This window comes from Tannerella forsythia (genome assembly GCF_003860135.1).
Classification (GTDB): domain Bacteria; phylum Bacteroidota; class Bacteroidia; order Bacteroidales; family Tannerellaceae; genus Tannerella; species Tannerella forsythia_A.
Genome location: NZ_RQYN01000026.1, coordinates 1 through 42,817, shown reverse-complemented (window position 1 = coordinate 42,817; position 42,817 = coordinate 1). Strand labels below are relative to the sequence as shown.

Sequence of the window (42,817 nt, the reverse complement as noted above, 5' to 3'; positions counted from 1 at the left end):
ATAATACATATATTTTTCTAACGCGTAGCGTTAGAGATTTTTTCAAAAAAACATTGTTTAAAAACATATATTTCAGCATATTATAAGTATGTTTGAAATTGGCTTTATATTAAAAAAATAACTCAATGCGGAATTTGGGTTTAAAATGAGTAACCTTTTTGGTGACATGAGTGACCTTTTCGGTGACATGTTACGGACTTGTGCCGGTTAGAGGATGTTCGTGCGGGGTGAACATAAAAAAATGAGGCTGTCTTTGCTTTTGAGACAGCCTCATTTTGACTTAGAAAAGATTTCGTTCTATTGCGCGTTAAGTCTCGGCGATGGCCGGCTTTTTCTTTCGGATGGCATCCCAAAGCGCAAAACCGAGCAGTCCGATCAGGACGATTCCCACCACAATGGAGCCGATCATGGAGATTTTCGCACTGCGAAGATATACTTCGTCAATACACTTGAACTCAATCTTGTGCTGACCTGCGGGTACTTTCAAGCCTCGCAGGATATAATTTACCCGCACCGGCGTTACTTCCTGTCCGTCGATATACGCGCGCCACGTTTTGTAGAATACTTCGGAGAAGACGGCCAAACGAGGCTGCGTGCTGTTGCTCTCGTAGAGCAGATGACCCGGATCGACGTAGTCAGTCAGACGGATCGAAGCCGTGCTGTCCGTCGCATGTTGTAACTGCTCCCAATCGGTCAGTTTATCTTTCCAGACCATGTCGATCACCGCTTTCTGCGACGGATCGAAGTCGTTTAAGGCAACGATTTCTTCATCGGGCGAGTTCACCCACTGAATCTCGTTCACGAACCACGCATTACCTAACGCCCGGTCGTTCTTCTGCACCTGAGGCCCTTGCTGAGTCGGAACGATGATATAACGCGTATTGAGCATATTCAGCACATTCGGGTTAATGCCCTGTTGCGAAAAATGATAATCGATTATATCCTGATAACGACGCAGTTTGGCCGGGCTGTATCCGCCGATGGATTTATGGAAGTACGACGTCTCCGATTCGTTGAACGTGCTTTTCGTCAAGTTCAACACCCGATAGTTCGGGTCTTTGTCCTGCAAAATGAGTTTGTCGGCTTCCGTCGCCACGATCTCGCGCGATTTCTTCTTCGGCACGAAGCTGTCGTGATTCAGGAAACGCTTGTCGACGGTCCACGCATCGATAAAGATCAGCACGCCGAAGATGGCCAGCAGATACCCCATTTTGTACGATATTTTTATATACAGCCACAATGCCGCGGCTGCCAGCGCGATAAACACAAACGAACGCCAAGCGTCGGCCGACAGGAGGCTCTGACGGTCGGAAACCAAGGCCATCAGCAGGTCGGGATACTGACCGAAATTCTGCGTGTCGGCCTGACTCGTGAAGCTCATCACACTGCCGCCGAACAACGCGTACAGCAGACACAGTCCTCCCGTAATGCCGGCCGAGATATATAACGGACGAAGCAGTTTCTTCCGGTCGTCTTTGTATTCAAGAAACGTTTTGACGGCAAGTACGGCCAGCGCAACCATCGATACCTCTGCGATGACGAGTGCCATCGAGGGAGTACGGAACTTGTTGTACAGCGGCAGATGGTGGAACAGAAACTCATTGATCCCCGCGTTTTTCCCCCACGAGAGAACGAACGAAATCAGGGTCACGGCAAGCAGCCACCATCGTTCGGGACCTTTCACGATAAGCAGTCCCAGCACAAACAGGAAACAGATGATAGCTCCCACATAAACCGGTCCGGCCGTAAAAGGTTGGTCGCCCCAATAAGCCGGAGCGTACTGACAGAATTGCTTGCCTTGTGCGGCTTGTCCGTTACGACTGAAGAAATGGTAACACTCCGAATCCGTGCCGATATCGTAATGCGAGCTGGCTCCGTAGAAGTTTGGTATCAGCAGCGTCATCGTTTCTCCTTTGCCGTAGCTCCAGTTGAACGCGTAGTCGATGTCCAGCCCGGAGCTCTCTTTCTTTCCGTCGGGATTGGCTTTCAGAACAGCGCCGCCCCGCATCGTCTCTTTGACGTAATCGGCCGAGTTCATCAACGAACCTAAAGCCGGAGCGATAGCCAGCAAACCAACGACCAGTAGGACAGCGGATGATTTCAGATAATCGGGCAACGTATGTTCACGGATGGCATAGATCAAATAAACCACAGCCAGCACGAGAATCATAATCAACAGATAGTAGCTGATCTGCTGATGGCTCCACAGTACGTTCAACCCCGTAAAAACAAGCGTGACGATGCTTCCCCAGAGATATTTCTTGCGGTAGCAGAGAATAATTCCTCCGATAACCGGCGCCATCGTAGCCATTACAAGGCATTTATTGACATGACCGGCATGGATGCTGATCAGGTTGAACGACGCGAACGCATAGGCGATCGCTCCGATGATACTTAACCAGTGCCTGCACCCCAAGGCGATCATAAAAATGTAAAAACCGATGAGAGAGAGGAAAACCACAAAGGCGTTTCCGGAAAGAAAATAGAGCGAGAACACGCGGCTCACAGAGCTGAATATGTTAAAGATCGGAGCGCTATACGCGTAGTTGTGCGGCATTCCCCCAAACATACGGTTCGACCAGAAAGCGTGCTCTCCCGTTTCCTTATAATGATCGGCCAGGTCTTTTCCCCAACCTTGAGCACTCGTCACATCGCCCTGCATCAGCCCTTTATTGTCGAATACTTCCGGCGCGAAGTAAATGACGGACAGCCCTAAAAACAATAATACCGCCACGATATGCGGCAAACTTTTTTTCAATGTATCGCTCATGATGTTCTATCTTTTCAATTCTTACATTATAATAATATCGATTCGCTAATAATTGTTCCCGAAAAGCTTCGCCCGGTAGAAACGAAAGGCAAACCAAAGGTGTCGTATTTGTGTCGGGAACGTGCCGTAATAGTTGCACATGATCCGGTAGCGCTCTTTCAACGACGCCTTGCGGTTGCGGGTCGTCATCCCCTCCGCGAGATAATGGACGAGACGCAGATGCGAATGGACAATCGCCGCGGATTGTTTCATGCAACGGATGCACCAATCAAAATCGGCAGAAAAGCGGTATTGCAGATCGTACTCCGGCGCCGCCTCCCGCTTCATCACGAAGGCCTGATGACAGACGAGCATGCCCATACGGAAACTCTTCCATGTCAAATGCTCCGGCGCTCTCAACCGACGAGCCGCCAGATATTTCCCTTCTTCATCCACCACGTCCGTCTCCCCGTAAAGGATATCCGGCAGATGATGCCGCTGCGCGACTTCTGCCAGACGGGCGACGGTATCGGGCGACTGCAACGTATCGCCCGCATTGAGAAACCATACGTAATCGCCTGTCGCCATCCGCAGTCCTTTGTTCATCGCGTCATAAAGCCCCTTGTCCGGCTCCGAAACAAGTTCGAATCGCTTGTTTTGCGCGGTCAGACGATCGCGATACGGTGCAACAAGACCGATGGTTCCATCGGTGGATACCCCGTCGACCAGAATATATTCGATATTCCTGTACGACTGATCGCAAACACTTCGCAACGTCCGCTCCAACACTCTCTCGGCATTGTAAGTGACAGTGATGATGGAAAAGAGAGGAGGCATATATTATGACAACAAGCTATGATATAATGCTATGTGTTGTTTGGCAACGACCTCTTCGCTATAGCTTTGCTCTACCTTCTTACGTGCATTCTTCGAAAGCGTTTCCGGATCGGCTTCTTCCAAAATCCAGCGGATGCCATTGGCCAAATCGTCTGCGTTCTTATATTCCGCTACATACCCATTCTTCCGATGATCGATCATTTCGGGAATACCTCCCACATCGAACCCGACGCAAGGAGTCCCGCATGCCATGGCTTCCATGATCGTGTTCGGGAGATTTTCCTCTAGAGAAGGGGTTATAAACACATTTACTGCATTATATAAACAAACAATATCATCGGCTTGGCTCAAATACCCCATCGAATATACAGGGATTTGAATGAGACTTATAAACTCTTCTTTTGCTTGTCCAAATACAACTAAGCAAACGTCCTTTAGTAGATTCAATTTTATAATCGCATCTACTAAATAAGATAAGCCTTTTCGTTGATCTGTGAGATTTGCAGCACCAAAAAGCAACATCTTTTTATCTTGGGGCAGACCAAGTCTTCTTCGACTGTCAATTTTATTGTTTGATTTAAATATAGAAATATTAATCGGATTAGGAATGGATAAAATACAATGATTTATTGAGAGGTTACTACTTTGAGCTTTTTTCAACAACCAGTGGCTACATGCAATCAATCTTATGTTGCTATTCGAAAAAATAAGCTCTCTTTTTTCTATGAATTTTTTTTCAGACAGATCATGTTTCTTTTTTTGTAGAAAGAAACATTCGGAGCACCTGCTCATGAAATGATTGCAATGTCGAGCATGATGACATATTCCCGTAAAAGGCCACATGTCATGCATCGTCCAAACAATCGGTTTGTCTAATGAAGATAGTTTGGCTATGCTACCCAAGGATAGAAACCCCTGATTGGTCCAATGCAGATGAATAATATCCGCCCATTTCACAAGAGGGTGCCGGTCGATACGGTATCCTGTATTGGCAATCGATACGGCAAATAAGTTCTCACGAGAGAAACCGTTATGTAACCAGATAACAAAACGCTCCCATAAGAATCGAAGCTTGCCAAGCCACTTGGGCTCCTTCTCATAGATACTGTATACGTGTTCGTCGTCCGTCTGCTTATCACGTACCAGCATCTTAACTGATACACCCTGCTTCTCCAATGCTTGCTGCAAACGCTTGCAAGCGATCGCGGCGCCTCCTTGTAACTCAAACGTGCTAAGCAGAAGAATATTCATTTTATTTAAAAAACATTTCCGTATTTTACGCTCAATCAAGACCTATTTTTAGAAGGCTATCAGTCAAGTTTTATCCATCACATAGCTAAAAGCATCTAGATAACGTTGGCTTACCGTACCTAAATTAATTTTTTCTTTGATCACCCGATACGAAGCCTCTCCCATAGTTTTTGCTTTTTCTTTATCTGATAGGACCAAGTCAATTTTATAAGCGAGGCTATCAACGTTACCTTCTTGAAAGATGTACCCATTTACACCATCCGTTATCAGGTCTTTCTCTGTTCCGTCACAAACGGAGCAAATTACGGGCAAAGAAAAGCACATCGCATCATTAATTGAAAGGCCTCCCATACCCGCTAACACATATACACTCGATTCGTGCATATATTGCCCTAATGCCAGAGGATCATAAATCGCTCCCGTAAAAACAGTTCTGTCTTTTAATCCGAGTTTCGAAACTTGTTGTTCCAGTGTTTCTCTTTCAGGGCCATCGCCGATAATGACCAGTTCGGCATCCGGATATTTATCGGATATTTTCTGAAAAGCCTCAACCAGTAAATCGACCTTCTTCCATTTCACCAATCGTCCGATATGAAGAATACGCGGACATATTTTAAGTATTGGAGGGGTTGATAGCACTTCTTTACGCTGCTCAAATAATGTATCCGTATCCGATGTGTTATAGCGAACAAAAATGTCTTCTCTTTTTACTCCGTAAGAAGGAAGAATATCGTATGCACAAGAAGCATAGTTGACCGTTGCATCTGCCTTTTTATAGATATACCGCCGTATCCACATCGTTAACATGGCACGGAGATAAAACGATAATCCCTGACTTTGTAGTTCCATGTTTTCATTGTATACCGGATGCTTCTTGAAATAGCCCAACTTTCCGAAAGGAGGGGTTTGAAAAGGGATCTCTTGTATAATCAGGCGGATTTTATTTTTTTTTATCAATTTGAGAATGCTCCGATCAAAAAACAAATGCAAAAAATAAGGCCATCCGATCATCAGAATATCCGGCTTCTCCTCTGATAAAATGCATTTCAGATCAATCAAAGCAGGCTTACCATACCATTTGGTCTTTGAACGACTATAACAAATCCGATAAGACGTTTTTTTTGCCTCTGCACGTTTTACCCCCGCTCCGACTGTCTTGTCATCATTCTGCGGTAACAACATGACCAATTCACACCCTCTCGAAACGATTCGTTCGAGTACAGGATGCGTATACGCAGCAATCATCGGATTTGCATAAAGAACTTTCATAAAGCTCCGATATATTCAACAATCCGTTCACAAGCCTTTCCGTCGCCATACGGATTGACCGCCTGACTCATTCGTTTGTAACATTCGGTATCATCTAACAATGACGATACTTCCGAGACAATCTTATCGTAATCCGTGCCGACCAGCTTGACTGTTCCGGCTTCCAGCGCTTCAGGACGCTCTGTCGTATCGCGCATAACGAGTACCGGTTTACCCAGTCCGGGAGCTTCTTCCTGTATACCTCCGCTGTCAGTCAAGACGATATGGCTTTTCTCCATCAGATACACGAACGAAAGGTATTCCAGCGGCTCGATAAAGAATAAGTTGGATTGACGATTCTCTCCGAAAATCGCTTGGATGGGTTTTCGTACATTGGGGTTCAGATGCATCGGATAGACAAAGTCCACATTCGGATATTTCTCGCTCAACGTTTTAATCGCCTGGCAGATATGTAGGAACCCATCACCAAAGTTTTCACGTCGATGGCCGGTGATAAGCACAAGGTGACGTCCCTCTTCCACTCCCAATCGGTCTGTATCATAGCCCGCGGCCTTCAGCTCTTTCCCGAGTGATAATTGTAAAGGAACGTCGTTTTTGATCTTATTGACAACGGCATACAGCGCGTCGATTACGGTATTGCCGGTGACGAGGATACGGCTCTTGTCGATACCTTCGCGCAGCAGATTCTCCCGGCTCAACGGCGTAGGAGAAAAATGATGCGTTGCAATCCGTCCCGTAATCTGTCGATTCATCTCTTCCGGCCATGGACTGTAAATATTATGTGTCCGAAGTCCGGCCTCCACATGCCCTACCGGTATCTGACGATAGAAAGCAGCTAAAGCCACAGCCATCGAAGTAGTCGTATCGCCATGTACCAATACGATTTCAGGCTTGGCCTCGGACAACACGTCGCGCATACCGGAAAGGATTCGGGCGGTGACATCGTACAAATCCTGCCCCGGCTTCATGATGTTTAGGTCGTAGTCCGGAACAATCCCGAAGATGTTTAGCACCTGATCCAGCATCTCCCGATGTTGGCCCGTTACGCAGACCAACGTTTCATATTGATCGGGGTGTTTTCGGAACTCCTGCACGAGCGGAGCCATCTTTATCGCCTCGGGACGTGTCCCAAAGACTAACATTATTCTTTTCATCATTTTACTTTTTGAATATCCCGCAGAAGTCTAAGATCACTTTCTCTTCCTCCCAAGGCAATGTTTTAAATTCATTGTGAGCCACCAAGAAAGCGACAATATCGGCCTTCTCATACGCTGTTTGATAGTTGGTCAGTTTGAAAACGGGATGCTCCTCAATGTTGGGTTCTACGACTAATAGATTCTCCGGCTCCGATTGCAATACTTTTTGCGTGATGTATTTAGCCGGGCTTTCCCGCAGATCGTCAATATTCGGTTTAAAGGCCAGTCCCATAATGGCTACGACAGGTTTCCGCGAACGTTTCATCTCATATTCCAGCATGGCGTTTTTGATTTTTTCCGCACACCAGAAAGCTTTATAGTTATTGAGTTCTCGCGATTTGGCGATTAACTGCGACTCTACCGGGAATTCCGAAGTCAGAAAGTACGGATCGACTGCGATACAATGTCCGCCGACACCACAACCCGGCTGCAAGATATTCACCCGCGGATGCTTATTGGCCAACTCGATCAGCTCCCAAACATTAATTCCGGCCTTGTCACAAATCAGAGACAGTTCGTTGGCAAAAGCGATCTGTACATCGCGCGACGAGTTCTCCGTCAGCTTACACATCTCAGCCGTCTTGGCATTCGTCTGATGCAGATCTCCTTTCACGAAGAGTGCATAAAACTCCATGGCCTTTTGCGTCGAAGCCTCATCAATTCCTCCGATCACCCGGTCGTTATATTCCAGTTCATAGAGGAGATTGCCGGGCAGTACTCTTTCCGGACAATAGGCCATGTAAATGGCTCCTTCCAATTCCGGACGTTCGGAGTAAAGGAGATGCTTCATTTTATCGGTTGTCCCTACCGGCGAGGTCGATTCGATAATCAGCAGACTGCCTTTCTTCAACAAAGGAATAACCGAACGTATAGCTGTTTCAACATACGAAATATCCGGCTCATGATTGCCTCTGAAAGGTGTCGGAACGACAATCAGGTATACATCACCTTCTTCGGCCTGCGTAGTTGCACGCAAATGTCCGCTTCGCACGACCTGCTCAACCACTTCCGCCAATCCCGGCTCTACGATATGCGTCTCGCCTTTATTAACCGATTTGACCACCCGTTCATTGATATCGACACCGACGACCGTGAGCCCCTTTCCGGCCAGCATTGCCGCCGTCGGGAAACCAATATATCCTAAACCGATGCAAATAATTTTGTTCATAGTTTTTGTCTGTTCTTTATCTATTATGAAGATTACTTACAATCATTTCATTGTGATCCTGCCGATAACGGTCTTGAATAGGGCAGATAACAGTAAATAGTCCTCGTCTCTAGTACTCTGGGTTTTGAAAACCACGTCTATACCGTATAGGCAGAAGTCTATGTGTTGTTGTTTCTGAATGTTTTTAGAGAAAGGGTGCAAGTTATTAATGGAATAAATTCAAGTAATCTTCAAAAATATACAGCTTACCACGCGAAGCACCGGTAATTTCTTTTAACACCCTCATTTCTTCCATTTTAGAAATAATCCCATAAGCACTTTTTAGCGATTTTCCTGTAACTTCCGCTGTTTTTTGAGCGTCAATAACCGGCGTTTGATAGAGGAATTCAACAACTTTGTTGGCATCTTTGCCTTTTACACCCAGTTCTTTTATCTTCAACTCAGTATGTTTTTGGAGCTGTAGAATTTTGTCGAACGTTTCTACTCCTTTCTGGGCAGTCTCGATAACACCTCTCAAGAAAAATTTCAGCCATTGATTGAGGTCGTTATGTGTGCGTACTCGCATTAAGTTATCGTAATAGAGTGTCCGATGCTTCTCAAAGAAATCGGATAAATACAAAATTGGTTGCTTCAGGATGCCTCTGCTAACTAAATAGAGGGTAATCATTAAACGTCCCACACGGCCATTTCCGTCTAAAAACGGATGGATGGTCTCAAATTGATAATGCATGATTGCAATTTTCAATAAATCGGGCAAGGGATTGAGACTATCGTTAGCAAATTTTTCCAAATCAGACATCAATTCTGGCAAACTGGTATGTATGGGAGGCACAAAAACAGCATCGGCCAAAGATGCTCCACCAATCCAGTTTTGACTGCTTCGGTATTCACCAGGAAGTTTATGCTCACCACGTACCCCTTGCAGTAGAATTTTATGGATTTGCCGTATCAGACGTGACGAGAATGGTAATGTATGCAAGAGATTTATCCCTTCATTCATCGCCGAAATGTAGTTACGAGTTTCTTCCCAATCGTCTCTCCGCTCGGTCTTGATTTCTTCCCTTCTTAGAAAAGCCTCTTCGATGTTCGTCTGTGTCCCCTCTATCTTAGTCGATTGCGTTGCTTCCTTGGCGACATGCATACGAACAAAGAAGTCGATGTTCACATATTCGGAATACATATCAAGGCGCCCCAAATGGCGGTCAGCCTGGCTGAGCAATTGAAAGACATTCATGTCTGATAATTTCCACACTCTATTAATCGGCTCGGGCTGAAAACTTTTGTAATACCCTTGATTGATATAGGTTCCTGATTTGAAATTCTCCATTGAAATTGCTTTTTCTTACTTTTTTGCCGAAAAACGAAAATAACGATGCTTCTTATTTTACTTTTTGCCGAAAAACGAAAATAATGATATTTCTTATTTTACCTTTTTTCTTGTTATCCTATCATGCCAAGTCACCGCATCGCCGCCGTCGGGAAACCAATATATCCTAAACCGATGCAAATAATTTTGTTCATTGTTAGTTACTATGTTGCATGAATAGTTCTTTTTACATCAACTTCTTGAAGAAATAAAACAGATAAGGCACCAGATTGTACTTACCGTTTTTCTTCCGCTCGTATTGCTTTATTCTATTTGCCAATGCTTTATCGAATGGTTTTGCTTTCACTTTTTTGAGTATTGTGCAAATCATCTCCGAGCGGTCTCCCCAATCATAATCTTTAACCGCGCTTAAACGTGCCTGTTCCTGAAATATATCCAAGTCTGAGAAATGTTTTATATAGTACATCATCTGCTCTACGAGCGAATCTGTAGAGACCTTACATTGTGGCCAAAAATATCCGTCACTTCTGGAGTAGAGGTATTCAATATCGACTAATTTTCCGTTTACTCCGTCTTGTATGAATTCATTCATAGGGGCATGATTCGATACGATACAAGGCAGTCCGCAAGAAAGGGCTTCGACAACGGTCAGTCCTAACCCATCTAAGATAGACGGATATACGTAGACGTCTCCTAAGCCGTAAAGTCCCGGTGCGGGAATGGTTGCTGTTCTAATTTCAATGTCAGGATGATGATAAATGGACGGATCGAAATGTTCGAGACATGTCTCTAATTTGCGTTGTGTATGAATAAGCAGTTTCGCTTGATGTCCTTTCGGCAGTTTCAAAAATGCATCAATGACGGTATCTGTCCCTTTCCTTTTCGGATTCATTCCCGCGGAGTGAAAGAAAGTGAGGTGATCGTTCTTTTGACGTTTTACGTTGAATACGTCCGTTTCCGTTCCCCAAGGGATGAAATAGGTTTGCGGTATATCTTTAAACAGCAGGTAATGGCGGCGAGTATTGCAAAATATATAATCGTACATTGCAAAGAAAGGGACGGTATCTTCTTTGTAATAGTCGACGTATGTTCCTGTCTTAATACCGAGTTCCTTACACCATACGACAGGGGGCCACCAGTTTTGCTCATTAAAGAGGACGATATCGATACGATTCTTCGTCAGCCACCGCGTAAAATCTTTTTTAACCATCAGCCCGATGTCTCCACTGTAATATTTCTTGGAGATCTTTCCCCATGTAACAAACTCTTTATCCCAGTCGGACTGATTTTTACCGTACGATTCTCCGCTACGGGCATAGACAAAGACTTCGTTATCCGGATCGGTCTGTATGGCTTTCATATATTGTCGCGAAACGTATGCCGCGCCTCGTTCGAACCATGTCGATACAATTCCTACGTTCATATGGCAGAATATATAGCGTTATACTCTGCATTGGGATGACCGAGGATTTTCGTTTGAGCTTTCCGATATCTATAATTATCGGATTGGTAGTGGTGGTATATTCTTTCATATAAGCACCCCCCCCTATTAACTATATTTAACTCTTCATCCTTAGATAGTTCATTTACATCCATATTTTGTAAGCGCTTTACCAGATGATACCGATCAAAAACGGCTTTTATTTGCAGGTCGTTTTGCCCTTGACCTACATTACGATGATACAAAGCAATGTCTTGCGCATTGTTTAATGAGATAAACTTTTCAGAAAAAGCACATTCTAACGGTACTTTCACATATTTCGTTCCGTTGAGTAGCGTCATAGCCTTAAACCATACATCGTCGGCACTGGGAGTATAAAGCATAAACCGTTTTTCGTTCAATATGTCACGATAAAAGCAATGAGGCGGATATAAAACCCCGCCTGCTCCGGTAGCAAAGTTAAGCAATGAGGCATTGTATTCCTGATCGGTATGCTCCCACTGCACGTAGGGTTTGAGATTTCCTTGTGGAGTAAATCCAATCCGGCTACCAGTATAGTAACATACACAATGTAAATTTTTCCGACTGGTATTTACAAGGCGTTCTATGAAATCGAATGGGTAAATATAATCATCATCCACTGTGATGATGGTCTGGTCAGGGGCTTCATTCAATGCAGGAACCAGTTTTTTGAACGACCGAATATCTTTACAGAATCGAATTTCCAACCCGCGTTGCTGCTGTTTTTTCAATACGAGCGGAAGATCGGCTGTCATGAATTCCTCTTCGGATAACCAAAGTAACAGCCGGGCTGGTTTGACGGTTTGCCGTAACAGGCTTTCAATGGTCAGGTAGACATCGAAGATACGTTTGTTATACGTAGTCAACGAAACGATTACCGCACTGTTTGCATCTACACCAGTCTCATCGCCTTGTAAAGCGTATTGTCTGTATTGCTGAACGGCTAAATGGGTTTTCACCAATGTGTTTAAATTGAACGCATGAGTAAAACTCTGCTTTAATTTCCAGAAGATTTTCATTTATTTTTTATGACCATAGCAAACAGTTTGTGCCTGAGATGTACGACCGTGTAATGGGGATTGGCTTCCAATATCAGGGATTCGAGCACTTGCGGGTCGTCCGGGAAATGATAGGTACAAATTGCGAGTTTGGGCGCCAGTTTCTTCAAGGTTTGTTGTGCTCCTCTGAGCAAATTACGTTCGAAACCTTCAATATCGGATTTGATATAATCGATTTTCGTGATACCGTTTGCTTCGACAAAGGCGTCCAAGGTTGTGATTTGAACGGTTTCGTAGCGATCGGTGTATACGGCTTGTCTTTGGGTGTCGAAATTTTCACTCACCAACGAATTAGATCCCGAATTCTGATCGCAAATATTGATTTTCAACTCTTCTTTTTTATCGCCTAATCCGGATTTAACGGGAATGATATACGGACTGTTCAGGCGCGCTGTTTCGCAAAGCCAGTTGTAGGTGCTATCGGTTGGTTCGAAGGCATAACTTGTAGCTCCTTTCGAGGCTGCATAAGCGCTGAAATCGCCCAACCATGCGCCGGCATCGATCACGATATCGCCCGGTTTTACGGTAACATCGAAGACTCCGTCAGTATATCCGTATGGGCCTTCGACCATGCTTTTATCAAGCTTCTCGACGAGATGTTTGTGATAGTTTTCGCCATAATGGCAGGAGAACAATAATACATCTTCAAACACGTGACGTAATACATCCAATTTCTCAGGATCGTGAGAGATGTCGGGGATTTTCGCACCGTTGAAATTAAAGCATTTTTCTACCGGGTCAAAATATCTCATGACCGATTGATGCTTGGCTTTACGAAGACGTTTCTCAAAGAAAGGATATGCAATCTTTGTTTTTTCAGAAATCCGGCGCAGAAAATAGCTGGCAGTTTCTGCTTTTGTCCATTTTAGGCGGGTATATCCGTTCCAAGTATTTGATAGCAGCTTCATGACCTTGTATGATGTCTTGTATGATGCAGTGACATGGCTTTAAACACGTCGTTAAACCGGTTGATCCATGTATGCTCTTGTTCGGCTCTTTTTCGCGCGTTTATCTTCATGTTCATTCTTTCATTGCTTTTATTGCTATGTAAATAAAATTTAGCTTTATCGATATATTCTTCTTTTGTACGGTAGAGTACGATTTCCTTTCCGTCCTCAAAATATCCGGCCAATTCGTCGATATAAGGCGCGAATTGCAGGCCGCCGCACATGGGTATCTCGAAGGTGCGCAGGTGGATTTTGTGTACCGGTGTACGCAGCAGATAGGTATCCCACACTTCGGTAATGCCGAGCGAAAGAGCGAAGTCGGAGTAGAGGCGATTCATCTCTTCGAAAGAGACGGACGGATGAATGTGTAAATGGTCCGATTCGAGCAGTTGCGGACGGGAAGTGAATTTCTTTTTTACCTTGCTCCAGAGAATTCGTCGGCCGATCGGGAATTTCATCAAATCCAAATCGCCCCGGTCGATTCGGACGAGGGGCTTGTTTTGGCTCGGCGTTCGGATGGCTTGACCGGATGGGGGAGCATTCAGTAAATGGTCTGAATAGAGACTGCACGGTACGCCGCCTTTCAGCAGATCGTTGATTTTCATCACCCGTGTTCCGTAGGGTGTACCAATAAAGCCTACGGTGGGGATTTCGGCCGTGAAGCGGGGACGAAAAACGTGCGGATTGGCAGCGTAAGGCAGAAAGATACATGTACAGCCCCAGCTTTTAAACAAGGGCATGGTTTCGAACGAGGTGAGCCAGACCAAATCGAAGAGAGGAGCTATTTGCCGTTGCATAAAGGGCGCTTGCAGGTTATCGGAGCAAAGCAGCAGGGTAGGTATACCTCGCTGTTTGAACCGTCCGACGGTATCGGGTTTCACCAGCTCGTCTCCGTGAAGACTGACCATCAGGTCGGCCGATACTGCGCCGGCAGCTTTTGCAAGTGCTTCGTTGAATTGCTCCACATCGGAATATGCGAGTGGGTTGAAGACGGTAAGGGTATGTCCGGCGCGCTTCAACTCATCCAGAAAATGGACGCGTGGGACCGAACGCATGACAGACCCGTCGTCTTCGTAGATAAATAACAGATGCATTTCTTATTGCCGTGTCTTTATACCTGTTTGGGGCGACGGCTCCTCTCTCGCTTTTTCACGTTTTTTTTCTACGGTATGGGTGAATCGGCAGGAGGAGTGGGTGTTGTGCCCTTCTTTTTTTCGCCCAGCGTATGACGCAGCGAGACAAGTTCGTTTTGTTCGTTGACGGCCTTCTCTACTTCGGTGGCGAAGGCTTCGTATTTCGCGGCGTCGACTTCTTTCATGATGTCGAGGTATTTGATCAGTTTTGAGTTGATGGTTCGCAAGAGTGCCACTTTGATGCTGCTGGCGCTGGGCAGGTTTTTCTGCTGTGCCAGTTCGCGGAGATATTCCACCTGAGTAGTTGCGAAGTCCTGCTGTGCTTCGCGCAGTGCCTTGATGGCGTCGAAGACTCCGGGCAAGGCCGCGATGTGCGGTTCGAGCGATGCGTCGGACAAGTCGCGCAGCAAGGATTCGATGAGCGATGTTTCGGCGTCGTAATTTTCAGAGACGATGGACATCGTATAGTTGTCGAACACGCGTTTGAGTGCCGGCGCATGCTGTCGTGCGAATTCGGTCGGCATGTTGGCGTAGCCGTTGAGTACGTGTCCCAAGGCGCGTACGCAACGGTCACGTACCCCGTCGCGGTCGTCCAGCTCATTCAGTACTTTCAGGCGTTTGATGGCTTCGGTAATTTGTTCGGACTGTAGTTTCATCGTATCCATCGTGGCAACGAGAAACGGGTCTTGGGTCAACTCGGGGCGAGCATGATACAAGGCAATGATTTGATCGGATACGGCATCCACTTCGGTGGTGCGGCTGGCTGTTTTCAGGTAGTTCATGTGTTTTATTTTTTATGGGTTATATAATGAAAATTACTGTGCATGTTCGGAAAATATGGCTGCCAAGCATCGTTACGGTGACGAGTCCCGACTCAGTGACGTATCAGTCCGATGTTACGATGACGACGATCGTTGGGATTTATCGCCGTCGTTCGTCGCGGTAACGTTGCCCGAGTGACTGTGTTGATAGACTTTGTCAGGGTGACGAAGAGCATTTTTATGCTTCGTTGCGTCTCGTTACGGTAAGCATAGTGGGCCGCAAATACATCCCGGATTTATTTTTTGATCAATTCTAATATACCGATACCCATTTCCTTGCATCCACAGTTGCTTTGGATCACTTCGTCGGTCAGTGGCACATTAGCGTGAAAGATTCCATGATCATCGAAACATGAAAAGCGCTCGATTTCATAATACTCCGAACACATTCGGAGCAAATAAGAAAGTGAAAAAACACGATGTGCATGAAACTCCACACGTTGAACACCTATTGGGACGGATAGATATAACCGCCCCTTGCTTTTAAGCATACGGGTGATATTTCTCAGTCCAATCACGTGCCCATTGTAACAAATCGTATCGCCGTAACGTCCTAATCCGAAATGCTCCATAGCATGAAGACATGAGATAGAATCGGTTATTTCCTCCTTGTCACAATTCGTGATATCCAACCGGGTGAATTGAACGTTGGGGATGACACTTTTAAGCGGTCTTACATCGATCACTTCGATGGGTCTGAATGTTGCCACATGCGCAACAAACCCGTCGATACGGCTACCTACGTCAATATGTCGTTCCGGATTATTCTTGAAAATGCGTTGAGCCACATATAAATCCTGCCAGAAATAACCGCCATAGGCACTCCCCGCAGAAGTTTTTTTATCGAAAAACAGAGGGTACAATTTGGTGATTGGGAAAAATTCATCTCCTTCTTTATACTGAGATTTAAATTTTTTCAGGTCTTTTCTGAATGAAGACATTCTCGATGGAGTAGGGATGCGAGCTATAATAGCTCCCGGATTGATTCCTGTCCACGTGATCAGCCACTCTTTAATTTTCGCTTTTCCGGACATAACTTATTCGTTTGAGATAGTTGATACTTTCTTTAAATATGATGGAGTTTGTATATTTCAATATGACGGAGTAGATCATAGCCATCGATAAAATTTTAATCGCAAAGCGCAAATGTACCTGCTCTACTTGTAATGAAATAAACCAAGCCCCTCCGATAGCCAGGGCGGTTACGGCGGCATACGGAAAAATGTCTTTCACCACGTCACTTATTCGCAGACCGATAAGTTTATGCGTGTACAGATGCCAAAAAAACGTACTGCAACAAAATACCCCCACATAAGTCGATACCATGACGAAAATATTCCCCGACAAATAATAACACACCAGCAACGACAGCAGCTGGGCGGCAAAAAGTATCGTCATAATGTTCATATAGAGATATGACTTTCCGTGCGAAAAAGCGAGCGACATGTACAAAGCGATCAAATAACTGTTCAGTCCCCAAATGCAAAAAATCTGCAGAAAAGGAATGCTGGGTCTCCACGTCGGGCCCAGTGCGATAAGAATAAATTCCTTTCCGGCGAAAGCTAATCCCAACAACGCCGGAAAAGTAATAAAAGCTCCGAAACGAAGCATCTTGCGGAAAACGTTTAGCTGACGCTGCCTGTCCGACTGAGCTTCTACCAATACCGGCTGAGCAATGTTATTAAGCGTCGAAACAATCATATTTCCTCCCATGATGGCCCATTTGTTGCCTTGAGAGTAATAACCCGTCATCGTTTCGTGGTACGCTTTCCCTAAGATGACCGTCATCAGATTATATGTGATCTGTGAAAAAACTCCCGTAACAAAGACCTTCACTCCAAACCCGAACATCTCTCTGAGCGGAGCCCGGTCAAATTCAAATGTCGGCCTCCATGGCGATAATCGCCAGCGAAGCACGACGATGATCAAGACCTGAGAAAGTTGCTGAATGACCAGCCCCCAAAAGGCCAGTCCGTTTAACGCCAGAATTAACCCGATAGCCCCCGATCCGAAAACAGCGGCCATATCGATGATTCCCCGCTGCTTGGCCATGATTTTTTTTAGCAGCAAAGCGTTATGCGCTACACCTGTCGCCGAAATAATAAACGTCAGAAACAAGACACGCGAAAGGGAAACCAGCACCGGTTGGTTATAAAATCGAGCGATCCACGGCGCGGCAAAGAAAAGAAGAACGTATATCCCGAAGGCTACGAATACATTGAACCAGAAGACCGCATTGTAGTCCTTATGTTCGATGGTTTTTCGATTGACCAGCGCTGTGGTAAAGCCACTGTCCATAACGGTATTCGCTACGGCAGTGAAGATAGCCAGCATCGCCACCAGCCCGTAATCGTCGGGCGAAAGGATCCGGGCGATCGCTATACCAAAAGCCATTCCGATCACTTGCTGGACGAAATTGCTGATTCCGCCCCAGAACAAACCTTTGGCTGTTTTTTCTTTCAGTGTAGCTTCTGGCATTAGGGAGTTATTCTCCTTCTTTTTCTTTTACGTAGCGAGGTGTTGAAGCGTTCTGAATCGCCTTCAATGCAATATCTTTTACACTGGCTTCAGCACGAAGAGCCTTATCGGCATACTCTTTTACCTGTGCTTGCAGTTCTTTTATTTTTTCCTGTAGAGAATTTATTTGCTGGTCCTTCAGACGAATCTCTGCCACATTCTGCTGCTCGGAAAGTTTGTTTTTGAATTCGTGCTCTGTTTGAAGGTTCTTTGTGATTTCCGCTTCCTTATCAATCAATGCTTTTTCTAACAACTGAGGATATTCAGCATGATATTTGCGTAACTCCACCAATTCTGTTTCTGCAGTTTTCAGGTTGGTTTCACGTTCCATCATTTCCTGCTCGAACTTTGCCTTCCGCTCTTGGAGCTCTCTTTCGAGCTGCTGTACTTTGACTTTATACTCATCTGTATCTTTTTGTCTTGCAGTTTTCAGATTGTATGCATACTCTTCTTCTTCACGCTGACGTTGCTTGGCTACCTCGTTGAGATGCTCCTCCTGTGTCGTTTTGTGTTTTTGCTTCTCTGTCTCCCATAAAAGTCTCGCTTCAGCCATTTCTTTTTCGAATGCCTCTTTTTTCTCTTTCTGCACAAGAAGCATGGTCGCCAATGAATCGGTATTGGCGGTGAGTGAGTATAAGTCTTCGAGCTTTTTTTTCTCAACTTCAATGGCCATCTTTATATCGGATAATTTCTTGTATTCCATAGAAAGTTCTTCCAATAATCCGTTTAATGAACCATTCAAACTTATTTTTAAGTTTTCGATGCTTTTTCCGATATGGTCTTTCGACAAGTCCGAAACGCGATCACTTATCTCTTTATTTTGCTTCTCTTCCTGTTCTAATTTAGGATGATTGGCCTTGGCTTTCTGCACTTCTTCCAGAAGACTTTCGTATGCTTCGAGAATCTCTGTCTTGGTGTTTTTGGATGATACGACGGTTGCCATAATTATTGATCTTAATTTGTTATTTAATCATTTTTTGTCCGGATCTTTCTTCAACGCATAAATCCGCTCGATGATATCGACGACTTTCATGCCTTCAAGTACGTTCGTCGTTATCGTATCGGAAGTGTTCCCGGAAAGGACATTCACCACGTTGCGGATTACGAGGTGATGGTTCTGTGCCGAGCCTTTGTAAGCGCCGTAGTCGTTGCCCGGATTCGTAGGTGGAAGAGTCGGCATCTCGTAGTCTCGGATATGGCAATATTCGACTTCGTTCATGTATTGTCCCCCGATTTTCACACTTCCGTTTTCCGCCACAATCAGCATGCTGCTTTCGAGGTTTTTATTCCAAACGGCGGTCGAGTAGTTCAATGACCCCATGCCTCCTCCGTTCGTAAAACGGAAGTGAACGACACCCGAGTCTTCGAAGGCGGTTGTATCGTGGTGGTTGAAATCGTCGAATCGCGCCTGTATGTCGGTAATGTCGCCGAAAAGCCAGTACATCACGTCGATAAAATGCGAGAACTGCGTAAAGAGCGTGCCGCCGTCCAAATCGGCCGTTCCGTGCCAGCCGCCGGCTTTGTAATAGCGTTCATCGCGATTCCAGTAACAGTTGAGCTGAACCATGTAAATCTGCCCCAAACGTCCCGACTCGATCATCTCTTTGATCCATACCGAAGGCGGAGAATAGCGGTTTTGCATCACACAGAAGACTTGCCGATGGTGCTTCAAACCAGTATAGACGACCTTCTCGGCATCGGCCACAGAGAGAGCCATCGGCTTTTCGATGACGACATGATAGCCAGCCTCCATCGACCGAATCGCCATCGAGGCATGCAGGCCGTTCGGCACGCAGATGTTTAACACGTCGAACGGAATACCACTTTCTAATAAAGCGTCCAAACTGCGGAAGAAAGGTACTTTATATGCCTCGATACCCAATACGAGTTCAGGTCGGATATCGCAGAGCGCGACCAGTTCGGCGCCCTCTTCACGCGAAATCATTTCCGCATGGCGTTTGCCGATATGTCCGCAACCGACCACGGCAAAACGAACCGGTTTGATCATTTCGTTTGTTGACTCCTTCATACAACAAGTCCACGTCACTCCCATCATGCGGGGTGACTCAAAAAGCGTTGCAAAGATACAAAACTTATTCTATACAACGTGTCGTGAAGATCGTTATTGCAAGCAATATCCGTAGCTCACGAGGGGTGATCTTCGTTTTCCTGACCGATGCTTCTCTGTCATCATGCTTCAATTTCTCCCCTCGATTCGCTCGTGTAACGAACAAATTAATCCTCTCGTGGGAAATTTCGCTTTGCTTTTAGGCTTTTCCGCCGTACCCGAAGCCAAGATCGTCGATCACGGCTTTGACTTCGGCTTCCGTAGCGGTACCTTCGACAAAGGCCGTCCCGCTGTTCAGATCAACGCTTACGGAAGTAACGCCTGCCAATTTGCCAAGGCCCTTCTCCACACTTTCCTTGCAATGGTTACAACTCATGCCGGTGATTTTATATTTTGCTGTCATATCGTTTGTTTGTATAGGTTCTTGTTTGTATTTCAAGAAAAAAGCATAGATGAGCAGCAGTACAAGCAAGATACTGCACGATGTTTTGAACCAGGGCGTATCCGGCTGGCAACAGGCCGCAGCCGTCGCAGTAATCGGCGCCGCAAACCATTCGGCAGGCAATAGATAATCGATTGCCAATCCGAATCCGACTGCACCGGTAATAATGGCTGCAAGATACGTAACAAGTGTTTTTACCCCCATCACTTTACGTATAACGAGAATAGCCGCCATGTTCGTTGCCGGTCCGGCCATCAGCAGGACAAGTGCCGCACCGGGCGACATCCCTTTCAACATCAATGCCGCGGCAATAGGGATAGATCCCGTGGCACAAAGATACATGGGGACAGAGAAGAGCAGTACGAGCAGCATGTTCTTTATCGGGGTGTCGGCGTACTGCTCGAAGAAGGTCGTTGGTACGAAAACGGTAATCAACCCCGCAATCACCAATCCGATTACTAACCATTTGCCGATGTCTTGAAGCATCTCCACATATCCGTAGCGCAGCGCTTCGATCAGACGGTTTTGTCGTCTCGGGCGAGAGGAGTCGTCAGAGCCTACACATCCGCAGGCGGAAGCGCATGATTCGCTCGACTTTTCTTCATCTCCGGCAGCAAAGCGGTTTACCGCTACCCCACCTACCATGGCAGTTACCAGTGCCACGAACGGACGGATAATCGCAAACGGAAGCCCCAAAAGCGAATAAGTGGCCATGATCGAGTCGACTCCCGTTTGTGGCGTAGCGATGAGAAAGGAAGTGGTTGCCCCCTTGCTCGCCCCTTCGTTGCGTAACGACATAGCGGTAGGAATCACTCCGCACGAACACAGAGGTAACGGGATGCCGAATAGGGCGGCCCACAATACCGACCGGAAATCGTTATGCGAAAGGTAACGCGTGTAAATCCCCTGCGGCACATACACATGCAGCAGTCCGGCAAAGAGGAAGCCCAGCAACAGATAGGGCGACATCTCATTCAACAAATTGACAAAAGCATTCCAAGATTCCATACACATTATCTTTTATTGCCCGACACGTTTTTTCTGCGTCATCGACTTTTTCGGAGTACCTTGCGATAGGCTGCTTCGTCATTGATGATGCGCAGGGCTTCTTTCAGGCTTTCGTTATCGTCGTTAATGGTTTGAAAATATTCGTTCATATCAAATAAGTCGCGTGCGATAAGTGCTTTGAGCTGAAGCGAGATCAGTGGCTTGGATCGATTGTATTGTTCTTCGTTGAATTCGATCTTCTCGTCAGTCGCGAGCTTCTGAAGTTCTTGGAGTATTTCGTCCGTCACCTCGAACTTCGCCTTGTATGTCTTGAATGCCGGATATTTTTTACCCAACTCCTTGCGATTCTTGTCGAGGTAGTTCATCGCTACACGGTTCACGATTCCCATTCCGGCCACTTTCCGGTGATAGTCTGTGTAACGTGTCGAATCGAAAGGAATAAAGATATCGGGCATGATTCCGCCACCGCCGTAGACCGTACGTTTGTTCAGCAGGGTGCTGAACTTCAGCGAATCCGGAAAATGGATGCTGTCGGCATTCATCAACTCACCGCGGTTATACCGTTCGATCAGGTCGCGATTATATTCTTTGGCCTGACCATTCTTATAGGGCTTCTGAATATACCGTCCCGAAGGCGTGTAATAACGTGCGACGGTGAGGCGGATCATCGAACCGTCGGGCATCGGGATCGGTTTTTGTACAAGCCCTTTCCCGAATGTGCGTCGTCCGAGAATGACACCTCTGTCCCAGTCCTGCACAGCTCCGGACACGATCTCACTCGCCGAGGCTGAAGCCTCGTCGACCATAATGACCAATCGTCCGTTCTCGAATCCGCCTTTTTCGGTGGCGTCGGCTTCCTCGCGTGGCTGTCGGTTCCCTTTGGTATAAACGATCAGCCTGTCTTTTCCGAGGAATTCGTCGGCCAAAGCACATGCCACATGGAGATAGCCTCCGCCGTTGCCCTGCAAATCCAGAATCAGGTGCTTCATACCCTGTTGGCGGAGTTTGACCAATGCCTTGTTAAACTCTTCGTGCGAAGAAGCGGCAAAACGGTTCAGGCGGATGTAACCGGTCGTTGCATCGGCCATATAGGCAGCGTCTAAACTGTAAACGGGTATTTTGCCACGGATAATTTTAAATTCGAGTAACTCGGTGGAGATCCCACGCTTTACTTTTACGCGCACTTCGGTGCCTTTTGGGCCTTTCAGCCGTTTCATGATGTCGCTCGTTTTCATCTTGACACCGGCAATCAGCGAATCGTCTACCATGATGATCCGGTCGCCGGCCATCAGTCCCACTTTCTCCGAAGGACCTCCGGAGATGACCTGAATCACGTAGAGCGTGTCGGTAAGCATATTGAACTGGATACCGATGCCGTCGAAATTACTGTCTAACGGCTCCGTCAACTCCTTCGTCTCTTCCGGATCGGAATAGTCGGAGTGAGGGTCTAACTTTTCGAGCATCCCGACGATTGCGTCTTCTACCAGCTTCTTCTCATCCGTCTTATCTACGTATAAGTTACTGATGGCATACAATGCCATGGAGAGTTTTCGGGCTTCCATATCGGTTCGCTGCTGCGCGTGAGCCGATGAATAAAGCAATGTGCAGACTATAAAGATCGATAAAATTCTGTTCATGATTTTCGTTGTTTTAATGTATGTTGCACTTCTTGAGGAACAAAACGGGAAATATCTTTGCCGTATTGTAACAGTTCGCGCACGATGCTGGAACTGATATGCGTATATTCGGGTTCGGTAAAAAGAATGAACGTTTCGATGCCGGTGAGTTCCCGGTTGACGTCCGCCATATGCTTTTCGTATTCAAAATCGCTCATGGTGCGAATACCGCGCAGAATAAATCGGGCATCAATGCGTTTCGCAAAATCGACGGTCAACGAATCATACAGCATGACTTGCACGCGAGGCTCGTTTCGATAAAGTTGTTCGATGGATGCCACTCGCTCCTCTAAGGAGAAATAAGTTTTTTTGGTCAGGTTCACTCCGATAGAAATGACGATTTCGTCGACTAATGTCAATGCGCGATCGACCAACGACTGATGGCCGACGGTAAAAGGATCGAATGTGCCCGGGAAAATAGCTCTTCTTTTTTCCATGTGCCTGTATTCAGGTGGTGAGATCTTCCTCTACCACCAAGTTGTCGATAATAAAATTTTGTCTCTCCATCGTATTCTTTCCCATATAGAACTCAAGCATCTCCTTGATCGAGTCTTCCTTTTTAATAGACACCGGATCTAAGCGCATCTCTTTCCCGATAAAATGCTTGAACTCGTCGGGAGAAATTTCCCCCAGCCCTTTGAATCGCGTAATCTCCGGATTCTTTCCCAGCTCATTGATTGCCGCGTTTTTCTCTTCCTCGTTGTAGCAATAAATCGTTTTCTGCTTGTTACGTACCCGGAAAAGCGGTGTCTGGAGGATAAATACATGTTTTTGCTTCACTAAGTCGGGGAAGAACTGAAGAAAGAACGTGATCAACAGCAACCGGATATGCATACCGTCCACATCGGCGTCGGTGGCGATGATGACCCGGTTATAGCGCAATCCGTCCAGCCCGTCTTCGATGTTCAAGGCGGCTTGCAGCAGGTTGAATTCTTCGTTCTCATATACGACTTTTTTGGTCAGACCGAAACAGTTCAGCGGCTTACCGCGCAGACTGAATACGGCCTGTAAGTTCGGGTCACGACTTTTCGTGATCGAGCCGCTGGCCGAGTCCCCCTCGGTGATGAAGATGCTACTCTCGGTTTTGTTCTCGCTCTTCCCGTCGTTAAGGTGAATACGACAATCACGCAGTTTACGATTGTGAAGGTTCACCTTCTTGGCTCGCTCGCGCGCTAACTTGGCCACTCCGGCGATGGCTTTCCGCTCTTTCTCGGATTCCTGTATCTTCTTATAGAGCGCGTCGGCTGTTTCCGGATTCTTGTGAAGGTAATTGTCGACCTCTTTCTTGATAAAATCGCCGATAAATTTGGCAACCGACAGATCGCCTTTCGGACTCATGTTTCGCGAACCCAGCTTGATCTTTGTTTGCGATTCGAACTCCGGTTCCTCCACACCGATATAGATGGCGGCGACAAGCCCGCTACGGATATCGGCCACTTCGAGGTTCTTATTGTAAAATTCCTTCACCGTGCGTGCAAACGATTCTTTGAATGCGGCCTGGTGCGTGCCTCCCTGCGAAGTATATTGTCCGTTTACGAACGAGTAATAATCGTCGCGCGACTGGTTGACATGCGTAAAAGCAATTTCTATATCATTCGCCTTGAGGTGGACGATGGGGTAAAGAATCTCGTCGGTGATGTTTTCGTTGAGCAGGTCTTCAAGACCTTTTTCCGAAATATATTTTTCACCATTATAATAAATGGACAGTCCTGAGTTCAGGTAGCAATAGTTGCGAATCAGTGTCTCTACAAACTCGTGACGGTATGCGTAATTTTCGAAAATCGACGGGTCCGGGGTGAATCGGATGAGTGTTCCGTTTTTTTCCTTCGTTTCAATGGCCTCACGGTCGTGAACAAGTTTTCCGCACCGAAACTCGACCCTTTTCTCCACCTGATCACGATACGATACGACCGTAAAATCGGTAGACAGCGCGTTCACCGCCTTGATGCCGACACCGTTCAGACCGATAGACTTTTTGAACGCTTCGGACCCGAATTTACCGCTGGTATGAAGCGTCGAGACCGTTTTAGCCAGATTTCCTTGCGGAATACCACGCCCGTAGTCACGTACCGACACGTTTCCTTCGTCGATGGTAATATCGATCCGGGTACCGGCCTTCATACGGAACTCGTCGATCGAGTTATCGATGACTTCTTTCAGAAGAACGTAAATGCCGTCGTGCCGGTCCTCGCCGCCGTGCGTATTGCCGATATACATACCGGGACGCTTGCGAACGGCATCAAGCCCTTCGAGCGTAACAATATCTTTGTCGTCGTAGGTTACTATTTGTGAAAGGTTCGTGTATTCGTTCATGAATCAACTCAGTTTTTTGATGAAAGCCCTTCGTGTTTTATGATGCTCGCGTTTGAAATAATCCCACTGTGCCTGTACGGCCGTATTCGTCTCCAACTCGATGTTGCTCTCCGCGTACTCCGCTCCCAGTTTAATGTATTCGGGGATGAGGTCGCAAAAAAGCAGAGCATTGACTCCTTTGTTCTGATATTCGGGCAGGATACCCATCAAATACAGATCGACAATTTTTGTTTTCGAGTGCATCGCTTTGAGCAGCGGAATGAAACCGAACGGGAACAGTCGTCCTTTGGCTTTTTGCAAGGCATGCGAAAGACTGGGGAGCGAGATGCCGAACCCGACTACCGTATCGTCTTCTTCGCGTACGATCAATGTGACCAGATTAAGACGCAACATCGGGATATATATTTTGGCGTAGTAATCGATCTGTTTCGAGGTCAACTCAGAAAACCCGTAAAGCGGAGCAAACGACGCGTTCAACGTTTCGAAGACTTTGCGCGCATACGGCTGAATGTCTTTCCTCCTCTTGAATTTTAATACTTTGAGGCCGTATTTCTTTTTCACGATTTCGGCGATGCGCAGATGTTTTTCGGGGATCGCGTCGGGGATATAAATTTTAAACTCGTGCCAGTCCTGATCTTTCACGTAGCCCATCCGCTCCATGTGTTGGGGATAATACGGAAAGTTATAGATCGTCGCCATCGTACCGAGCTGGTCGAACCCTTCGATCAGCATCCCTTCGTGATCCATATCCGTAAAGCCCATCGGTCCGTGAATTGCCTCCATGCCTTTGGCTTTGGCCCATCCTTCTACGGCATGAAACAGCGCATCGACGACTTCCGGATCGTCGATAAAGTCGACAAATCCGAAGCGTGCATGTTTCTGTCCCCATGTCTTGTTGCTCGCATGAACAATGATCCCGGCAATCCGCCCCACGATTTTATTATCCTTATACGCTAAAAAATAAATTGCTTCGCTGTTTTCAAAAGCAGGATTCTTCTCTTTCGATAAAGTAATCATTTCTTCCTCGATCAGTCCGGGAACATGATATGGGTTGCCTTTGTATAAATCGATATTGAACTTGACGAAGTTCTTCAGATCTTTTTTTGTCGCTACTTCTTTAATTGATACACTCATATTCGCACCTGCTGTAAACGTTCTTCCGTTTTTTTTAAGCGACAAATGTAGTGATTTTAATTTAGACCGGTGTTGTTTTTTTGAAAAGCGAGAGCAGTAACTCCTCGATAGAGGCTCTCATCCGGCGGCTTTTTCCCGTGAAGTTATTGACTAATATCACAACGGCATAGCGCTTACCGTTGTGGTCCATATATCCGCCATAACACAGGACACGGCTCATGCTACCGCTTTTCAGTCGTGCTTTTCCCTGCAACGAGCTTCCCTTCATCATATTTCGTAATGTGCCGTCTATCCCTGCTCGCGGCAACGAATGCACGAAAGCCTCCGATGCTTTCGAGCGCAAGGCCATGTAAGTATATACGTCGCACAGGAATTCGGCCGTTACTTTGTTGGTAATGGCCAGACCGCTCCCGTCGAACATCCAGAGCGAAGAGGAATCGATCCCTTTCTGCTTCCAATACTGCGTAACGACCTGTGCTCCTCTTCCGAAAGAAGAGATCGCCTCTTTCGAGGAAGGAGCGTAACGCAACCCGAGCGTTTTGAACACGGCGTCGGCATACAGGTTATGGCTGACGAAACAAAATATGCGGGCGAGGTCCTTGAGGGGAGGCGAATAAGTCGTGATCAAAGTCTTGCGAGTCGTCTCTTTCCACTGCCCCATCCGCGAGAGAATGCGATGACATGAAGGAGCGCCTTGGATACGGATACCTTCGCGCTGAAAAAAAGCATGGACGTAGCGGGCCGCAAAAAGCGCCGGATCGGGAATGTCGGCCGTCAGCTTGAAATGGGAGCGGCGCGCGGGGATCGCACCGTAAAGATAACGTTCGTCGGAGAAAGGAAATCCTGTGATAAAGCAACTGTCGGCAGGTGCCGGAACAGCTTTGACGTAGTTGTGAAACGTGAGAGACGGCATGTCCGGTTCACAGTATTTAATCGTCGGCGTTGTGCCGGCTACACCGCTTTCAAGGTACAGACGGAACCGATTGTCGAAGATGTTCAGCCCATAGCTGCCCTGTCCGTATTCGCTTCCAAGGTCTTCACGCATCCATTTCATCGATACGCCTTCGGTATCGAAAATACTTTCGTCCACAATCAGCGCTCCCGTAACTTCGCGGATGCCGGCCTTGCGGATGGCTGCCGACCAGAGTCTAAGGATACTGTCTTTCGGGGTATCAAGCTCGGACGAGTTGAGCGTAGGGTCTCCACTTCCGCAGAGGTATAAGTTGCCGCGCAGGATGCTGTCACGAATCTCTCCATCGTACGAAACAGACGTCTCGAAACGGAAGTCTTCACCCAGTATCTCGAGAGCCGTGGCGGCCGTGACGGTTTTCATGACTGAGGCAGGTATCAGCTGACGTTCACTTTCATACTCGTATACAACAGTCCCTTTGTTTACTTCTTTCACCATCAATGCGACGGATGCTCCTCGAACCATCGGTTTGTCTAAGAAACGTTTCAGTGGAGCAGGAACGGACTGGGAGAAGAGCGTCTGTGTACCGAAGCAAAGACATGCGACCCAAATAATCATCCGCTGATGAATCATGATTTTTCTCATTTTATATACATATTTAGAGGCAAAGATATGAAAATGAAAAAAGAAATCTGGAAAAATTGCGGCATTAGTTGTTTTTCTAAAAAAAAGCATTACCTTTGCACTCGCATTAAAAAAGTACTTCAAGGTAGATTCGCTAGCTCAGCAGGTAGAGCACATCCCTTTTAAGGATGGGGTCCTGGGTTCGAGCCCCAGGCGAATCACTCCGAAACGAATCCCTGATAATCGAGCATTATCGGGGATTTGCTGTTTTATATTATAACGGTAGTGAATGCTCGGAAGATGGAGCATTGAATAATTCTGAAAAAACACATTTCAAGAAAGAGTAAAAGAAATGACTTCGATAAAAATAAAATTCAGAAAATCGACTATTAAAGACAAGGAAGGCGTACTTTATTTCCAATTAATTCATAATCGTAAAACCAAACTGATTACGACACATTTTCGTCTATTTCCTTGCGAGTGGGATACTCATTTAGAATCTGTGGTAGCAGATAAATCATCTAGTGAGAGAGGCGTTTACTTAAGGACCGTTAAAGACGGTTTAGAAAGAGAGAGGAGACAGATTAATGAGCTAATATCTATATTAGAAAAGAGAGGAGAGTATACAATAGAGGAATTAGTAGAACATTATGTAAATAATTCTTTCAATGGCTATTTTTTTTCTTTTATAAAAAACCGGATTAAAAGGCTAAAATCTGAAAATCGAATTAAAACGGCATCAATATGTGAGACAGCATATCGGAGCTTTTCTCGATTTAGACGTGGAGAAGACATTTGGATTAAAAAGATGGACAACGTGCTAATCAACAAGTATGAGGCTTATTTGGTAAATAATAATGTGTGTAGAAATACTGTTTCTTGTTATATGAGATCATTAAGATCAATATATAATCAGGCTATACGCAAGGGGTTGGCAGTTTCAAATAATCCATTCAGAGATGTTTATACAGGTGTCGATAAAACATCCAAAAAAGCGGTGAATGAATCTGTAATTTTGAAGCTGTGCAAACTTGAGCTTTCTAAGCAAGTCAATTTAGAAATAGCACGAGACATTTTCATGTTTAGTTTTTATACAAGAGGTATGTCTTTTATAGACATGGCCAATCTCAGACAAAGTAACCTTAAAAATGGCTATATCATTTATTCTCGGAGCAAGACCAAACAAGTTTTGTCTATTAAGATTGAGAAATGTATTGAAGAAATCATAGAAAGATATAGGCTCCTAACTATAGACAACTACATACTTCCTATATACAATAGAAAGAACCATAATTATATCAGTCACTTGCGCACATACAATAAACGCTTGAAACGATTATCTGAAATGATAGAGCTAGAAAAACCGTTGAGTTCTTATGTAGCAAGGCATTCATGGGCTACAATAGCATTTCGAAAAGGAATCTCTGTGCAAGTTATCAGTGAAGGGATGGGACACGAGAACGAAAAAACAACACGTATCTATTTGGCTTCTATCGATCAGTCTATTATAGATAACGCAAATGCTCAAGTCATAGCATTATAGTAATTAAAAGAATGACTACCTCTTCTTTAGAGGTGGTACTTTATCGAAAGTAAATTCTCTACAAAGATAGAAAAGAATTTTCAATAATAGATTGTCGACAATTATATTTTTTTTTACAAGAGATGCGACTTTTGCTTTTTTCTCAATCAAGAAGCTGTTTTTCAACGTGTTTATGCAAATGTTCGAAAAAAATATATTTAAAATCGATGCAATAAATAAATACCGATTGATTCTCAGTTTAATTACAAATAATATAAAAATACTTCCTTGTTATTGTTTTACAAATCTGTTTTAAAATCCTTCCTCAAAAGTCAAAAGGGAACCACAGAACACTAACAAACAACACAATACTACAAAGCCTATTTAAGTACCACCTCTAAAGAAGAGGAGGTATAAAAAATGTTTATTAATAATTTAAATCAAAGTGTTATGGCAATTAACTTACAAAAGGGCCAAAAAATAGATATTGGCCTAACAAGGATGAGTGTAGGATTAGGGTGGAATCCAAACGAAGGGACCGGTTTTGATTTTGATTTGGATGCTTCTGCATTCATGATTGACACAAACAGACAAATACCGTCGGAACCTTATTTTGTCTTTTATGGAAATACTGATTCTCCAGATGGGGCTTTGCATCACACAGGAGATGATCCTACAGGAGGTAATAGTGAAGATGGAGATGATGAAACCATTGAGATTGATTTGTCAAAAATTGACCATCGCATCAATGAAATTTTATTTGTAGTAACTATCCATGAAGCGATACAAAGAAAACAAAATTATGGACAAGTTCGCAATTCATACATCCGGATAGTTGACGATTCAACTGGTAAAGAAATAGCAAAATATGAATTAGGAGAAGATTTCTCAATTGAGACAGCTGTTGAATTCGGAAGGCTTTATAAAAAAGAGGGTAAATGGAAATTTGAAGCATCCGGAATTGGTTATAAAGAAGACTTGGCATTCTTTCTATCGAAATATTATAAAGGAAAAATCATAAAATGAGAAGATATGGCAATTAATTTACAAAAAGGTCAGACCATAGATCTGCGCAAAAATGATAAAGGGGAAGACGTGTACAACTTATCTTCTGTTACAATTGGATTAGGTTGGGATGTCCGTAAAAAAGGAAGCGGATTATTAGGAAAACTTTTTGGAGAGAGAGAAGATGAGTATGATCTTGATGCTATTGCATTCTTATTAGATCGCAATGGAAAAGTAGCTAATCTTGGACGGACAGTTTATGTTGGTGGAAGACAGGTTATTTTATATCAAGGAGATGTTATTTATTTTAACTCAATGAAACACCCTTCGGGTCATATTTGGTTAACAGGAGACAATAGAACTGGAGCCGGTGATGGGGATGATGAGCAAATCATTGTTAAATTAGATTCATTAGATGAAAAGTTTCAGAAGATTCTATTTGTCGTTTCTATTTATCAAGGAAAACAGAAAAATCAACATTTCGGGATGGTTGAAAACGCTTTTATCAGGGCGGTTGATGCGAGAGGAAAAGAGATTACAAGGTATAATTTATCAGGTGATTATACAATGGACGGTATGTGCTCGATGGTTTTTGCTGAAGCATATCGGAAAGATGGCGGTTGGAAATTCAGAGCTATTGGAGAACCATACCAGACAGACAGTTTTGTCGAAATCCTGAAAAAATATATTTACCAGTAATTCAGAAACCATGAGAAGACTTCCTGTATATTTATTATTAGATACATCTGGTTCCATGTGTGGTGAACCGATTGAAGCTGTAAAAAACGGAGTACAAGTCATGATAAGTTCACTACGGCAAAACCCGCAAGCGCAAGAAACAGCTTTCTTAAGTATTATCACCTTCGACAGTTCCGCGAAGCAAATTATTCCTTTAACTGATTTAGGATCATTTCAGATGGTGGATATAAAGGCAAGTGGAACAACGGCTTTGGGTGAAGCCTTGAAACTCGTCAGTAATTGTATCGACAATGAAGTTGCTAAAACAACCTCAGAAACAAAAGGTGATTGGAAGCCATTAGTTTTTATAATGACTGATGGGAATCCAACCGATGATTGGCAAAATGGCTTGACTGAATTAAAAAAGCGGAAAATAGCATTCATTGTTGCTTGTGCTGCTGGTAGTGGAGCGGATACAAATATTTTAAAACAGATTACAGACAATGTAGTCAGCTTGGATACAGCCGACAGCCAAAGTATTTCCAAATTTTTTGCTTGGGTTACTGCTTCCATTGGTGTTTCATCAACAAAAATAGAAGATTGTGGCAAAGAAGTAGCTGGATTGAATGAACTGCCCCCTCCTCCTTCGGAATTAAATATCGTCGTATAATGAGGAGATTGCCGGTTTATTTTCTGTTGGATACATCCGGGTCAATGAATGGAGAACCTATTCAAGCCCTTAATAATGCACTAAGTGGCATGATAAATTCATTGCGTTCCGATGCGCAAGCATCGGAAACGCTTTGGGTAAGCATTATTACATTTGATAAAGAGATAAAAGAAATCTTACCATTAACAGAGTTGCCCTCACTGCAATTGCCTGAAATTGTTTGCCCTCCAAGTGGTCCAACTTTCACAGGGAAAGCTCTTGAGTTATTATGCCAGAAAGTCTCTATGGATGTGAGAAAAGGAACTCCTACACAAAAAGGTGATTGGCGCCCATTATTATTCATCTTCACAGATGGAAAACCCTCGGATTTACAATTATACTCAGAAATGATTCCAAGGATAAAAATGTTGAATTTTGGAGCGATAATTGGGTGTGCTGCGGGTGATTGGGCTGATGATTCCAAATTGAACGAGTTATGTGATTCTGTAGTGCATTTAGAGACTTCTGACAGTAATACCTTAAAACAGTTTTTCAGATGGGTCTCGGATACAATCGAGCAAGGAAATAAGAGTATGGGAGTAACAGATATGGTAGCACTCCCTCCAGCTCCATCAGAAGTACATTTAGTCATATAGATCTCCGATTTTTAATGTGTAAATATTATGAGACGATTACCAATATATTTTTTAATTGATGTTTCCGAATCAATGGTGGGAGTACCTGTTCAGCAGGTGGAAGAAGGCTTAGAAACCATTATTCAAGCATTGAAAACAGACGCCAATGCCATAGAAACAGTATGGGTTTCCATTATTGTATTTGCAGGTCGGTCAAAAACACTTATTCCTTTGCAAGAGATTGTTAATTTCTACCCTCCAAAATTTCCGATTGGAAGTGGTACTTCTTTGAGCAATGGTTTAGGGCATCTAATGTATGAACTACGGAAAAATACAATCAAAACAACCATTGAACAAAAAGGTGATTGGAAACCTATTGTTTTCTTGTTTACAGATGGTGTGCCTACCGATGAAACTAAGCCAGCAATAGCAGAATGGAAAAGTAACTGGCAGAGGACGGCAAATTTAATCGCTGTTTCATTTGGAGATGAAACAGACAACCATTTACTTGGTAAATTAACTGACAATGTGCTTCAATTCAGAAATACCGACGCTTCTGCATACAAGCAGTTTTTCAAATGGGTTACCGATTCGATTAAAACCAGTAGCGCAAGCGTTGAGAATAATACATTAGGATTTGAACTAGCCCAATTAGATGGAGAAACTATTTCCAGAATTGACTTGACAAAAGAAATCTCAAAACCAAGAGTAGATGAAAACTTTGTAATATTAGCTGCAAAATGTCAAAATACAAAGCGTCCTTATCTTATGAAATACAGGAAAAATGTTTTTGTACATGATTCGGGAGATATAGGGTTTAATTACAGGTTAGTCGGAGCTTTTCAAGTCGATAATTCATACTTTGAACTTTCAGAGGAATCTGTACCCAATTATAAAATAAATACCGACAAATTAATCGGTGCACCGACTTGTCCTTGGTGTGGAAATCAATTCGCCTTTGCAGTATGTGGCTGTGGAAAAATTCATTGTATTGGTAGCGAAAAAATCAGTACTTGCCCTTGGTGTGCAAGCCAAGGAACTTATGGACTCGGTGAAGGTGGCATTAATGTCAATAGAACACAAGGATAAGATGGAAATAGCAAAATCATACATTCAATCTCTTTTTAAGACAAAAGGGGTTTTTATACAGCAAGATAGGATCAATTTATTAAATGAGTTTATAGAAAGCGACTCAAATATTGCTGCTGTAAGACAAATTGTTGATATTCAGAATATGCTAATGGATAAATGGAAATTAAGAAATAGGATAGAAGACATTATTGCACAACAAATTAGCATTCCGAACGCAACTGTCAATAAACCATATCAGGCAAGAATTGATTTTGAGCAATTAAAGTTAACAGACTTGTCTGAATTCGATGTTGATGGATTCTCTAAATTAGGGTTGACTTACGATAAGAAAGACCAAACAATTACAGGAATTCCCATGCAAAGCGGTGATGTTAAAATCAGGCTATTATTTAAAATAAAAGGAGAAAGCGAAAATGAACCTTTACACGAAAAAGTAATTCCCCTTATCATTAATCCTGACCCTAAAACACTTTGGAAAGATATTCCGAGCGATGAAAGTGCTATTTTTTGGAAAAAAGATGATGACTATAATTTCAGTCAATTAGGAGAAAAGCATATTGTTGTTGCTTCCAAGAGAGGCCGCTCTCATAAGAATATCGGTTCCTTCCGCGATGACGATTTTGCTTTCAAATACTATAAAAATACTGGCTGGTCAATAGTTGCTGTTGCCGATGGCGCTGGTAGTTGTACTTTATCTAGGCAAGGATCAAAAATTGCTTGCCATGCCGTGATTGACCATTTTGAGCAAACAGAAGACCTCAATCTTGATAAAGAATTTGAACACAAAATAAAGGAGTTTATCCAAACTAAAGACGAAACGATATGGAGAGAATCGGAAGTTTTATCAAAACATATTTTATACAAAGCAACCACATTTGCACATAGTAAAATTCGGGAAGCAGCAATAAAAACCCATCAGAATAACCCTGAACTATTTAATAATCCTAAGGCTAAAAATCCATTGGATTATTTTCACTCAACTCTAATATTCGCTTTGTATAAAAGGTATGAGTTAGGATACCTTATTCTTACTTTTAGTGTTGGAGACTGCCCAATTGCAGTAATGAATAAGAACCAAACAGAGGTATCCCTGCTTAACTGGCTAGATGTTGGTGAATTTGGAGGAGGGACACGATTCATTACTCAATCTGAAATTTTTCATTCCAGTGAGTACCCAATGGCTTCTCGGTTCAACTTTCATCTTATTCCAGATTTTTCCTATCTGTTTTTGATGACTGACGGAATTTATGATCCTAAGTTTGTTGTGGAAGCAAACCTTGAGAAACACGAAAAGTGGATGGATTTTTTAAGAGATTTAAGTGGGGACAATGAAGAGTGTGTAAAGGTTGAGTTTAATCCTGATAATAAAGGAATAGAGGGTCAGTTATTACAATGGATGAACTTTTGGAGTCCGGGAAATCATGATGATAGAACCTTAGCTGTCATTTTTTAATTTATCAAAGAACGAATATGAACACAAGAACTGTTTCGTCAATCATTAATCCGGGTAAAACGTATCAATATGTAGATAATGGGGAACCTATGCGGGGAGGAATGAAAGATGTTTTTTTTAGTCCGGATAAGTCTTATGTGGTTGCCTTCTATAGAGACTCACAGGATTTTAATTCCAGAGAACGATTAAAAAAAATTGTGACCCAGTATTTTGACAGTTTCTTCAATAAAGAAGGCGGGAGCTACTACAAAAACCTATACACTTGGCCTACAGATGTAGTAGAAGCAGATAAAAAAGTGGGAATCATTGTTCCGTGTTATAGCCGAAATTTTTTTTTCCAAAAAGGATATGCAAACAATGATCTATTAAAAGGAAAAGAAAAAGAAGGAAAATGGTTTGCGAGTGCAAAATTCAGGGTCATTCAATCCAAGTCGAAATTGGATGAATCCGAATTGGGGAATTGGCTAAGTTATTTTCAGATATGTGTAAACATAGCTAGAGGAGTAAAAAGATTACATGCAGCAGGCTTGGCTCATTCTGATTTATCCTATAAAAATGTATTAATTGACCCGATAAGTAAAACAGCTGCTATTATTGATATTGATGGACTTGTTGTGCCAGGTCTATTTCCTCCTGATGTTATAGGAACTGCTGATTTTATAGCTCCTGAAGTGTTAGCGACAAAACATTTAGACAAAAATGACCTAAACAGAAAATTACCGAATCGCTTAACAGACTTGCATGCTTTAGCTGTACTAATATACATGTATTTACTTTATCGGCATCCTCTCCGTGGTGGTAATTATTTTGGAGCTGTAGAGTCTGAAGAAGAAGAAGATTTATTGATGGGCTCAAAAGCTTTGTTTATTGAGCATCCAACAGATGCAAGCAATCGGAATTTCAAACGAGAATATGGTGATAACCTCACAAAATTTTATCCCTGGACTGATTTGAAGAAAACCCCATATACCATCACAGGGCCATATTTAAAGGCACTATTTGACCAAGCATTTATTAAAGGTTTACATAACCCGATCGAAAGACCTACTGCAGATGCTTGGGAGCATGCACTGATTAAAACCAATGATTTGAAACTCCAATGTAGTAATCCGAGATGCGGGCAAAAATGGTTTATTTATAATAACACAAAAGATACCCATTGTCCGTTTTGCGGAACAAAATATAATCAATCAATCCCGGTGTTGGATTTTTTCTATCAGTTCAAACCAAGTGTTTGGAAACCGGATAATCAACGATTGGTTGTTTACAATAATTCTACTTTGCATCAATGGCATTCCAATCGAAATGTAATTAGAAATGAAAAGCTAACTGATGTACAAAAAGCAAGGGTTGGATATTTCTCTTATTTCAATAACAAATGGTTCTTTGTCAACGAGAAGTTATCTTCATTAAAGGATTTGACGGAGGACAGATTGATTCCAGTGGGCTCAATGGTGGAAATCACCAACGGAAAGAGACTGTTGCTTTTAAAAGAAGAAGGCGGGAGAGTCGCTATTGTATCACTTACAAATAACTAAAATAAACATCATCATGGAACGAAAACATCATTTCACAGGCTTAACCAATGAAAAAGTACTTGAAAGCAGGGAAAAACATGGTACTAATGTATTAACCCCACCAGAGAAAGAACCTTTGTGGAGGCTCTTTGCGGAAAAATTTGAAGACCCCATCATTCGGATATTGTTAATAGCAGCATTTCTATCATTAGGAATTTCCTTTGTACATTGGGAATTTGCTGAAACTATCGGTATTTTTTGTGCAATATTTTTGGCAACAGGTGTTGCTTTCTGGTTTGAATTAGATGCCAACAAGAAATTCGACGTATTAAATCAAGTTAATGATGATGCTTTGGTAAAAGTAATTCGGAATGAGCTTGTCTGTGAAGTACCCAAAAAAGACATCGTGGTTGGCGACATTGTAATTCTTGGAACAGGTGAAGAAGTACCTGCGGATGGAGAGCTGTTAGAAGCTGTTTCCTTACAAGTAGATGAATCATGTTTGACCGGTGAACCAATGATTGATAAAACAACCAATCCTTCCGATTTCCAATCGGAAGCTACCTATCCATCTAATTGGGCGATGCGTGGAACAAAAGTGATGGATGGACATGGAATTTTAGAGATAAAGAGAGTTGGAGATTCAACTGAATATGGAAAAGTTGCTGAACAATCAACAGAAATGAAAAGAGAAGAGACACCTCTTAACCAACAACTTGACAAGCTGGCTAAATTTATAGGTGTAGTTGGATTTATTCTTGCCATTCTTACCTTTTTTGCTTTGTTTATTAAAGATATATTTTTAGGAACGACCACTTTTACAATGGCACAACTTGGCTCAATTGGAATTATTTTTGTTTCCGCAATGGTAGTACTTGTTAAAGTTTGGGTTCCTATTATTTATGACGCTTTTGAATTATGTGGAAAGACTAAAGAAGTTCCCCAGTGTATTGATGGAAGAAGTTGGTTACAATGGATAGGGCTGGGAGGAGGCGTCTTCATTGTTTTATCTGTTATGGGGTTTGCTTTCGGAATAAATCCGTTGCATACAGAATCGTGGATTAGTTTAGATGTTGCTGGGCGTATTCTACAATACTTCATGGTAGCTGTAACTTTAATAGTAGTGGCTGTTCCTGAAGGGTTACCAATGAGTGTAACGCTAAGTTTGGCTTTAAGTATGCGCCGAATGCTTCAGAACAATAACTTAGTTAGAAAAATGCATGCTTGTGAGACAATGGGAGCTACTACTGTTATTTGTACTGATAAGACAGGAACGCTTACTCAAAATCAGATGCAGGTTTATGAAACACAATTCTTTGCCCTTGACAATCAACTTTTATCAAATAGCGAGTTAAGTAATCTGATAAAAGAAAGTATATCTGTCAATTCAACTGCCTATCTTGATTCTTCCCAACCACAAAAAATTAAATCTATAGGTAATCCTACGGAAGCAGCATTATTATTATGGCTATATAACCAGCAAGTCGATTATTTGGGTATACGAGAAAGTGCCGAGATTATTGACCAGCTAACCTTTAGTACCGAACGTAAATATATGGCAACACTGATTAACTCTCCTTTATTAAATAGGAAAGTGCTATACGTAAAAGGAGCACCTGAAATTGTACTTTCAAAATCAGATAATGTACTATTTAAATCAGGTAAGAAATCTGTCTCCGATTCAGAAAAGGAAATCGAAGAGTTATTATTACAATACCAGAATCAAGCCATGCGAATACTTGGATTCGCTTATGAAATTATTGAAGATGATATGCCTCGCTTCGAAAATGGGAATTTAGTCAATGTAAATCTTACATATTTGGGGCTTACAGCGATCTCTGACCCTGTTCGTGAAGATGTTCCTCTGGCAGTAAATGAATGTTTAAATGCAGGCATTCAGGTTAAGATTGTTACCGGAGACACACCGGGAACCGCGAGAGAAATTGGTCGTCAAATCGGAATATGGAATGAAAGCGATAAACTTCATAACATCATTACCGGAACAGAGTTTGAGAGACTGTCAGATGAAGAAGCTCTTAAACGGGTAGAACATCTAAAAATAATGTGCCGTGCACGTCCAACCGATAAGCAAAGACTCGTACAGTTGTTACAGCGCTCAGGTGAGATTGTTGCTGTAACAGGAGATGGTACAAATGATGCTCCTGCTCTAAACTATGCACAAGTTGGTTTATCAATGGGCAGTGGCACATCTGTGGCTAAAGAAGCCAGTGATATTACTTTGCTGGATGATTCCTTCAAGAGTATAGCTTCGGCCGTTATGTGGGGGCGTTCACTTTATCAGAATATACAACGTTTTATTCTGTTTCAGCTAACAATTAATGTAGCAGCCTTGGTTATCGTGCTGCTTGGATCGATATTTGGTTATGAATTGCCTCTTACTGTGACTCAAATGCTGTGGGTTAATTTAATTATGGATACTTTTGCTGCTGGAGCGTTGGCTTCATTACCCCCTAATGAGAAAGTGATGGATAATAAGCCGCGTAAAAATGACGCTTTTATCATTACACCTGCAATGCGATTCAATATCTTATTTGTTGGTTTTTCGTTCGTTGCACTTTTACTGGGTCTATTATTTATATTCACAGAGAATGGAGTAGTTAGCCCATATGACTTATCACGTTTCTTTACCATCTTTGTCATGTTACAATTCTGGAATATGTTTAACGCAAAAGCTTTTCTTACACGGAAATCTGCTTTTTCAAATATAAAAAACTGTATCGGGTTTATTCTGGTTGCAATTGTGATTTTAGTTGGTCAAGTTCTAATCGTTGAATTTGGAGGAAAAGTATTCCGCACTGTGCCACTTTCTCTAAAAGATTGGGGTATAATTATAGGGGCGACTTCATTCGTTTTATGGATTGGAGAAATAGTACGATTTACTAAAAAATAATTCAGGCTTGTTTTCAGTAAAATTATCAGAGAAATGATATTTATTCGCTTCTAAAAAAATAAGATAGTTAAGGGATAAATGCCAATGCTATTTTTTTAATTGGATAAAAGCGAATCACTCCGAAACGAATCCCTGATAATCGAGCATTATCGGGGATTTGCTGTTTTATATTATAACGGTGGTGAATGCTCGGAAGATGGAGCTGTCTTATTCAATAAAAGCATAGACAATCCCGACGACTGAGAGCGCGAGGATCACGCCTCCCACAATCTGATTCAGGATACGGATACCGCGGATGTTGAACCAACGCCGCAGCTTGGAGACGAGATAGGTGACGAAAAACCACCAGAGGATCGCTCCCGCGGCAATGCCTCCCAAGCCGATCGGTATATCCCACACACTGGCCGAAAAGACAAAAGCGAAACGTGCAAACAGTCCGATGTACAAGAGCACAATCAGCACATTGCTAAATGTCAGCAGAAAAGCAGACACAAAATCTTGAACGAACGACATCTTATACTCCCGGTTTTTCTTCAACTGTTTCACCGGATTACTCCGGAAGATGTAATATCCGAAGGCCCCCAACATAATACTTCCGAAGATCCGGAGCGGCTGTTGATGGGCTTCCACGAAATTCACAACGAGCCCCATGAACAAACCGGTAAAAGCCGCGTAAAGCACATCGGACAATGCCGCGCCCAGCCCGCTGACAAACCCGTGCCATCGTCCTTTCGACAAGGTACGTTGAATACACAGCATTCCGATAGGCCCCATCGGCGCCGAGACCAGAATACCGATAATCGCCCCTGTATAGAAAAGCTCAATCATCGTTCTTTACACTGCCGGTATGCTGTCGACACCGGCTTTCTGTTTGCTTTATTTAGATCCGTCAATCGTTTGCAAAGGTACACTTTTCCGCTTACTCTTCATACATCGCGGCGATCTGGGCCGCATAGCGACGGGCGATTACGCCGCGGCGCAGCTTGAGCGTATCCGTCAGTTCCCCCTTCTCCATCGAAAAGGGTTCGGCAAGCAAGGTAAAGCGTTTGATCTTCTCGAACGAAGCGAAATGCTTCTGGCACTCTTCGATGTTCGAATGGAAGAGCCGGACGATTTCTTCTTTCCCGATCAGTTCGCGATGATCGCTGTAAACGATACCTTTCTTGCGGGCGTAAGCTTCGAGTGCCGGGAAAGCCGGTACGATAAGCGCGCTGACAAACTTATGTTCGTCCGCGATGACGGCACACTGTTCGATGTAGGTGTTGCCGCTCAGACTCATTTCGATGGCCTGCGGAGCGATGTATTTCCCGTTCGACGTTTTAAACAGGTCTTTAATCCGTTCGAGGAAATAGAGTGTATCGCCTTCGAGGCGGCCGGCATCACCGGTACGGAAAAACCCGTCGTCGGTAAAAGCCTGCTTCGTTTCCTCCGGCTTTTTGTAATATCCCGCCGTGACGGTCTTGCCCCGGACGAGGATCTCGTTTGTAGCCTCATCGATGCGCACATCGAGATCGGGCATGACTTTTCCGATAGACCCGACAATGTATTCCTTCATCGGATAGCAACATACGGTAGCACTTGTTTCGGAGAGGCCGTATCCGTAGATAATCGGAATGTTTACCGACAAAAGAAAAGAGGCGATATTGTCGGCCAGCGGTGCTCCGGCAACGGGGAAGAGCACGCCGCGTTGAAGCCCGACGGCTTTTTTCAATATCGTGAAAAGCGTTTGATCGTAGAAATGATATTTCAACATAAGCCCCAACGGCGGCTTCCGACCGATGTTCCGATATTCGAAAGTATAGCGCCGTCCCGTCTCGATGGCGTCGCGAAAAAGCCGCTGCATGGTCCGGGGAGACCGTTCGATCTTTTCCTGTACGCCGCTATACACTTTCTCCCAGAACCGCGGGACGTTGCACATCAACGTCGGGCGTATTTCGGGCAATGTTTTCTGAATCTCTTTCGGATACTGGTTGATGGCCATCCGCACGCCTTTGTAAAGGCAGAAGCAAGCCCAGCCTTTTTCGAAGATATGCACGAGCGGAAGAAAGCACATCGACAGATCGTGGTCGTTGACCATCGGCAGACGGATGTCGTGGATGCGCATCGTCTCGCGCAGGTTGGCATGGGTAAGGATGACGCCTTTCGGCTCGCCCGTTGTGCCCGAAGTATAGACAATCAGAGCAGTATCTTCGTCGAGAGCTTCGTTGCGCCGAATTTTCGCGCCGGTCTCGGCATGCGCGTTGTCACCGAGGCGGATGAATTCATCGAAATAGACGGAGGTTCGGTCTTCCGGATAGCGTACCACATGGCGGTCGAAGATCACGAGTGTCTTCAGCGTATCGCCCATTTCCTGCTGCACCTTGAAGGCATTGTTGTATTGCTGCTGCTCGCCCACGAAGAGGAGACGTATCGCGGCTTCGCGGATGATGTACGCAATCTGATCGGGCGAGTTGGTCGGATACATCGGCACCTCCGCGGCACGGATGCCGTAGGCGCCGAACGAAGCAAAGAAACATTCCGGCATATTCTGCGCGTAGACGCCGATATTCTCCTGTACACCGATGCCGTATTCGATCATAGCCTGTGAAGTCAGACGGACCTGATCGGCCAGCTTCGCCCATGAAATTTTGAGCCATTTCCCGCTCTCCGGTTCGCGATGAAGTAATTCCGTCCGATCATTATACTTCTCGGCCTGACGGAATATCATTTCTGCAAAATGGTAATTCGCTGCTTTCATTTTTTCTTGCTTTTGAAACGGACAAATCTACATAAAAAAACGGTCTTTTCATAAAAACAGGGAGACAACTTGCCGGCCGAGCCATCAGAAGACGTATGAATAGAAGTTGATAGCCACGCGTTTGGTATAGGAGTCCGGACGAAGTATTCAAGGAATTTGATGGCGATGATTAAGCCTGCGAATCGTTACCGTTAAGCCTTTTGGTAGGCATCCTTAACTTGTTTCACAACTGTCGTCCAATTGGATCACAATTGTAGGACAATTGGAACACAGCTGTGGTCTGATTGGATCACAGTTGTGGTTTAAGTAAGCGGATGTGTTCCGTTAGCTTAACGATGGTTATCGGAAGGCTTAACGGTAACAACGGCTTTCCTTACCTATTGAAACGAAAATTTCGGACGGAAGCTGTGGAAGCCTCCGATACTGCTATCGTACGATGTTGTACCTCTATTTATCCCAAATTACGCGATACACGGTTCGACGTTTACCATTATTATTTAATTGTCAATTGTCAGTTGTTAATTGTTATGCCGGGTACATGATTCGGCGTGTACCATGCATAACCGTTGACAATGAGCCATTAACGATTATAATTCAGGCTTACAGCCCTCCGCCGAAATACGATGCCTTTTTCGGGTCTGTGTTGAATCGTGTGGGTAACCCATAAATCAGGATCCGGAAAAAAGTTGTATAATTGCATTCATGGAA

34 protein-coding genes and 1 tRNA gene are annotated in these 42,817 nt (G+C 43.9%); 11 read left to right on the top strand and 24 right to left on the bottom strand.

What is annotated here, in order from left to right:
• Positions 1 to 307: 307 nt before the first annotated feature.
• The 12 genes from EII41_RS07915 to EII41_RS07860 all read right to left on the bottom strand — a co-directional run bounded on the left by EII41_RS07915 (position 308) and on the right by EII41_RS07860 (position 15,179).
• Complete coding sequence (locus EII41_RS07915; protein ID WP_124790140.1) at positions 308 to 2,770, bottom strand: hypothetical protein; 2,463 nt, start codon at positions 2,768 to 2,770, stop codon at positions 308 to 310.
• Between the two features lie 45 nt (positions 2,771 to 2,815).
• Entirely contained in the window at positions 2,816 to 3,586 is a 771-nt protein-coding gene (locus EII41_RS07910; RefSeq protein ID WP_124790139.1) for a glycosyltransferase family 2 protein, read from the bottom strand.
• Between the two features lie 3 nt (positions 3,587 to 3,589).
• Complete coding sequence (locus EII41_RS07905; protein ID WP_124790138.1) at positions 3,590 to 4,837, bottom strand: glycosyltransferase; 1,248 nt, start codon at positions 4,835 to 4,837, stop codon at positions 3,590 to 3,592.
• A gap of 63 nt (positions 4,838 to 4,900) precedes the next feature.
• Positions 4,901 to 6,106, bottom strand: a complete 1,206-nt coding sequence (locus EII41_RS07900; RefSeq protein ID WP_124790137.1) for a glycosyltransferase — start codon at positions 6,104 to 6,106, stop codon at positions 4,901 to 4,903.
• On the bottom strand, positions 6,103 to 7,260 hold the full coding sequence (gene wecB, locus EII41_RS07895) for a non-hydrolyzing UDP-N-acetylglucosamine 2-epimerase (RefSeq protein WP_124790145.1): 1,158 nt from the start codon (positions 7,258 to 7,260) through the stop codon (positions 6,103 to 6,105). The genes EII41_RS07900 and wecB overlap by 4 nt, the downstream gene beginning before the upstream one ends.
• Before the next feature lie 4 nt (positions 7,261 to 7,264).
• Complete coding sequence (gene wecC, locus EII41_RS07890) at positions 7,265 to 8,470, bottom strand: UDP-N-acetyl-D-mannosamine dehydrogenase (RefSeq protein ID WP_124790136.1); 1,206 nt, start codon at positions 8,468 to 8,470, stop codon at positions 7,265 to 7,267.
• Positions 8,471 to 8,675: 205 nt separating this feature from the next.
• Complete coding sequence (locus EII41_RS07885; RefSeq protein ID WP_124790135.1) at positions 8,676 to 9,797, bottom strand: Fic family protein; 1,122 nt, start codon at positions 9,795 to 9,797, stop codon at positions 8,676 to 8,678.
• Positions 9,798 to 10,023: 226 nt separating this feature from the next.
• Positions 10,024 to 11,220, bottom strand: a complete 1,197-nt coding sequence (locus tag EII41_RS07880) for a glycosyltransferase family 4 protein (protein ID WP_124790134.1) — start codon at positions 11,218 to 11,220, stop codon at positions 10,024 to 10,026.
• Complete coding sequence (locus tag EII41_RS07875; RefSeq protein WP_124790133.1) at positions 11,217 to 12,278, bottom strand: hypothetical protein; 1,062 nt, start codon at positions 12,276 to 12,278, stop codon at positions 11,217 to 11,219. The genes EII41_RS07880 and EII41_RS07875 overlap by 4 nt, the downstream gene beginning before the upstream one ends.
• Positions 12,275 to 13,069, bottom strand: coding sequence for an FkbM family methyltransferase (locus EII41_RS07870; RefSeq protein ID WP_185711868.1), 795 nt, complete (start codon positions 13,067 to 13,069; stop codon positions 12,275 to 12,277). The genes EII41_RS07875 and EII41_RS07870 overlap by 4 nt, the downstream gene beginning before the upstream one ends.
• A 152-nt stretch (positions 13,070 to 13,221) precedes the next feature.
• On the bottom strand, positions 13,222 to 14,358 hold the full coding sequence (locus EII41_RS07865) for a glycosyltransferase (protein WP_124790131.1): 1,137 nt from the start codon (positions 14,356 to 14,358) through the stop codon (positions 13,222 to 13,224).
• Between the two features lie 68 nt (positions 14,359 to 14,426).
• Positions 14,427 to 15,179 (bottom strand): DUF6261 family protein, encoded by a 753-nt coding sequence (locus EII41_RS07860; RefSeq protein WP_124790130.1) that lies wholly within the window; start codon positions 15,177 to 15,179, stop codon positions 14,427 to 14,429.
• A 26-nt stretch (positions 15,180 to 15,205) separates the two neighbouring features.
• Here EII41_RS07860 and EII41_RS14150 point away from each other — a divergent pair, with 26 nt between their 5' ends.
• Positions 15,206 to 15,343, top strand: coding sequence for a hypothetical protein (locus EII41_RS14150; RefSeq protein ID WP_185711867.1), 138 nt, complete (start codon positions 15,206 to 15,208; stop codon positions 15,341 to 15,343).
• Between the two features lie 111 nt (positions 15,344 to 15,454).
• Here the strand turns inward: EII41_RS14150 and EII41_RS07855 are convergent, their stop codons facing one another.
• The 10 genes from EII41_RS07855 to dacB all read right to left on the bottom strand — a co-directional run bounded on the left by EII41_RS07855 (position 15,455) and on the right by dacB (position 27,931).
• Entirely contained in the window at positions 15,455 to 16,252 is a 798-nt protein-coding gene (locus tag EII41_RS07855; protein ID WP_260425526.1) for a DUF268 domain-containing protein, read from the bottom strand.
• Complete coding sequence (locus EII41_RS07850; protein ID WP_124790129.1) at positions 16,230 to 17,696, bottom strand: lipopolysaccharide biosynthesis protein; 1,467 nt, start codon at positions 17,694 to 17,696, stop codon at positions 16,230 to 16,232. Before EII41_RS07850 ends, EII41_RS07855 begins: the two co-directional genes overlap by 23 nt.
• 7 nt (positions 17,697 to 17,703) lie before the next feature.
• The gene (locus EII41_RS07845) at positions 17,704 to 18,678 is read right to left on the bottom strand and encodes a hypothetical protein (protein WP_124751401.1); all 975 of its coding nucleotides are present in this window, start codon (positions 18,676 to 18,678) and stop codon (positions 17,704 to 17,706) included.
• A gap of 27 nt (positions 18,679 to 18,705) precedes the next feature.
• Positions 18,706 to 19,743 carry a Gfo/Idh/MocA family protein gene (locus EII41_RS07840; RefSeq protein ID WP_124790143.1) on the bottom strand — a complete coding sequence of 346 codons (1,038 nt, stop codon included), beginning with the start codon at positions 19,741 to 19,743 and terminating at the stop codon, positions 18,706 to 18,708.
• Positions 19,744 to 20,002: 259 nt separating this feature from the next.
• Positions 20,003 to 21,253: an SO_0444 family Cu/Zn efflux transporter gene (locus EII41_RS07835; RefSeq protein ID WP_124790128.1), complete on the bottom strand. Its 1,251-nt coding sequence runs from the start codon at positions 21,251 to 21,253 to the stop codon at positions 20,003 to 20,005.
• 38 nt (positions 21,254 to 21,291) lie between these two features.
• Positions 21,292 to 22,890: a S41 family peptidase gene (locus tag EII41_RS07830; RefSeq protein ID WP_124790127.1), complete on the bottom strand. Its 1,599-nt coding sequence runs from the start codon at positions 22,888 to 22,890 to the stop codon at positions 21,292 to 21,294.
• The gene (gene coaD, locus EII41_RS07825; RefSeq protein WP_124751404.1) at positions 22,887 to 23,366 is read right to left on the bottom strand and encodes a pantetheine-phosphate adenylyltransferase; all 480 of its coding nucleotides are present in this window, start codon (positions 23,364 to 23,366) and stop codon (positions 22,887 to 22,889) included. The genes EII41_RS07830 and coaD overlap by 4 nt, the downstream gene beginning before the upstream one ends.
• A 10-nt stretch (positions 23,367 to 23,376) precedes the next feature.
• A complete protein-coding gene (locus EII41_RS07820; RefSeq protein WP_124790126.1) occupies positions 23,377 to 25,242 on the bottom strand; it encodes a DNA topoisomerase IV subunit B in 1,866 nt (621 codons plus the stop codon).
• A gap of 3 nt (positions 25,243 to 25,245) precedes the next feature.
• The gene (locus tag EII41_RS07815) at positions 25,246 to 26,376 is read right to left on the bottom strand and encodes a hypothetical protein (RefSeq protein WP_124790125.1); all 1,131 of its coding nucleotides are present in this window, start codon (positions 26,374 to 26,376) and stop codon (positions 25,246 to 25,248) included.
• A gap of 61 nt (positions 26,377 to 26,437) precedes the next feature.
• On the bottom strand, positions 26,438 to 27,931 hold the full coding sequence (dacB, locus tag EII41_RS07810; protein ID WP_260425525.1) for a D-alanyl-D-alanine carboxypeptidase/D-alanyl-D-alanine-endopeptidase: 1,494 nt from the start codon (positions 27,929 to 27,931) through the stop codon (positions 26,438 to 26,440).
• A 127-nt stretch (positions 27,932 to 28,058) separates the two neighbouring features.
• Here dacB and EII41_RS07805 point away from each other — a divergent pair.
• From EII41_RS07805 to EII41_RS07760, 10 genes are all read left to right on the top strand, one after another.
• Positions 28,059 to 28,131: transfer RNA gene (locus tag EII41_RS07805), tRNA-Lys, on the top strand.
• A gap of 131 nt (positions 28,132 to 28,262) precedes the next feature.
• Positions 28,263 to 29,453: a site-specific integrase gene (locus EII41_RS07800; RefSeq protein WP_124790124.1), complete on the top strand. Its 1,191-nt coding sequence runs from the start codon at positions 28,263 to 28,265 to the stop codon at positions 29,451 to 29,453.
• A 429-nt stretch (positions 29,454 to 29,882) separates the two neighbouring features.
• A complete protein-coding gene (locus EII41_RS07795; RefSeq protein WP_124790141.1) occupies positions 29,883 to 30,458 on the top strand; it encodes a TerD family protein in 576 nt (191 codons plus the stop codon).
• A gap of 6 nt (positions 30,459 to 30,464) precedes the next feature.
• Complete coding sequence (locus EII41_RS07790; RefSeq protein ID WP_124790123.1) at positions 30,465 to 31,136, top strand: TerD family protein; 672 nt, start codon at positions 30,465 to 30,467, stop codon at positions 31,134 to 31,136.
• 10 nt (positions 31,137 to 31,146) lie between these two features.
• Positions 31,147 to 31,785 carry a vWA domain-containing protein gene (locus tag EII41_RS07785; RefSeq protein ID WP_124790122.1) on the top strand — a complete coding sequence of 213 codons (639 nt, stop codon included), beginning with the start codon at positions 31,147 to 31,149 and terminating at the stop codon, positions 31,783 to 31,785.
• Positions 31,785 to 32,420, top strand: a complete 636-nt coding sequence (locus tag EII41_RS07780; protein ID WP_124790121.1) for a vWA domain-containing protein — start codon at positions 31,785 to 31,787, stop codon at positions 32,418 to 32,420. Before EII41_RS07785 ends, EII41_RS07780 begins: the two co-directional genes overlap by 1 nt.
• 27 nt (positions 32,421 to 32,447) lie before the next feature.
• Complete coding sequence (locus EII41_RS07775) at positions 32,448 to 33,488, top strand: TerY-C metal binding domain-containing protein (protein ID WP_124790120.1); 1,041 nt, start codon at positions 32,448 to 32,450, stop codon at positions 33,486 to 33,488.
• Positions 33,391 to 34,944, top strand: a complete 1,554-nt coding sequence (locus EII41_RS07770; protein WP_221620707.1) for a PP2C family serine/threonine-protein phosphatase — start codon at positions 33,391 to 33,393, stop codon at positions 34,942 to 34,944. Before EII41_RS07775 ends, EII41_RS07770 begins: the two co-directional genes overlap by 98 nt.
• Before the next feature lie 17 nt (positions 34,945 to 34,961).
• On the top strand, positions 34,962 to 36,482 hold the full coding sequence (locus EII41_RS07765) for a helix-hairpin-helix domain-containing protein (protein ID WP_124790118.1): 1,521 nt from the start codon (positions 34,962 to 34,964) through the stop codon (positions 36,480 to 36,482).
• Between the two features lie 13 nt (positions 36,483 to 36,495).
• Entirely contained in the window at positions 36,496 to 39,372 is a 2,877-nt protein-coding gene (locus EII41_RS07760) for a calcium-translocating P-type ATPase, PMCA-type (protein WP_124790117.1), read from the top strand.
• Positions 39,373 to 39,579: 207 nt separating this feature from the next.
• Here the strand turns inward: EII41_RS07760 and EII41_RS07755 are convergent, their stop codons facing one another.
• Both EII41_RS07755 and EII41_RS07750 read right to left on the bottom strand, forming a co-directional pair.
• Complete coding sequence (locus tag EII41_RS07755; RefSeq protein WP_124751409.1) at positions 39,580 to 40,200, bottom strand: LysE family translocator; 621 nt, start codon at positions 40,198 to 40,200, stop codon at positions 39,580 to 39,582.
• A 91-nt stretch (positions 40,201 to 40,291) separates the two neighbouring features.
• Complete coding sequence (locus EII41_RS07750) at positions 40,292 to 42,109, bottom strand: AMP-dependent synthetase/ligase (protein WP_124790116.1); 1,818 nt, start codon at positions 42,107 to 42,109, stop codon at positions 40,292 to 40,294.
• Between the last annotated feature and the right edge of the window lie 708 nt (positions 42,110 to 42,817).

Coding starts and splice junctions, on each gene's coding strand:
- EII41_RS07915 (WP_124790140.1), bottom strand. CDS start 2,770: ATGAGCGATACATTGAAAAAAAGTTTGCCGCATATCGTGGCGGTATTA.
- EII41_RS07910 (WP_124790139.1), bottom strand. CDS start 3,586: ATGCCTCCTCTCTTTTCCATCATCACTGTCACTTACAATGCCGAGAGA.
- EII41_RS07905 (WP_124790138.1), bottom strand. CDS start 4,837: ATGAATATTCTTCTGCTTAGCACGTTTGAGTTACAAGGAGGCGCCGCG.
- EII41_RS07900 (WP_124790137.1), bottom strand. CDS start 6,106: ATGAAAGTTCTTTATGCAAATCCGATGATTGCTGCGTATACGCATCCT.
- wecB (WP_124790145.1), bottom strand. CDS start 7,260: ATGAAAAGAATAATGTTAGTCTTTGGGACACGTCCCGAGGCGATAAAG.
- wecC (WP_124790136.1), bottom strand. CDS start 8,470: ATGAACAAAATTATTTGCATCGGTTTAGGATATATTGGTTTCCCGACG.
- EII41_RS07885 (WP_124790135.1), bottom strand. CDS start 9,797: ATGGAGAATTTCAAATCAGGAACCTATATCAATCAAGGGTATTACAAA.
- EII41_RS07880 (WP_124790134.1), bottom strand. CDS start 11,220: ATGAACGTAGGAATTGTATCGACATGGTTCGAACGAGGCGCGGCATAC.
- EII41_RS07875 (WP_124790133.1), bottom strand. CDS start 12,278: ATGAAAATCTTCTGGAAATTAAAGCAGAGTTTTACTCATGCGTTCAAT.
- EII41_RS07870 (WP_185711868.1), bottom strand. CDS start 13,069: ATGAGATATTTTGACCCGGTAGAAAAATGCTTTAATTTCAACGGTGCG.
- EII41_RS07865 (WP_124790131.1), bottom strand. CDS start 14,358: ATGCATCTGTTATTTATCTACGAAGACGACGGGTCTGTCATGCGTTCG.
- EII41_RS07860 (WP_124790130.1), bottom strand. CDS start 15,179: ATGAACTACCTGAAAACAGCCAGCCGCACCACCGAAGTGGATGCCGTA.
- EII41_RS14150 (WP_185711867.1), top strand. CDS start 15,206: ATGAAAATTACTGTGCATGTTCGGAAAATATGGCTGCCAAGCATCGTT.
- EII41_RS07855 (WP_260425526.1), bottom strand. CDS start 16,252: ATGTCCGGAAAAGCGAAAATTAAAGAGTGGCTGATCACGTGGACAGGA.
- EII41_RS07850 (WP_124790129.1), bottom strand. CDS start 17,696: ATGCCAGAAGCTACACTGAAAGAAAAAACAGCCAAAGGTTTGTTCTGG.
- EII41_RS07845 (WP_124751401.1), bottom strand. CDS start 18,678: ATGGCAACCGTCGTATCATCCAAAAACACCAAGACAGAGATTCTCGAA.
- EII41_RS07840 (WP_124790143.1), bottom strand. CDS start 19,743: ATGATCAAACCGGTTCGTTTTGCCGTGGTCGGTTGCGGACATATCGGC.
- EII41_RS07835 (WP_124790128.1), bottom strand. CDS start 21,253: ATGGAATCTTGGAATGCTTTTGTCAATTTGTTGAATGAGATGTCGCCC.
- EII41_RS07830 (WP_124790127.1), bottom strand. CDS start 22,890: ATGAACAGAATTTTATCGATCTTTATAGTCTGCACATTGCTTTATTCA.
- coaD (WP_124751404.1), bottom strand. CDS start 23,366: ATGGAAAAAAGAAGAGCTATTTTCCCGGGCACATTCGATCCTTTTACC.
- EII41_RS07820 (WP_124790126.1), bottom strand. CDS start 25,242: ATGAACGAATACACGAACCTTTCACAAATAGTAACCTACGACGACAAA.
- EII41_RS07815 (WP_124790125.1), bottom strand. CDS start 26,376: ATGAGTGTATCAATTAAAGAAGTAGCGACAAAAAAAGATCTGAAGAAC.
- dacB (WP_260425525.1), bottom strand. CDS start 27,931: ATGAGAAAAATCATGATTCATCAGCGGATGATTATTTGGGTCGCATGT.
- EII41_RS07800 (WP_124790124.1), top strand. CDS start 28,263: ATGACTTCGATAAAAATAAAATTCAGAAAATCGACTATTAAAGACAAG.
- EII41_RS07795 (WP_124790141.1), top strand. CDS start 29,883: ATGGCAATTAACTTACAAAAGGGCCAAAAAATAGATATTGGCCTAACA.
- EII41_RS07790 (WP_124790123.1), top strand. CDS start 30,465: ATGGCAATTAATTTACAAAAAGGTCAGACCATAGATCTGCGCAAAAAT.
- EII41_RS07785 (WP_124790122.1), top strand. CDS start 31,147: ATGAGAAGACTTCCTGTATATTTATTATTAGATACATCTGGTTCCATG.
- EII41_RS07780 (WP_124790121.1), top strand. CDS start 31,785: ATGAGGAGATTGCCGGTTTATTTTCTGTTGGATACATCCGGGTCAATG.
- EII41_RS07775 (WP_124790120.1), top strand. CDS start 32,448: ATGAGACGATTACCAATATATTTTTTAATTGATGTTTCCGAATCAATG.
- EII41_RS07765 (WP_124790118.1), top strand. CDS start 34,962: ATGAACACAAGAACTGTTTCGTCAATCATTAATCCGGGTAAAACGTAT.
- EII41_RS07760 (WP_124790117.1), top strand. CDS start 36,496: ATGGAACGAAAACATCATTTCACAGGCTTAACCAATGAAAAAGTACTT.
- EII41_RS07755 (WP_124751409.1), bottom strand. CDS start 40,200: ATGATTGAGCTTTTCTATACAGGGGCGATTATCGGTATTCTGGTCTCG.
- EII41_RS07750 (WP_124790116.1), bottom strand. CDS start 42,109: ATGAAAGCAGCGAATTACCATTTTGCAGAAATGATATTCCGTCAGGCC.